The following is a 57,671-nucleotide window of genomic DNA, read 5'->3' as shown; positions in this document are numbered from 1 at the left end:
CCGGTACGTCGGGTTACCCACCCCCGGCCGTGATCAGCCATCCGGACTCGGCGTCTCACCGCTTACCGCGCACGAGCCCGCAGGGTCCGTCATGCCGAGGGAGCGGAGCGGGTGCGTCAGGACAGCAGCATGCGGGTCCACGCCACGGCCAGCAGGGTGCAGGCGAGCGTGAACAGGCCCTGTACGACGGCGGTGACCGGCATCCTGAGCCGGGCGTGCACGACGGACTCGACCGCCGCCACGGCCGGAACGCCCCAGACGACGAGCCACACCAGGAAGGGGACGTCGCGGGAGCGTGCGGTGGGGGAGGAGTGCGGCGCCTGCGCGGTGCCCAGGCCCACCGCCAGGAGCAGGACCGTGCCGGTGACGACGATGACCGCGTCCGCGACCACCAGCAGCAGGGCGAGCGCGATGTCGGTCAGGCGGGAGGGGCGATCGCGGGTCCGGGCGGGTGCCGGAGAAACCCGATCATGCGCGGGCGGCGGGACCATGGCTCGACTGCACCACGGAACCGCGGCTTCGACACCGCACGGGAACACAATGGAGCCCGACCGTGACCGAAGACGCCGCCGGTCATGATGAGGCAGGTCCTTCCGGCCGGGCCGGCACCGGACGAGGTCCGCACCGCCGGGTACGGGCCCCGAGCCGTCGTCAGGCGGCCACCAGGGCGGCTCCCCTGTTCCCGCCCTGGAACGTTCCCGCCGGGCCGTCCGGGGCGGGGGCCGCAAGACGCACGACTGGTCACCGCGGGCACGGCGATCCACGGCACCACACAGCACATCCCCAACGACGTCGCCACCACCGGCCCGGGCCTCGGAAGCATCGCCCGCGTACAGCTCGGTGGCCCTCTCCGGCAGCTCCTTGGCGAATGCGGCAGCCTCCTTCGCTTTTCGGTGGAACGTCATGACCGTACGGAGGCCGTACGCCGCGGCGTGTTCCAGGAACGCGGTCTGCAGCGCCAGGCGCCGGCCCCGCCGCGCCTCCTCGGGCTCCCCGAGGGCGGGGGAGGGGTCGCAGATCTCCAGGACGTCGATCGCGAACCCGGCGAGGATTCCGCGCTCGATCGCTTCCGAGAGCCCGAGCCCGGTGATGCACGGGGGCCGATCTCCAGGAGGGCCGTCACTCCCTGGCCCGGAAGGTCTTCCACGGCAGGCACGGGCAGCTCCACCCGTGCTACCAGGACGGTACGGAAGATCGGATCGGCGGCCTCGGGCTGGTCCTCAATACCCCCGTGTTCTTCGGCACGAGGCACACGGACGCCGCGGTGCACCAGCTGCGCGCGGACGGCTTCGACGTCCGCGACGAGGACGTGGCCCGCCTCTCCCCGCTCGTACGGCACCGCATCAACCTGCACGGCCGGTACTCACCCCGGCTGCCCGGCCTGCCCGGCGGGCTGCGCCCGCTGCGCGACAAGGACGCCGCCGACGAGGAAGGCCGGCGCTGGCCCGCACGGCCGGACGGGAGGACTTCGGAGGGACGGCCAGGAGGAGCGTCCCGCGGTATCGCGTTGACCTTGGCCTCGGAGTACGTCACGCCGGGCTCGAACGAGTCCTTCCCCACGGCCAGAACGCGGCTGCGTACTCCGCCGTGCCCGGAATGGACGTGAGCCGGCCACGGCGGAAGCAGGAGCCCACCCCGTCTCCGCTGCCCTTGCCGGAGACCCTGACCTCGGCCTGGACCGCGTGCCGGAACGTGTCGTCGAGCAGCGTGTACGTGCGCTTTTCGCTGTCGAAGGCGGCGATCCGGCCGTCCGTCAGCTTCTGCAGAGCCGCGGCAGCGGCCGGTGGGCGGGGCTCGGCCGGTTCGGCGACCTCAGCCAGGGAGGTCGCGCCGGGGGCGAGGGGACCGACCAAGTCGCGGCAGGAGGGCGAAGGGTCCTCGGTGGGGCCGTGTTCGTGGTGTGCGTTCCGGTTGTCGTTCCGTGCGCCGGTCGTCGTCGGAGCCTCGGCTGTCTCCACACGTATCGCGACCTCGGGCTGCCGTGGAGAGCGGTTTGTGGTGAACGGGTTCCTCATCGGCCGTGCCGTCTGGCGCGGGGTCGGCATGCTGGGGGTGAGGGATGGGGACAGACGCGGGGGCCGCCGAGGGCGCCTCCCTGCTGCAAGGCCTCAATCAGCTCGGCCTTCCACGCGCGGGTCGACCGGTGTGAGAACTCCGAGCCGGTCCTCGATCGCCTGGGCCGCGTCCAGGCACAGGTCCTCCCGGAACGCGCGCCCGACGATCTGCACTCCCAAGGGGAGCCCGTCGACCACGCCCGTCGGCACGGCCACACCGGGCACGCCCACGAAGCTGGTCACGCTGCACAGGCGCATCCCCGACCCGACCCGGTCCCGGCCTGCCCTGTCCCGCGACTCCAGCCCCGGCTCGACCGGTGGCTCGGTGAACGACGGGCCGAGCAACAACGGGTACGTGTCGAGGAATTCGGCCCACGAGCGACGGATGGACATCCAGGTGCCCATCAGCCTCACGAACTCGTCCGCGCTTGCGGGCGGGGTCTGCTCCATCGCCATCGCGAGGTAGCGGTCCCCGCCTTTGCCGAGCAGTCGGCGCACCGCCGGCCAGGTCGGGGCGAACTCGGTCGCGGTGATCCGGCCGTACGCTTCGAGAGCCTCGTCCATCCGCGGTACGTCCCGTACCTCGCGCACGTCGTACCCGGCGTCGTGGAGCGCGTCGGATACGGTCTCGATGGCTCCGCGAATCGCGGGGTGGACGCCGTGTCCGCCGGGGTCCGCCACGACCGCGACCTTCACCGGTCCGGGGAGCGCTTCGCCGTACGTGGGCACCGGTACGGCCCGAGGGTCTCGCGGATCGGCCCCGGCCAGCACCTCGTAAGCCAGCCGCAAGTCGCCCACGCTCCGGGCCAGCGGGCCGTCGGTGACCAGTACCTGGGACGCCGGGCCCGGGTCGTCCGGGCCGAGAACGCGGTGGTCCGCCGGAAACCGGCCCGTGGACGGCTTCAGCCCGGCCACGCCGCAGAACTGGGCCGGGATGCGCACCGATCCCCCGGAGTCGTTGCCGAGCCCGAGCGCCGCCATGCCCGTGGCCACGGCCACCGCGTCGCCCCCGCTGGAGCCGCCCGGGGTCCGGCGGCTGTCCCACGGATTGACCGTGTCGCCGAACAGTTCGCTGCGCGTGTGCATCCCCGCCAGGATCAGGGTGGGAATGTTGCTGTGCCCGATGGGGATGGCCCCGGCCGCGCGCAGCCGCGCCACCGGGGGCGCGTCGGCCGGCGCCACCAGATCGCGGAAGCGCTGCGTGCCGAACGTGGTCGGCACGCCCTCGACGGCGGTGCTCTCCTTCACGGTGAACGGCACGCCCGCGAGCGGCCCCAGCGCTTCACCGGCGGCCCGCCGGCGGTCCGTCTGCGTCGCGGCCTCGCGTGCGCGCTCCGCCAGGAGCTGCGTGACCGCGTTCACTTGCGGGTTCACCTCGGCGATGCGATCGAGGTGACTGTCGACCAGTTCGAGTGCCGAGACGTGTGCGCCGCGCACGGCCTCCGCCTGGGCGGCGGCCGACATTCTCCAGAGGGCGTCCTGCATGGCCTTTCGTTCCTCCCCACGTACCGATGCGTTCGCATCGGAACCGCAACCGTACCCTGATACCGATACGAGCGCATCGCATAAGGTGTGCTGTGAAGCAGAGCGCCGTGGAGCAGGGAGGCGACCGGGCATGCCCAGGCAGGTGGATCACGCGAGCCGACGCCGCCTCATCGCCGAGGCCGTCTGCCACCTCGCCGACGAACGCGGCCTCGAGGGCGTGACCCTTCGTGACGTCGCCGCTCGCGCGCAGGTGTCCATGGGCGCCGTTCAGCGGTGCTTCCGCACCAAGGAGGAGATGCTCGTATTCGCTCTCGGGCACGTCAGCGAGCGGATCAACGAGCGCGTACGGGCCCGCGTCGTCAGGAGCCCGGCCCAGTCGGCCGGCACCGCCCTGGGTCACGCGGTCACCGAAATCTCCCTGCTCGGGGAAGAGCACCGCGCCGAGGCACGGGTCTGGCTCGCCTTCGTCGCGCAGGCGGCTGTCAGCAAGGCGCTCGCCGGGACACTGACGGCGAACTACGCAGCCCTGCAGGAGGCGTTCACCCGCCTCATCTCGGAAGCCGGCGAGGGCGCCGACCACACCGTCCCCCTCGATCCGCAACGCGAGGCCCGCACCCTCCTCGCCCTCGCGGACGGCCTCACGACGCACGTCCTCATCGGCCACCTCACCCCGCAGGAGGCACACGACGTCCTCCACGAACACCTGACCGGCCTCTGGGAGGAACCGGTCCCGCCTCCTCGCCCCCAGGGGGACCGGACCGACTGAGGCGAAGAAGCGGCGGGCGGATCAGGCCGCCTGCGTCCGGCGCCGGCCGTCACCGGGGGCGAGCGGGCCGGCTGGCCGGCCTTCGGCAGGACGACGGAAGCTGATCGACGGGATCCGGTGGCGGGTGCGGACCGGCGCTCCGTGGCGGGACCTGCCGCGGGAGGACGGGCCGTGGCAGACGGTCTACGGACTCCTCCGCCGCTGACAGCGGGACGGCACCTGGTCCGTGTCACTGACCGGCCGGCCCGGCCCGGACGGACCGGGCCGGCCGTCAGCGGTTACCTGACGTGGAAACCGTAGACGTGGTAGGTGTCGGCGCCGGTGAAGGGGGCTAACGTGTGGGGCGGGAGGACTGCGACGTCCCATCCCAGGTTCGTCCTCCAGAAGACGACCACCTCGTGGGCGCCCGAGGAGAAGGAAGTGACACCGTCCTGTCCGAGCGGGACGTCACCGGGTCCGGTCCAGCACCGGCTGTGCTCCGCGCCGTTCTCCAGGTACGTCACCCGCACGGCATCCGTGCCGGCGCCGCAGTCGATCTCCTCGGTGGCTAAAGCGGGGGTTGCCGGGAGCGCGAGGCTCACCGCGACGGCCGCCATGGCACCCAGCGCCAGTTTCTTGGGTCGGCTCTTCATCGTGTCGTGGTTCCTTCCGGTCAGAACTCCGGTGGGACGGAGCTTTAGATGAACCATCAACCATCAACCGGCTTTGTTTCAACGCCTCGGTGGAATCTTCTCGCGAGCCGACCGGCGGCGGTGTCCGCGGGCGCCCCGGCCCGAGACACCGGGCCTCCTGGAGGAACGGGGCGCTCCGGACGGGTCGGGGAGGAGCGCACAGACTCCGTGGGAAAGGCGCGCGTGGGGGGGAGGAGGAGGGGGGAGGAGCGCCCCGCGGTTCCGGGCCGGATCGCCGCCGCCGGGACCTCGTCCGGGACGAGGGTGGCCCTGGGGCACAGGCCGAAGTCGCCGTTCGGCCCGTTCGGTGACGTGATGCTGGAGAGGACCGACGGGCGGCGGCAGTCGCTGTCCCCGGACGAGCGGACCGCGGACTTGGAGGCCGACGCCCGTTCCGGCATCGAGGCGTACCTCTACATCCAGGACGACCGCCTCGCCGGCTTCGACGACCCCGCCTTCCTGGCACAGCGCGCACCGCTCCAGCTCTCCTGCACCCACATGTACGGCATCCTCGCCGTCGTCTTCGACGACCTGGTGCGCGGCGAGTTCCACCTCACCCCCGCCGGTCCCGGCATCGACGAAGTCCCCACCTGGCAAGGCGTGGTGCACCTGCCCCGCCCCGGCGACGCCGTCCTGCTCGACCGCACCGGTCGGCTCACCCGGGCGGCCCGGCAGCCGGCCACCTTCCAGCCGCCCGAGCCGGTGACCACCGCCCGGCAGCTCACCGACGAGCTGGCCAACTGGACCTTCATGCTCGCCCACGTCCTGGCCCGCGGCGAGATCGCCCGCGCCCTGCTGCACACCGTCATCGCACCCCGGCAACTCCAGCTCTGCCGCCTGTTGCGCAACAGCACGGCCCACTGGCTCACCCCCAGCCGCGCGCTCGAACAGGACCTGCCCGACACCGACCGTCACCGCTGCGTCGCCACCACGGCTGCCGCCCGCGACCAGGACGTGCGCACGGCGGCACGCAACAGCTGGCGCTGGAGCCGCGAGCTGGCCGCCGAGGCCGCCGACCGCTGGGCCATCCACCTGCCGCACGAACTCCACGAACAGATCAGCAGCCGCCTGAACGGCCCTCGCTGACCACGTCCGGCTGGGGCCACCGGACTCACCCGGGGGCCCCAGCCCGGCGGCCCCGGCCGTCGCGAGCGAGGTGGACCTCGGTGGTCAGCTCGTCGCGGGACCGGCCGAGCGCCCGGCCGGCCTGCGCGCGTGCCGGATCTTCCAGTTCGCCCCCGACGCCGCCCTGGAGCAGCGGTCCCGTCAAAGGTCACGTCGACTGGGTCGGGATGCTCAAGCGACAAACGTGCGGACGGGCCTCGCGCCCACTCCTACGTAAACGAGTCCTTCTCGCATGACTCCCCGTCACCGTTTCACGGAAATCCTGGCAGGGCCTCTCGACGACGTGGGTACACGAGCGTGCAGCCGTGGCCGCCCACATGCACGAGTTCGTCAGGCGTCGGCGAGGAGGGGGTCATACGGGGTGTTCGTGCGACGGCCCGACATGAAGGAAAGGAAGTCGCCCACGAAGGCGCTGCGGCCGCAGGCGCCGTCGGTGGTGGTGAGGTCGCGGTGGAACGCGGTGCGGAAGAGTGCCCGGTACTCGTCCGCGTCGATGGTCCCGCTGCCGTCCTTGTCGGTGGCGTCGAAGAGCACCTCGGCGACGCGGATGAGCGCGGGACCGGCGAGGGAGGGTACGGCGGCAGCGTACTCGTCGGCGCTGACCCGGCCGTCGCCGTCCGTGTCGAGGGCGGCCTGGAGTTCGCGCCACCAGGCGGCGAAGGCGTCGTAGAGCCGGGTCTCCTCGGGTTCGTCCAGGTCGAGGCGGGTGGCCAGCTCGCGTGCCATGGCGGCGAGGTCGGGCCAGTCGAGGTGGCCGTCGCCGGTCTGGTCCAGCACCTGACGGAAGAACTCCTCCGCCGAGCGCCGGCTCTCTCCCGTCGCCGCCGAGGCGGCCGGCGCCGGGCCGGCTCCGGTGTCACCGCTCAGTGGTGTGACGAGGCGGAGCAGGGCCGACGCCCGCTTCACGCGGGCGCGCAGCGCGCTCACGGTCCTGGCCCGGGGGTCGTCGCTGTCGGGCGAGAGGGAGAGGGTCTCGATGATGGTTTCGGCGTCGATCCAGCCCTTGGGCAGGAAGCGGGTGAGCCCGGCGGCGAGGTAGGCGCCCTGCATGAGGGCCGGGGCGCCGGGCGTCTCGGGCAGGCCGGCCTTGCGCCGGTAGGGCTCGGGGAGCGAGGCGACGGTGATCGCGCCGAGGAGCGGACCGACGACGGCCCGGCCGGCCGCCCACAGTGTCGGCGCGCCGTCGAGCAGTGCCGGGGCGGGCAGGTGGTCGAAGAGCCGGAAGAGGATGACGCGGGCTGCCTCGGTGTCCTCCAGCTCGTCCTCGACGACCCGGTCGAAGTACCGCCAGAAGTCGTTCAGGTCCTCGGGGAGTTCCCCGGCGTCGCCGTCGAGCGCGGCGAGGAAGGCGCGGTACTCGGCGTACAGGCGCTCCATGGTGCCCTGGTCGAGCGGCTGGCCGCTCAGCCGGCACATGGTGACGGCGCTCTCGAAGAGGGTGGCGACCACCCAGGCGCGGGTCGGGCGGTTCATGGCGTCGTAGGCGCGGCCGCGGGAGTCGGAGCCGCTCATGCGAGCGTGCAGCCGGTTGAGCCGGGCGGCCTCCCGTTCCCGTACCGCCGGATCGGCGCTGAACATGCGCCGCATGCTGAGGAAGGTGTTGCGCAGCCGGCGCCAGGGGTGGGCGACGAAGGTGGAGTTCTCGGCGAGGGCGGCGCCGACCTGCGGGTGGGCGGCCTCCAGCACGGTGGCGCGGATTATGGCCAGCGCCCAGCGGGGGTCGTCGAAGAAGGCGCGGAACTGCGATTCCGTGGTGAACAGGGGCGACCCGTCGGCTGTCCCCGTGGTTCCGGTCGTCATGACGTGTCTCCGTTCGTCTGGGGCGGCACGCCGCCGAAGCGGCGGTCACGGCGCCGGTAGGTGTGCAGGCAGGCGAGGAAGTCGGGAGCCCGGAAGTCCGGCCAGAGCACCTCGGGGAAGACCCACTCGGCGTAGGCCACCTGCCAGAGCATGAAGTTGGAGATGCGCTGTTCGCCGGAGGTGCGGATGACGAGGTCGACGTCGGGGGTGTCGGGGAACGGCAGGTGGTCCGCGAAGAGCCGCTCGGTCACCTCGTCGGCGGGCGTCCCGGTGCGGATCAGCGACCTGGCGGCCTCGACGATGTCCCGGCGTCCGCCGTGGTCGAAGGCGACGGTCAGCGTCATCCCCCGCTTGTCGGCGGTGAGCGTCGCCAGGTCCTCGAAGTCCTGGGCCAGCTCGCGGGGGATGCGCGGGTCCGCGGCCCCGAGGAAGCGGCAGCGGATGCCGCGGGTGAGCAGCAGCGGCGCGTGCTTGCGCACGACCCGGCGGACCAGGCGCATCAGGTAGTCGACCTCGGTGTCGGGCCGGCTCCAGTTCTCAGTGGAGAAGGCGTACAGGCTGAGCCACTCGACGCCGACCGCCCGAGCGGCCTCGATGATGTCGATGACGGTGCTCTCCGCGGCCCGGTGGCCCGCCGTCCGGGGAAGCGAACGCCGCTGGGCCCAGCGGCCGTTGCCGTCCATCACACAGGCCACGTGCCGCGGCACCGCACGCGCCGGCCCGACGTCCCGGCCCTGCTCGTCGCCGTACTGCCGACCACCCGGTCGGTCCACCGCCGTCGCGCCCGCCTGCAAACCGCCGTGATCCGTCACAGCCGGCCCCGTTCCGCCCGGAGCGGCCCGGTCGGCCCTTCCGCGCTCGGTCACACCCACCCCGTATCCCCGTACGCACGCCCCACCGGAGCGTCCCTCCCCAGGAGTCTGACGGCGCGGAAGGGGCCTGACCGGCCAAACGGGTGACCGTCACCCTTGGCTCGTATGTTCGATTCGCTTCGGCCTCGGCAGTTCTCTCCGGTGACCACGACCCACCACCTCATCCGTCTCCGCGCCGCTGCCCGGCGTGATCCTCCTCAGCCAGGGCCAGGGCCAGGGCCAGGGTCAGGGCCTGGCCTGGGCCGCCACGCTCGCCGCCGTCCCCGCTGCCCTTGCCTGAAGTCCAGGTCCGCGGTGAAGCCGACCGGGCACACCGCGGACCTGGCCACCGACCGAACCGGTTATCGGCACGCGGTCCCAGAAGAGCCGAAACACAATCACCCACCTCCCGGGAAACGTGATACTGGTGCTTTTCTCACGATGTATCAGCCAGGGGAGGGGAACCGATGCAGGCTGCGCAGCAGAACGTGAAGTCGGGCAGCACCTGGGGCGGACGCCATGCGGTGGTCGTCGGCGGCAGCCTGGCGGGCCTGCTCGCGGCACACGTCCTCGCCGCCCACGTGGACCGGGTGACCGTCGTCGAACGCGATCGGTTCCCCGAGGTGCCGGAGCCACGGCCCGGTGTGCCGCAGAGCCGGCACACCCACGTCCTGCTGGAAGGAGGGCAGACGGCTCTGGAAACGTTGCTGCCAGGATTCCTGCGGGAATTGCAGGAGGCGGGAGCGCCCCGGGTGGGCGCCCCCGCGGACATGGTGCAGTGGCAGAGCGGACGCTGGTTCCGCCGACTGCCCGCGTCGACGTACTACCACACCGGTTCCCGCCCGCAGCTCGAACACCTCGTACGGCGACGGGTTCTCGCCAACCCGCTGATCGACGTGTTGGAGGGCACGGATGCCGTCGGTCTCCTGGGGGACGCCTCGCGCGTGCGGGGCGTGCTGCTGCGCGAACGCGGCGACGCGGCGCGTGCGGAGTCCCGGCCGGTCGAGGCCGACCTGGTCGTGGACGCCTCCGGCCGGAGCACGAAGGCCCCGCAGTGGCTCACGGCGCTCGGTGTGCAAGCCCCGCACGAGGAGACCATCGACACGGGTCTCGCGTACGCCACTCGCGTCTACCGTGACAAGGACGGCATCCTCGGCACCGACGCGCTCGGCTACTACATCGTCCCCAATCCGTCCCAGACCTACGGCGCCGTCGTCCTGCCTCTGGAAGACGGCACCCACCTCGCCACCTTGTCCGGCCTCCGCGGTGACGAACCGCCCACGGACGAGGAACAGTTCGCGGCCTATGCCAAGAAGCTGCCGCACCCGCTCGTGTTCCGGTGGCTGAGCACGGCCGAACCCTTGTCACCGGTCTTCGGCTTCCGCCACACCGCGAACGTACGGCGCCGCTACGACCTGCCCGGCCGCCGCCCGGCGGGATTCCTTGCCACCGGCGACGCCCTGTGCACGTTCAACCCGATCTACGGGCAGGGCATGGCCGTCGCCGCCATGAACGCGGTCGCGCTCCGCGACGTCCTGGCCGACCCGAGGTGTACGCCCACGACGCGCCGCGTCCAACGGGCGCTGCTGTCTTCGTCCCGGCAGGCGTGGGACATTTCGTCCGGAGCCGACAAGCGCATGCCCGGCGCGACCGGCAACGCGGCCGCCGTCCGCGCCGCGGACCGCGCGGCCCACTGGTACCTGAGCCGGGTCCAGGACCGCTACTCCGGCGACCCGGTGGTGGGCGCCGCCTTCCGATCCGTACTCAGCCTGTCCGCGCCGCTGACCGCCGTGTTCACCCCCTCGGTGGCCCGGGCCGTTCTGTTCGGCCCGCCCGTCCCGACCCCCGCCGAGCCCCCGACGACCCGGGAGGACCCGCGAGGGACCGCGACCTGACAACGCACCTAGCCGGACACGGGTGTCAGCTGCTCCTCCGCCCACTCGGCGAAGGTGGTGACCGGGATGCCCAACTCCCGGGCAAACCCGGGCCGGGCGGGCTGGAGGACCGCGTTGTTCCACTCGTGTCCGGCTCCCCACGTCGGCATGCCCGCGTCGAGGGCCTCTTCCAGGCTCATGGAGGGTGCGGTCACGGGCACGCCCCAGGCGGCGGACAAGGTCTGCGCGATCTGCTCCATCGTGCGCAGGTCACCGGCCAGTTCCAGTTCCACCTGGTGGAACCGGTCAGGGTCTCGAAGGGCGTGCGCCGCAGCCGTGCCGATGTCCCGCACGGCCACCAGGGCCAGTTCGGTCTCCGGCTTCAGTACCGTCAGCAGTCCGCCGCGCGGCCCCTTGGGTGCCAGCAGGGGCAGGTTCTCCATGAAGAAGGCGGGCTTGATCACCGTCCAGCGGGCAAAGCCCGCACCCCGCACCGCCTCCATGATCGCCTGCTTGGTGTGGAAGTAGTCCGCCATCGCCGCCCAGCGGCCCTCGGCCCAGCCGGCGACCCGGGTGTGCTCACCGACTCCACTGGTCGAGGACTGCACGAACTGCCGTACTCCCTCAGCCTTCGCCGCGTCCACCAGGTTGGTGGCTTGGGCGAGCTCGCCCGCGAAGTCCACGCTGGTCTCGGTCATGGGCGGCCTCTGCACCGAGAACACCGCGCGGACTCCCTCGACCGCCGGGCCGAGGGAGGCCCGGTCGGAGAGGTCCGCCCGCACCAGCTCGGCGCCCAGCGCCTCGATCGCTTGGGCGGACTTCGACCGCGGATCGCGTACGAGTGCACGTACGGGCACCCCGGCGGCCAGGAGTGCGCGGGCCGCGGCCCCGCCTTGCTGGCCGGTGGCTCCGGTGACCAGGACGGTATCGCTGTCGATGGGCATGGTTGCTGCTCCTCACGGACCGGAGAAAAAACGGCGGGGCCCGCCGTTTAGCCTGCCGCTAAGATATGGCGGGGCCCGCCGTTTAGCAATGAGGAGATCATGACCGGTCAGCGCTCGGACGCCCGACGCAACTACCAGCGCATCCTCGCCGTCGCCAAAGCCGAGGTCGCCGCGCACGGCGCCGAGGCCTCCCAGGAGCGGATCGCCCGCACCGCAGGCGTCGGTTCGGCGACCGTGCGCCGTCACTTCCCCACCCGCCGTGCCCTGCTCGAAGCCGTCTTTCAGGAGCGCATCGAGGACCTGTGCGAGCGCGCCCACCGGCTAAGTGCGACCGAGGACGGCCGCACTGCCCTCCTGGAGTGGCTCCACGCCCTCGTCCTCTACGCCGTCTCAGCCCGCGGATTCGCCAACACCCTCAGCTACGAGCCTCCCGCCGAGGAACCCTCCCCGCACTCCTGTGGCAACAGAATCGCAGCGGCCGGAACTCCCTTGCTCCAGCGGGCCATTCGCGACAAGGCGGTCGCACCGCACGTCACCTTTCACGACCTGCTGACCCTAGCCGTCGGCATCGCCCTGGCCACCGAGCACCACGAGGACCCCGAGCTCCAGGCCGACCGCCTCTTCCGCCTCGCTGTGGAGGGGCTCAGCCCTGAGCGCGGCATCGCTGGGGTATCCGGGGACCCAGGACCTTCGGTACTGGTGACAGAAAGTCCGCCGAACGGGCGGTTGTGACGAGTGGGATGCCCAGTCCACGGCCTCACCACGTAGGACACGCTGTGAATTCCGTTGGGGATGATGGCGATGGCCGACCCTTTCACCAGGCGGGAGATCGGGACGGAATCCAACGTGACCGAACCGTGGAACACCGATGCCCCCAGAGTGATTACCCTCCCCTCAAGGCGGAGGATCCGCGGACGCGGGCTGAGATACGACATGCCGGGGGGCAGCCCCCGACCTCGGTCGTGCATGTGGCCGACCATCAACCGCCCGCACCGCCCTGGGAGTCCCTCTGGATTCCGTGGCGGGATTTCCGGCTTCCCACCGGCCCGATGGAGGCCATGCGCACACTCCGCACCGCCTACGACCGCGCCGCGGACGAGCGCGTGGAGATCTGCTGCGGGGGCGGCGTCGGGCGGCGCACGACCACCCGGTGGGGGTTGCCCGGCGTCTCCACCACCAGGCCCTCGGCGCGCATCGTCAGGGACGCGCCGAGCACCAGCCGCAGGCAGGAGCCCTCCTTCACCCCGACTTCACCCCGACCGGGGTGAAGGAAGCTTGCCGGCGCAGCGGATGGACCGACAGCAGCGACCTCCCGCAGGTCCCATGGCACTGGTTCGGACCGCGAGGTGCGCCACCTGCCACAGGACGGGCTCCAGTCGCAGACGGATGTGCGCGCCTCCGCCGGCACCGGGCGCGTACTCCACGCGGGTCAGCCGCACCGGCCCCGGCGGCGTGCGGTACAGCGCCTCACGCGCATAGTCGTTGGCCTCGGCGGGTCGGCGGACACACGGCGCACATGGAGATCCCCTACGAACACATGACGTCCGAGGGGCGGTCCGGGGCGGCCGGGGACCCTGCGGTTTTCCGCAGGGTCCGGGTGCGGGAAACCGCATCGGACCGGGTGGCAACCCTCATACCGTCGCCGGTCCCCGGTTCCTAGGTTGGAGGTCATCGGGGCAGCCGCCCCGCTCCACCGACCCGCCCCCTCGGAGACCCACCATGCATCACATGACTCCGGCTCTGCCCCAGGAGCCCGCGGACGGCATCGCGGGATGGGCCGCCGACCTCGTGGACGCGCTGGGCGCTCCCGGCGCCGGCCTGTTCGTCGCCCTGGAGAACATCTTCCCGCCGCTGCCCAGCGAGATCATCCTCCCGCTGACCGGCTTCGCCGCCGGCCAGGGCGTGCTGACCCTCGCCTCGGCCCTGTTCTGGACGACGCTGGGTTCGGTGGTCGGCGCGCTCATCCTCTACGGGATCGGCGCGCTCTTCGGCCGGGAGCGGATGTACGCGCTGTGGGCGAAGCTGCCGCTGGTGAAGGCCTCCGACCTCCAGCGCACCGAGGAGTGGTTCGCCCAGCACGGCACCAAGGCGGTCTTCCTCGGCAGGATGGTGCCGATCTTCCGCAGCCTGATCTCGGTGCCCGCCGGCATCGAGCGGATGCCGGTGCCGGTGTTCACCGTGCTCACCACGCTCGGCAGCCTGATCTGGAACAGCGTCCTGGTGCTGGCCGGTTACTGGCTGGGTGACCAGTGGGACGAGGTGGGCGCCTACGTCGGCGTCCTGAGCGAGATCGTCCTGGTCCTGGTCGTCGTCGCCTTCGCCGCCTACGTGGCCGTACGGGTGAAGGGCCGCGACAAGGCCCAGCGCCGCCGCGCCTGATGCGTACCGACCGCGCGCACGCCGGCTCCCGCCCCGTGCTCCCGTCCACGGCCCGCGGCGATCTTGTCCGGGGCCGTTCGGCCGCACTAGGCTCGGGCGCTGTGCAGGAGGACCTGACTGGCGCCGCGTCCCACGGTCCCGCAGGAGCCCTCGGCACCGCGGCCCCCGGGGACGACCGGAGCGCCGCCTCACCGCCCCCGCCCCCGCGGCTGCGCCGCGGCCTGGGCGTGCTGCTCGGCTGCGCGACCGCCCTGCTCGGCGCCCTCTACTTCCTCGTCGTCGGCGTCCTCCTCGGCCCCTTCCTGCTGTGGCCGCGCACCCGCCCGGACACCCTGCGCGTCCTGATGGCCGGAGCGCGCCGCCTCACGGCGCTCGAACGGATCCGCCGCTCGGTGTTCTTCGGCGACCGGTTCCCCGAGCACTACAAGGCCTCCGATCAGAAGATCCTGCGCTACCTCGCCGTCCGCTGCTCCACGGGTCTGCTGTGCGCCGTCGTGACCGGGCTGCTCGGTTTCGGCGCCCTGCTGGCCGGGCTGCTGATCAGCGGGGCGGCGCGGGGCAGCCTCGGCTGGGACGAGCTGCTGACCCAGATGGTGCTCGGCGGTGTCCTGCTCTTCCTCGATCTGCAGGGTCTGTACTCGCTGGCTGTTCTGGACACCCGTACCGCCCGTGAGTGTTTCGGCCCCTCCGAAGGGGAGCTGCTCCAGCAGCGGATCGATGAGCTCGCCGCCAGCCGGGCCGCGGTGGTGCAGGCGGTCGACGCCGAACGCCGGCGTATCGAACGTGACCTGCACGACGGTGTTCAGCAGCGGCTGGTCGCGCTGGCCATGCTGCTCGGCCGCGCGCGCCGCAGCCGTGACCCCGAGCGGGCCGGTGCGCTGCTGGCCCAGGCGCACGAGGAGTCCCAGGGAGTCCTCAACGAGCTGCGGGAAGTGGCCTGGCGGGTCTACCCCTCGGCGCTGGACAGTCTCGGCCTGGAGGAAGCGCTGGGCGGGGTGGCCGAGCGGTGCGGCATCCCGCTGCGCATCCGGTTCGAGGCCGGCGCGCCGCTGCCCCAGCCCGTGGAGACGGCTGCCTACTTCGTGGTGTCCGAGGCCGTCACCAATGCCGCCAAGCACTCCGCGGCCACCGCCATCGAGGTGCGGGTGGCGCTCACCGGGGAGCGGCTCGCCGTACGGGTCGAGGACAACGGCCGGGGCGGCGCGGACCCGGCCGGCAGCGGACTGGCCGGGCTGCGCGGCCGGGTGGCCGCCCTGGACGGCGTGCTGCACATCGACAGCCCCCTCGGGGGACCCACCGTCATCTCAGCGGAGCTGCCATGCGCGTGATCCTCGCCGAGGACTCGGCCCTGCTGCGAGAGGGCCTGGTCCGGCTGCTGGCCGACGAGGGCCACGAGGTGGTGGCGGCGCTGGGTGACGCGGTGAACCTCCTCGGGGAGGTCGAGGTGCACCGGCCGGACATCGTCGTCGCCGACATCCGGATGCCGCCGACCCACACCGACGAGGGACTGCGGGCCGCCGTGGAGATCCGCGAGCGCTTCCCGGACGTCAGCGTGCTGGTGCTCTCGCAGCACATCGAGCGCAACTACGCCGCCCAGCTGCTGGCCTCCAACGCCGAACGGGTCGGCTACCTGCTCAAGGACCGGGTGGCCCAGGTCGAGGAGTTCCTGGACGCGCTGGAGCGCGTCCACGCGGGCGGGGCCGCCATCGACCCCGAGGTCGTACGGCAGTTGCTCGTCCGCACCACGCACGGCGATCCGCTGACCCGGCTCACCCCGCGCGAGCGCAGCGTGCTGGAGGCGCTGGCCATGGGGTACACCAACACGGCCATCGCCGAGAGGCTGCACCTGTCGCTCAGTTCGGTGGAGAAGAACCTCAACGGCGTCTTCGACAAACTGGACCTGCCACGCACCACCGGTTACAACCGGCGCATCCTGGCGGTCCTGCGCTACCTGGAGTCGTGAAGGGGTCTCCTCCCGGGCTCTTCGGGAGGGGGACCGCCGAGGCCGTCCCTCCGGCCGGTGCACGGCGGGCGGCGGCCTCCTCGCGCCGCGCCACGCGAACGCGTAGGGGGTGAGCGCGTTCTCGGACAGGTGCTCCATCCGGACGCAGCCGCCGATGCCGGCGTCGTCGGCCGGCTCCAGCAGGACGCCGAAGGCGCTGTGGTCCTCCAAGGGTGAATCCGGTGGAGCCGAGGACGGTCAGGCCTCCCGGTGCCGCTCCGCGAGGGACGGACCGGCGCACAGGTCCCTCAGGTCCGGACCCGGGTCGCTCTCCACCAGGTGCAGCGACTCTCCCCCGCGCGGCGCCCGTCCGCGGTGGCCGGTGGTGACGGACGCGGACTTCAGCCCGTGCAGCGGCACCTCGAACGTGCCGATCAGGCCCGCGCCGATGGCGTTGACGTGCGCGTGCGGCAGCGGCCGTCCGCCCGGCAGGACCGGGCCGGTGCCGGCCCTCACCGAGGTGACGGTGCAGATGACGTCGGCCGCGGCCTCCGGGACGGCGACCGGGACCACCTCGACGTCCGGGTCGAGGAACTGCGGGCACTCGGCGAAGGTCCGCTCGGGGGAGGGGCGACGTCGTGGACGAGGATGCGCTCCGGCGGGAAGACCCGGCTGAGGGCGTGCGCCTGGGTGACCGCCTGCGCCCCGGCGCCGACCGGGGCGAGCACCCGGCTGTCCGGGCGGGTTCGACGATGCCGGGGAATGACAATTTCCTGTCGGCTTTCCGATCGCCGCGGGTCGAAATGCAAAGCCGGAAGCGGAGACGGCCAGACGGTTCCTCCCCGGTCGGGATTTCAACCGGTGGCATTACGGGAAACCGCAGGATCCCCGGACGGTTTACCTCGTGTTCCGGACGCGACCGAGTCCCTAGCGTCTTCCCTGTCGCCACGCGGCACGGGCCAGTGCCCGCAGCAACGGAGGGAAGCAGAAGGTGCGAAAGAAACCGGCAACGGTACGGATCGCGCGATGGAGCGCCACGCGCCCGTGGTCCGCCATCGGGCTGTGGGTGGTCTTCGTCGCCCTGTGCCTCTTCCTGGGCGGGGCCGCCGGCACCGACAGGATCGGTGACGAGGAGTCCGGGGTCGGGGAGTCCGGCCGGGCGGGCCGCATCACCGCCGCGGGCGACTTCCCCGAGAAGCCCGAGGAGAACGTGCTGATCACGGCCGCGGACGGCCGCACGTTCGACGCCGGGGCGGCCCGGGAGGCGGCCGAGGACCTCTCGCAGCGGATGAAGGCGCTGCCCGAGGTGGAGAGCGTCGCCACCGCCGTGCCCGCCCCCGACGGCAAGGCGCTCCTGGTCACGGTGACCATGAGGGGCGACACGGAGAACGCCGACCAGCGGGTCCAGCCGCTGCTCGACGTCGGCGAGGCGACCGAGAAGGCCCACGACGGGCTGAGGATCGACGAGGTGGGCACGGGCTCGACCGCCAAGGGGCTGGGAGAGACCCTGGGCGAGGACTTCGTGAAGGCCGAACTGATCAGTCTCCCGCTGACCCTGCTGATCCTGCTGGTCGTCTTCGGCGCCGTCATCGCCGCCGGCGTCCCCGTGGTGCTCGCCCTCTCCTGCGTCGCCGCCGCGATCGGACTGTCGACCCTGGCCTCGCACGTCCTGCCCGAGACCAGCGCCGTCAGCAACATCATCCTGCTCATGGGCATGGCCGTCGGCGTGGACTACTCCCTCTTCCACCTCCAACGGGAACGGGAGGAACGCCGAAGGGGCGTCGCCCGCATCGACGCCGTCGAGATCGCCGCGAAGACCTCCGGGCACACCGTGGTGGTGTCCGGCACCACGGTGATCGTCTCGATGTCCGGTCTCTACCTCGCGGACGAGGCCACCTTCGCCTCCCTGGCCACCGGGTCGATCATCGTGGTCGCCGTCGCCGTTCTCGCCTCCCTGACCGCGCTGCCCGCGCTCCTCGCGAAGCTGGGACGCTGGGTCGACCGGCCGCGGGTGCCCTTCCTGTGGCGGCTGACCATGCGCTCGGGAGACTCGAAGCTGTGGCCGGTGCTGCTGCGGCCCGCCCTGGCGCGACCGGTGCGCACGCTCGTGGTGTCCGTCGGCGCCCTGCTGCTGCTCGCCCTGCCGGCCCTCGACATGAGACTGAAGCAGCCCGGCTCCGACGACCTGTCCCGGGACATCCCCGTCGTCCGGGCGATGGACCGGCTCACCGAGGCCTTCCCCAGCAAGGGCACCGTGCACCAGGTGGCCGTCCGCGCCCCCGCCGACCGGGCCGCCGACGTCGAGGCAGCCCTCGGCGGGCTGCTGAAGCGCACCGCGGGAGACGACCTGTTCGCCCACGACCAGACGCCCGCGATCCGCGCGTCGGCGGACAAGCGGGTGCACACCGTCCAGGTCGGCACGCCGCACTCGCCCAAGAGCGACGGCGCCCGTGACTCCCTCGAGCTGCTGCGGGACTGGGTGCCCCAGGCGATGGAGGGCGTGCCGGGGGCCGAGAGCGCGGTCGGCGGCAAGGTCGCCCGGGGCGTCGACTTCACCGGCCACCTGGAGGACCGGATGCCGTGGGTGGTGGGCTTCGTCCTGCTGCTGACCTTCGTCACCATGGCCCTCGTCTTCCGGTCACTGGCCGTGGCGCTCTCCGCGATCCTGCTCAACCTGCTGTCGGCCGCCGCCTCGTTCGGTGTCCTCGTCGCGGTCTTCCAGCACACCTGGGCCGAGGGGCTGCTGGACTTCCACAGCTCCGGAGCGGTCGTCTCCTGGCTGCCGCTGTTCCTCTTCGTGGTGCTGTTCGGCCTCTCCATGGACTACCACGTCTTCGTCGTGAGCCGGATCCGCGAGGCCGCCCGGAACGGCGCGACCGTCAAGGACGCCGTCCGCGAGGGCATCACCCGCTCCGCCGGGGTCGTCACCAGCGCGGCGATCGTCATGGTCGGGGTCTTCTCGATCTTCGGCACGCTGAGCATGGTCGAGTTCAAGCAGCTCGGCGTGGGCCTGGCGGCGGCGATCCTGCTGGACGCCGTGGTGATCCGCGTCCTCGTCCTGCCGGCCCTGATGACCGCGCTGGGCAAGTGGAACTGGTGGCCGGGCGACCGCTCGGCGGGCCGCGGCGGCCCGCACGCCCCGGGCTCTGACGACGCCCGCCGGCTGCGCCCGGTCCCGGCCGCCCGTCCGCACTACGCGGGAGCGCAGCACCAGCAGCCGCACGCGGACCGGCAGCTCCGCACGAACCGGCAGTCCTACAGGGACCAGCAGCCGCACGCGGACCGGCAGGACTACTCCGGGCAGCAGGGTGACGCCCCCTTCGGCACCCCGCGCCGGCCCCAGCCGCCCCAGCACCGCGACCACCGACCTGACTCCTGGCGGTAGCGGCAGGAAGCAGGTCCCTCCGACGAGGAGGGAGGGCAGCCCGTACACCCCCGGCGGGCGTCCTCTCTCCTCCCTCTCGGGCGGCCGGCCGGTCGGCCGACTGCCCGGCGGGCGCCACCGCGACCGGGTGCGCCCCTACGCGTCGGTGCTCATGGACGAGGCCGGTCCGATGACGGACGGCCTCACCGCATTCGTACCTGCGACCACGACGAGCGGCGGCCTGCTCCGCACGAGAGTCGCGGGCAGGAGCCGCTGCCCAGCATTCGGCGGGACCGGGACCGGGACCGGGACCGGGACCGGGCGCCGGTCCGCCCGCGGAGCCCTCCGGGTGATCGACCGGCGCAGGCCGGACCACGAGAACACCGGTGGCACCCGACGGCTCACCCCGGGCACACCCGCCGGATGCGGTAGGAACCGGAGCGGCCGGAACAGCGGGACGTACGGGTGGCACCACCGGTCACCGCACAGCCGCACCGAGGAATCCTCTGCCGTGCCGTACGGCGGCCCGTACGTTGGTTCCATGAGCGATGCCGGGCCCCCGGGCGGTTCTCCCGCCGACCTCGTCGTCACCGGGTGCGCGGTCCTGGTGCACGACGACGCGGAACGGATCGGATTCCGCAAGGACGCCGCGATCGTCGTCCGCGACCGGGTGATCGACGCGGTCACCACGGCCGCCGCCGCACGGAACGTGCCGGCCGTGACGCGGATCGAGGCCCACGGACAGATCGCGCTGCCCGGTCTGATCAACTGCCACACGCACGCCCCGATGGTGGCCCTGCGGGGTCTCGCCGAGGACCTGCCGACCGAGGAGTGGTTCAACGACGTCGTCTGGCCCGTCGAGACCAACCTCACCGAACGGGACGTGGAACTGGGCGCGCGGCTCGCCTGCGCCGAGATGATCCGGGGCGGGGTGACCTGCTTCGCCGACCACTACTTCCACATGGACGCGGTCGCCGACGTCGTCGCCGAGTGCGGGCTGCGCGCCCACCTCGGTCAGGCGTACTTCTCCGGCCAGGGCCCCCGGGGCCGGGAGGCGTCACTGCGGTTCGCGCTCACCCGGCGCGGCACCGCCGACGGCCGCATCACCACCGCACTCGCCCCGCACGCCCCGTACACCGTCACCGACGCCGACCTCGCCGCCACCGCCGACCTCGCCCGCACGCACGGCCTGCCCGTCCACATCCACGCCGCCGAGAACCGCGACCAGACCGACACCAGCCTGGCCCGGCACGGCCGCACCCCCATCGAGATCCTGGACCGCACCGGCCTGCTCGGCACCGACCTGCTCATCGCCCACGGGACCGGCATCCTGGAACGGGACCTGCCGCTGCTCGAACGCACGGGCGGCCGTACGGCGGTGGCCACCGCGCCGCGCGGCTACCTGAAGTTCGCCTGGCCGACCACCACCCCGGTACGGGCCCTGCGCGCGGCCGGCGTCCCCGTCGGCCTCGCCACGGACGGCGCCGCCTCCAACAACTCCCTCGACATCTGGGAGTCCATGGCGCTCACGTCCCTGATCCAGAAGTCCACCGAGGGCGACCCGCGCTGGCTGACCGCCCGCCAGGCCCTGCACCACGCCACCTCGCAGAGCGCCCGCGCGGTGGGCCTCGGGGACCGGATCGGCTCCCTCACGCCCGGCCGACGCGCCGACCTCGTCCTCGTCGACCTCACCGGCCCGCACACCCAGCCGGTCCACGACCTCGCCGCCACCTTGGTGCACAGCGCCCGCGCGGCCGACGTCCGCACGACGGTCGTCGACGGCCGCGTTCTGATGCGGGACCGCGTCCTGCTCACTCTCGACGTGCAAGTCACCGTGAGGGAACTGACGGACCGGCTGCCCGGACTGACCGCGCGCGACCACGGACGGCGCGTCCAGGAGTACGACACCTGACCCGGTCGCCCACCGGGCCCGGGCGTCGTCGGGGCCCACCGGGACCGGCCGAACGGGGCGGCGACGCGGCCCCGGACGCACCCACGGCCTGACACCGCCTGACGGCCAGCAACTCAAAAGCCTCGGAACACGCCGTCGTCGTCGACGGCGCCGGCGAACTCCTCGAAGTCCATGTTGGCGCCCGAGACGTTGTTCTCGATACTCCACAACTCGGCTGCCACAACGCGGACACGACGCCCACGCCCAGCCCGCAGGTCCACCACGAGAAGAGGCTGTTCAGTCGAGGCGACAGCTACGGAGTCCGCCAGGACAAGAAGTGGATGCTGGTACTCCGCGGGGATCAGGCCGAGGGCCTGGTCGAGTGTCAAGCCGTCGTACCTTCGGTCGTCGACGAGTGCGACATTGGCTAAGAATCCGTCCTCACTGGGCGAGAACAGCGCCGCCCGCAGCGCATCCCAAGCGTCGTCTGCCGAGAAGTCGGTTCGCACAACGAGGGCTTCCGAAGTGCAAGGGAGCTGATCCATGCGCGGACAGTACCGCCAGTCCGGTGAACCAACCCGGCCACAGCACTGGCGGTTCTTCGTCCACCGGGCGACCATCTGCTGCCAGGTCGGCCCGTGCGGCGGCAGGGAACCGGTGAACACCGGGCACGTGCCGGCGTTGCGGACGATCCCGCCATCACGGTTCACCGCATCCCGCAGCACCACCTCGGGCTCGACCCCGTCGGCGGCGAAGAACAGGTCCTCGAAGCTGCCCGACGGTTCCTTGGCGAACCGGCGTTCGTACCCCGGCTTCCGCAGGTCCTCCCACACGTCCCCCGCGGAACCGAGGACCTGCTCGACGCAGTCCCGGCGGGCCTGCCGGCTACCGGCTCTCCGCCGCACGGCCACAACCACACCGTCGCTCCCCGCCGCCCGCAGGCCCGGTGCAAGCTCCCGGCGTGCCCGGAGGCTCCGCACGCGATCATCTTGCGGGCCCAATGTCATTGCGTCCACCTACAGTTGCTCCGTCGGCCGCGTCCGTGCGGCCGGATCCGAACCCGAAGGGGCTCTCAAGATGCGTATACGAAGACGTGCGGCGGGTGTCGCGCTGGCCCTGGCGGCCGCGTCGATCCCTCTGCTCGGTGGCTCCGGCACGGCAGCGGCACAGAGCCAGGGCGGCATCGTCCTGCCGGTGCGGTCGCACTGGCAGACCCTCGCCGACGGCCGGCACGTGTACGTCAGCGCGCCCGGCGACGACGCGGTGCTGGCCACCGACCACGACGGGCGGGTCGTGAGGAAGGTGGAGGGTCTCGACGGGGCCCGCGGCATGGCGGAGTCGGCCGACGAGTCCACCCTGTACGTGGCGCTCCCGGACGCCGACGCGATCTCCGTCATCGACACCGCGACCTTGACCGAGACGCGGCGCATCTCCACCGGGACCGGCACCAAGCCGGAGAGTCTCGCCCTCGCCGGCGACCGGCTGTTCTTCAGCTACCAGGCCACCGTCTTCGACGCTGGCATCGGGTCGGTCGCCATCGCCGGGGCGACCCCGACCGTCAGCCTGGACGACAACCCCGTCTGGTACGGCAAACCGCGACTCGCCTCGTCGCCGGGCGCGCCCGACCGGCTCGTCGCCGCGGAGAGCGTGAGCGCGGCGGGCATGCGCGTGTACGACGTGAGCTCCGGGACGCTTCAGGAGACCGCCCACAGCGACGCCGTCGGCGACGTCGAGGACGTCGCGGTGACGCCGGACGGCAGCAGTGTGATCACCGCGAACGGGTACGACTACTACCACCAGCGCTGGCGCCTGTCGGACCTCACGCAGGAGGTTCGGTACGACACCGGCCCGTACCCCAACTCCGTCGCGGTCGGCCCCCACGGCACGGTCGCCGCGGGGATCGTGGCGGGGGGCGACTGGGACGTCCACCTCTACCGCCCCGGAGAGACCACCCCGTACCGCACGGTCGCGTTGTCGTGGCCGCACATGGATCTCCTTGACCGAGGCGTGGCCTGGGCGCCCGACGGCAACAGACTGTTCGCCACCCGCTTCCCCTACTCGGGCGAGGTCACTCTCGACATCGTCACCGACCTCGCCAAGGCATCCAGCACGATCACTCTGTCCGCCCCGCCGACGAACCCCGTCGGCACGCCGGTCACCGTGACGGGGAAACTGACCTCCCTGGTCCCCTTCCCTGAGCACAGAACGGTCACGGTGACGCGCAACGGCGTGGAACTGCCGGAGGCGCAGGTCGGACCGGACGGCACCTTCAGCTTCAGTGACACCCCGCCCGACTGGAACACGTACCCCCAGTACACGGTCACCTACGCAGGCGACGACCGGCATGTGCCCGGCACAGCGACCGTAGTGGTCGAATTCGTCAGCTGACCAGGCCGGGCAGTTCGCCCGAGCCCGTCACAAGGATGTGAGGCCGGCACCCCGCAGGACACCGGCCCCGCACCCGTACCGGTGGGAAGGGGCCGGGGCGGCCTTGTGCAGCTTGCGGGTGACCTGTCACGTCCGGTCGTGCGGACGCCGCCTACTGCGGCCACTGTGCCGGCGGAAAGCCGCCGCACCACCGCCGGTCCCGGTGCCGACCGACGGCTCGGCGGCCGGCCCGCTTTCGGCCCGGCCCCTGACCCCGCTGCCCCGCCCCCGGGACTTTTGCGCCGGACCGGCCGTGTCGTCGCCGGCCGGCCCGGTCGTAGCCGTAACGGCTGCGTCAGCCGCCGGCAGTCCTGCCGCCGTTCGGCCGCCCCGCCGCCGCGCTCGGCGTCCGCCCTGCCCACCCCGGCCGCGCCGTCTCCCGCTCCAGCCACGATCGGCATGTTCGACCGTAACGGTGCGAGTCCGCTCGGAGTCACCGTCTGCCGTCGTTGACCGGTCTCCCTTGTCCGCTTCCCCGCACAGTGCCGTGCGGTTGTGTCATGGGCGTGGATCCGGCTTCGACCGATCAGGGCATCGGCCTTCAGGAAGCTCTGTGTCCGAAGTGAGGCGCGGTTCTGGACACATCAGGAATCGGGCCGTGCGGGCCTGCCGAAAAGCGGCGGACTGAGGGCCGGGCGGTTCCCCGGCCGAGGTCAGGGGCTGGTGGGGACAGCGAAAGCGTCCAGGGACTCGGGGAGGGTTTGCCCGCCGTCGACGGTGAGGGACTGGCCGGTGACGAAGGAGGCTTCGTCGGAGGCGAGGAAGAGCACGGCGTGTGCGATGTCGACGGTCTCGCCGAGCCGTCCCAGCGGGATGGAGTCGGTCATCCGGCGCAGGTAGTCCGGCCCGAGGCCGGTCAGCCCTTCGGTGTACACGTTTCCGGGCAGGACGGCATTGACCGTGATGCCGTACGGCGCCAACTCCACAGCCGCGCCGCGCAGGAAACCCAACTGTCCCGCCTTGCTGGCCCCGTAGTGGGACCACCCCGCGTAGCCGGTCGTCGGGCCGGTGATCGAGGAGGTCAGGACGATCCGGCCGCGGCCAGCCCGTTCCATCGCGGGCAGACAGGCCCGCACGGACAGGATGGAGCCCCGGAGGTTGACGTCCAGGACCTCGTCCACGTCCTCGGCGGTCAGCTCACGCAGCGGACGTTCGGGGAAGATCCCGGCGTTGGCGCACAGCACATCGATCCCGCCGTACTGCCGTTCGGCCTCGGCTGCCATCTTCTCGATCTCTCCGGGCCGCCGCACGTCCACACCCATGCCCGCGACCCGCCCACCCGTGGCCTGGGCGAGGCCGTCTGCCACTTCGCGGGCCGTCTCCTGGTTCCGGCCTGTGAGCAACACGGCGGCGCCCTGCCGGGCGAAGAGTTCAGCGATACCGAGCCCGATCCCCCGCGTACCTCCGGTCACGATGACGGACCGGTCCTCCCAGCGTGTGAACGTCATGCCGTTTGCACCCCTCGCTGCCGTTCCTCCATTGCCGGGAAAGCCCGGCCGCTGTTCTGGTCACGCTAGCGACAGACCCGGATGGGGCGGCGAGTACCGGCCAGCACGTGAACACGCAGCGCAGGTCCGACAACGAGGAGGGGATGTTCCCGTCACCGCACAGGTGATCGTTGCGTCGCCGCCCGAACCCCGGCGCCTCAAAGCCGCACCGTTACGGCTGGCCGTGCCGGTCGTGCTGGTCACCGGGACGATCCTGCGTACCGTGGCGCCATCGGGCCACCAGCGTCCTGACGCCGGGCGGTTCTCCGCGCCGTTGTTACTGATCATTTCAGAATGACCTTGGTGTAGGGCTTGGCTGTGGGCGGGGCCTGCGGCAGACATTCCGTGAATGTCGGATGATCTTGTGCCTGATGACTTGTAGGACCGTGTGGCCCCGCTGCTCCCTCCTCGTCCGCCGCGGCGTCGACGGTATCCGGGCCGGCTGCCGGCGGATGACCGGGCCGCCCAGCGCGGGATCATCTATGTCTTGCGCACGGGTGTGACCTGGGTGGACGTGCCGACCGAGACGATCGGCCGCAGCGGGGTGACGTGCCGGCGGCGCCTGCGGGGCTGGACCGAGGCCGGCGTCCGGCCCCGCCTGCGCGAGATCCCCTCGCGGGACTCCGCGGGGCCGGCCTGCTGGACACGGAGGACGCCGCGGTCGACGACTCGCACGTCCGGGCCCTGAAAGGGGGGCTCACACCGGACCTTCACCGGTCGACCGCGGCTACGACTACGACTACGACAAGTACCGTCGGCTCCTGCGCGCTCGTGGCCTTCGGGCGACTCGACGGACCCGGCCCCGACCATGTTGTTGCCGGTCATCGGTGCATCTTCCATGGCCGGAGTCACACCGGACGTCTTGCCGTCCCGGCCGGACAGGGAAGCGCCGCGTTCCGGCGGGTTACTTCCGGGTGACGTCGGTGCAGTAGACGTCCTTGTCCGGCAGGTGGCCGGTGGCCAGGAAGCCGACGGTGGCCTTGTCGGCGCAGGCGGAGCCTGCGCCGTAGACGTGGTGCCCGCCGTTGTCGACACCGACGAAGGCAGAGCCGTCGCCGAGGGACTTGCGCAGCCCGACGCCGCTTTCCCACGGGGTGGCGTTGTCCCGGCGGTTCTGCAGGATCAGGGTGTTGCGCGGGCCGCCCTTCACGACCTTGGCGGTCGCCTCAGCCGGCTTGTCCCAGTAGGCGCATGCCCAGATGTTGGCGGGCATGCCCGCGGTGAGCGGCCACTTCTCGCGGTCGGCGGTGGTGCGGGCGGCGTAGCCGTCGACGTCGTGCGGCCATTCGGCGTCGCCGCAGGTGAGAGCCATGAACATGGTGGCCTGGTTGTCCGCGGGGATACCCGGGGGGGTCGGTGTGTCGGCGAACACCTCCTTGAGAACCGCGGTGTCGGCGGCCGTGGTGCTGCCGTGGGCCAGGTTGTCGGCGGCCTTCCAGAACTTGGCGAGCACGGGAAGGGTGTCGTTTCGCAGAAGCAGGGCGTAGGTCATGTTCCGCAGCAGCGCCCCGTCCAGTGACACCGGTGCGCCGGGAATCGCTGCGGGCGTGCGGTCGAGCCGGTCGGCGAGGGTGAGGTAGGTGCGGGTCACCTGTGCGACGTTCGCGCCCAGCTCGAGGGTGTCGGCCTGCGCCGCGGCGACGCGGGCGGCATCGGGGAACCGGTCGGCCATGCCCTTGCCCCAGGTGTCCGCCACCTGGCCGGCCCATACCTTGGTGGGGTCGACGTTGCCTTCCAGGATCATCCGGTCGGTGCGGTCCTGGAAGAGGGAGCGGTAGACGGCGCCGAGGTAGGTGCCGTAGGACTGGCCCCAGTAGGAGATCTTCTTCTCACCGAGCGCCTGGCGGATGCGGTCCATGTCGCGGGCGGTGTTGGCGGTGTTGTAGTACCGCAGGTTCTTGCCTGCCGTGTCGGCGCACTGCTTGGCGACGGTTTTGGCGAGGGCCACGTTCTTGGTGATCGAGCCGTCCGCGGCAGGATAGGGGAAGAGTCCGGGCACGCTGGGGTCCCGCAGACCGCAACTCTGTGGGGTGCTGTGTGCGACGCCGCGCGGGTCGAAACCGATCAGGTCGTAGCGGTCCAGCACGGACTTCGGCAGTGTGGACGCCATGGTTTCGGGCATGTCGAGACCGCCCAGGGCCGGCCCGCCGGGGTTCAGCAGCAGAACGCCATGTCGCTTCCCGGGCTGTGCGGTGGACAGCCGGGAGACCGCCACGTCGATCTTCATGCCGCCCGGGTTCCGGTAGTCGAGCGGCACCTCCAACGTTCCACAGGCCAGGTGGGGATCACGGGTTCGTTCCCCGGCCGGGGCCGGGCACTTGCCCCAGACGATCTTGGCGTCGCCCGCGGTCTCGCCGACGCTCTTGCCGGAGACCTCGGCCGGTCGCGAGCCCTTGTCGTCGGCACCACACGCGACCAGTGCGGTCCCTGCCAGCGTGGAGACCAGCAGAGCTGCGGTGATTCGGCGGCCTCCGGGGAAACCGTGCTGCGCGGAACTGCGTGTCGTGGTCATGGTGTTGTCCTCGGCTACTGGGCTGGTCGGCCTTGTCCGGCCGCTGTGTTGACGATTCGAGTCAACAAGAGAGCACCGGTGGCGCGCGTCACCCCAGAGAGGACAAAACAGGTAGCTCGCTCGGGGGATCCCGGGCCGATCCCGAGAACGGAGCGGCCGCCGTGGGGAGCGTCGGATGAGCCGTGGGCGGGACGAGCCACTTGGCCGACCGACCCGGAATGATCCCGGAGTTGATCGTGCCGGGGAGAGGTCCGCTCGTGTCGTCCGCGCCGTCGTGCAAGGGTCACCGGTATCCGGTGGAGGTCATCTCCCACTGCGTGCGGCTGTACCACCGCTTCCCGCTCGGCTTCCGCGAGGTGGAGGAGCTGATGCTCCAGCGCGGCGTCATCGTCTCGTACGAGACCGTGCGCCGCTGGCGCGCCAAGTTTGGTCAGGCGTATGCGAACGGACTGCGCAGCCGCCGGCCCCGGCCCGGGGACGAATGGCCTCCGGAGGAGGTGTTCATCAAGGCCAACGGCGAGCTGAAGTATCTGTGGCGAGTCGTCGGCGCCGACGGCACCGTCCTTGGCATCCTCGTGCAGAACCGGCGGGACGAGGCCGCCGCCAGACGGTTCTTCCGCCCCTTGACGAAGAAGACGCTCGCGGTGCCGCGGGTGGTCGTCACCGACAAGCTGCGCTCCTACCGCGCCGCCCACCGCGAGGTCATGCCCTCCGTCGAGCACCGCTGTCACAAGGGATTGAACAACCGGGCCGAGAACAGCCACCAGCCCACGCCCCATCGCGCCCCGGCGCGCCGTCAGACAGTCACCCACCCGACCACGTGACAGTGCCCCCACAGAAGATCCTCTGCCTGAGGTGCGCCGGGCCAGGTGGTCGGCGACGGACGTCATGTGCGCTGGGACGGTTGTTTGTGCTGAGCGGTGAGTCGGGTGCGGTGTCGCTTTTTGTGCAGGGTGGTTGGCGCGCCTGTGGGCACGGGAGTTGGCGGAGCACCGGTGCCGGGGCCGGGTGCGGGGCTGTTCCCAGCGGGTGGTCAGGCGTGTCCGGAGCAGGTCGTGGGCGGGCGCGAGGCGGGGCAGGGGCAGGCGGCCGGCGAGGTGGCGGAGGTGGGGAAACGGTGGGTGCTGGTGCCCTGGAGTCCTGGGCGAGGAAGCCGGGGGCCGGGTCGGAGGCGGTGGCTGTCGCGTTGGTCCAGTGGTGCGCGCCGAACCCGTACGGGGTGTGACCCAGATACGCGTCAAAGGGGCAATGAGTTGACCCTGAAGCGGTGAGCGTCCGGCCCGTCACCCGTTCGGCTCAACGTCGTCGGTGGTGATGTTGACCATCGTCCTGGGGTCTGGGGTGGGTTGTGACCTCGATCGAGCGGACCGCGTATCCGCGGTTCAAGCGGCTGATCACCGCGCGTGAGCTGCATCTGTTCTTCTCGCCGACTCGTGACGAGCTGGATCGTGCTGCTGAACGAGGCGATTGCCGATCTGGTCAACGCGCACGCCCGCCTGGACATCTCGCAGGCGTGGGGCGACGGCACCGCGGTGGCCGCCGACGGCACGCACATGGACACCTACCTGGACAACCTGCTCGCCGAGACGAGCGTCCGGTACGGGAAGCCGGGAGGCATCGCCTACCACCACATCTCGGACACGTACATCGCGCTGTCCACGCACTTCATCCCGTGCGGGGTGTGGGAGGCCGTCTACAGCATCGAGGGCCTGCTGAAGAACACCTCCGAGGTCGAGCCGACCACCGTGCACGCCGGTACGCAGGGCCAGTCCCAGCCGGTGTTCGCACTCGCCCACCTGCTGGGCTTCGACCTGATGCCCAGGATGCAGGAACCGGAAGGGCATGACCTCCTACCGGCCCTCCGAGCAGGCCGGGTGCGTGCACATCGACGCGCTGTTCGGCGAGCCGGGCAAGAACGTCATCGACTGGGACCTGATCGAGTCGCAGTTCCGGCACCTGATGCGGGTGGCGATCTCCGTACGCGAGGGAGCGGTCTCCTCGTCCACGCTGCTGAAGCGGCTGCGGTCGGGATCGTGGAAGAACGCCACCTACACCGCGTTCCGCGAGGCCGGCCGCATGATTCGCACCGTGCAGCTGCTGCGCTACCTCTCGGATGCCCCGCTGCGCCGGCGGGTGACCGCGGTGACGAACAAGGTCGAGGCGTTCAACGGCTTCTCCCAGTGGCTCGGCTTCGGCAACCGTGGCGTCCTCGGCCTGCGCCCGCCGTCTGTTCCGGCGGCGGATCCAACGCGTTCGGCGCGGGGTTCCATCTCCACGCTCACGTCACTCCGCCCCGGTGGCCAGAACCCACGCCGAACCCTACGGTTCGCACGGGGTCGCCCAGCTGATCAGAGAGGCTGGCGAGGTGCCGCGAGTACGTCCCTGAGTACCTTCTCGAGCGTGACGCGGGCCAGTTCGTGTCTCAGGGTCTCCTCGATGTCCTGGTAGATGCCCCGCATTGCCGGCTGGATGCCGTGACCCACCACGCATCCCTGGTCCGGGGTGGTGCGGTGCATCGCGAACAGCGGGCCGGGTTCCACTGCCTCGTACACGTCGAGCAGGGTGATCGACCCCAGCTCGCGCGCCAGCGACCAGCCCGCGCCCGCGCCCCGCCGGGACTCCACGAGCCCGGCCCTGCGCAGCTCGCCGAGCAGCCGCCTGATCACCACGGGGTTGGTGTTCGCGCTGGCTGCGATCTTCTCGGAGGTGGCGACCTCGTGGCCCTGGCGCTGGTAGAGACCGATCCAGGCCAGCGCATGGGCGGCAATGGTCAGCCTGCTGTTGGCGCTCATGATCCCTCCTCCGGTCGCAACGCTCCATGTTACGACAGCGCAGTCGCAACAGTGAAGGTTGCGACAATCTGCTGTAACCTTTATCGTTACGACAGCCGGGAAGGGTCGATCGAAGACAAGCGCGGACCGTGAGCGTGTCGCGAATTCAAAGGAGAACAGGAATGGAAAGTAACGAAAAGACCATTCGCGAGGCTTACCGGCTCGCGGAAGGAAACGTTCTCGACGGTGACGGTTTCCTGGCCTTGTTCACCGAGGACGGGTCGTTCAACGACATGTCGACCTCGCAGAGTTTCCGCGGGGAGCAGATTCCTCAGGTGATCGCGGGCCTCGCCCGCTCGTTCCCCGATGTACACCGTGAGCTGCTCGAGGTACATGCGTTCGGTGATGTCGTCGCCGTCGAGTTGCGAATCCAGGGCACGCATCTCGGAGGGTTTCCGACTCCGGTCGGTGAGATCCCACCGACCGGGAACCGGATCGACGTGCCGGCGGCGGACCTCTGGTACCTCCGTGACGGAAAGATCGAAAGGTTCAATTGCTACAACTCGATGAGCGTGTGGCTTGATCAAATCGGGGTCCACCCCGACTTCAAGTCCGCAGTCGAAGCCACCGAGACGGCAGCCACGACGGCGTAACTCTGCCGGTCAGCGCCGAGTATGCGACAAGACACTCCCTTCTTCGGGCCGCATACCCGGCGCTGCTTCCTGAACGAAGGCGTTGTGCGCACCCAACCGCCGACACGACCCGGCAGGCCGACTCATCGAGTATCAGCAGCCCTGGCCGGCAGGTAGGGCGACGACCCACATCGAGTGACGTTCTCCGGGCCCGCCTCCACGAGACACACGGCTGCGACGAGACCCCACCCCAAAGATCATCGAGGTACGCAGGGCCGGACTGCCCCTTCCCCATGCCGCCAAGCCCTGCGCATCCGACGCTGACCGTGGACGAGTTCCACGCGTGCGCGGACCGTGGAGGGCTCGGCCTGCCATGAGTCCGTGACGATCACGAGAACCGACGCGGAGGCCGGCGCAGGAGACGGCACCACCCGCGCCCCTTGCCCCGCCCTTGGGCAGGACGACGACTCCCAGCTCGACGCCTTGCGGGCCACGGCATCCCGAGGGACAAGATCTTCAACGAGAAGATCAGCACCCGCGTCCGCGGAGGGCCCAGTTCGAGGAGGCGCTCGTACGGCGCGGGAGGTCAAGGCCCACGCCCCGCACTGCCGCGTCATCTTCACCGTGTACGAGAGGAAGCGGCTCGGCCGCGACGCCGCCGAACTCACCGCGCTCGCCGACCACCTCACCGCCCACGGCCTGGTCCTGGAGATGCCCGCCGGGCCCCTGCCCGGCATCCACGACCCCACCGGCCCCGGCAAGCTGCTGTTCGCGTTCTTCGCGGCGATGGCGGAGACCGAACGGGAGAACATCCGGGAGCCGCCGCGTCCAGGGCCTGGGCGCCCGGCAGAAGGAACGCCTGCTCGAACTCTTCGCGCCAGCGGCCTGACCACCGCGAACACCAAGCTCCCGGCCGGGGCCCTCTGCTGTCCTTCTACCGCTCCCGCAGCTCGTACGGGTTGATCTCCGCGTACCGGTCGTCCGCCTCAGTCAGGCCGAAGCCTTCCTCCCACGCTGAGGTCTCCAGCCAGTTCACCGGCCCGCCGGCCCGGAACCGCGGATGCTCCCAGCGGGGCTCGCCCACACGGAACGCGTGCACTTGGGGCTGCTCGTCGCCGTTCCGGCGGACGAACTTCTCGTCGTAGATGAGGAAGTGCCCCATGTCGTCGCGGTCCTCGCGAACCTCCTCCGGGAGCGTGACCACCCGGGTCACCTTGTCGTCGTCGCAGTCGACATCGACCATCACCGGCATCACGTACCGGGCCCACCGCTTCGCCACCGCGGCCCCGCCCATCACATCGCGTAGTCGGCGGCACGCTACCGGGACTGTGCCCACCCGGGGGAGCAAAGGCCAGAGCACCACCCTCGTACGAGGCTGTGGCCTCTCCCGGGCACTCAGGCTGCCCGTCAGGGCTTCAAGATCAACTCATTGCCCCTTTGACGCGTATCCGGGTCACACCCCCGTACCGGTCGAGCAGCTTCCTACGGCCCCGTCGTGCCCCCCATCTCCCACCACCGTCTCGCGGGTACGCCGTCGCCGCCCGGGGGCGGGAGGTCGCCCGCGTCATGGGCGGCGGCGCGTTCGCGCAGGATGCGCCGGAGGTGGACGAGGGCCGGTGGGGACGGTCTCGTGGCCGGCCAGGCGAGGAGCGCGGTGCAGGGAGGAAGATCCGTCACGGCGACGTAGCGGACGCCGGGGCGGGGCATGAGGGCACGGCAGCTCTCGGAGATGAACCGGATGCCGTGCCCCAGGCTGACGTGCGCGATGGACGACTCCAGGGTGGTCACCTCGTGGGCGGTGTAGCGCACGGGGCGGCCGTCGGGGCGGGGATCGGCCGCCCAGAACTCCCGCCATCGCGGATGCACGTGGGGGGAGAAGCCGACGACGGGCAGATCGGCGAGCTGGGCCAGGGAGACCTCGTCCCGGTCCGCGAGCGGGTGGCGGTCGGGCAGGCACACGAACCGCGTCTCCGAACCGATCGCCAGGGTGCGGATGCCCTCCGGCATGGGGCCGTAGCACACCACCGCGTCGAGCCGGCCGTCGAGCAGCGCCCCCACCTGCTCGACGTTGTCCACGTCCCGCCAGTCCACCTCGGGGGCGCCGTGCCGGGCCCGCAACTCCTCGAACATGATCCGCAGGGCGGGGAGGGCCGACAGGTAGCTGCCGATCCGCAGGCGCCGCGCCCCACCCCGGGCGACCTCACGGACGGCGTCCCGCAGGGTGTCGGCGGCTTCCACCACGGCACGTGCGTGGGGCAGCAGATCCTGTCCGGCCGCGGTGAGTTCGGCCCGGCGCGTGGAGCGGTCGACGAGGGTCACGCCCCACAGCTCCTCCAGCGCGCGGATGGTGCGGCTGAGCGCGGGCTGACTGACGAACATGCGCCGGGCGGCCCGTCCGAAGTGCAGTTCGTCCGCGAGCGCGAGCAGCAGCCGCAGTTGTTGCGTGCTTGGGTCGGTGGCCATCTCCCCCGCCAGAACCGTCCGGACCTGCGTCGATGCGGGCAGGTTATCAATGCCCCCTGACCGCGCATCAGTTATTCCTTCCCTGGTCATCCCCTGATCGCGACGATGAGAGGCATGGGAACGCGGAGGCGGGAGACCGCCTCCCGACGTGGGAAGGACGCCGTGAGGAAACCGAATGTGTCCGGCCGGCTGCCGGTGATCGTCCTCGGTGTGGCGCTGATGACCGGGTCGACCGCCTGCGGGGACGAGGGCGACGACGCGGGCCCCGGCTGGGCGGCCGGGGCGTGGGGGAAGGCGGGCGCGCCCGTCCTGGACGGCGCCGAGCAGGTGGCCCAGGCGCTGCCCAGCAAGGTCGGCGTGCCCGAGGGCTGGTCGGCGTACACGCCCAGGCTGCTCGACGGCTCCGAGTCCGCCGCCGCGTGCCAGGAGGAGGCCGGGACGGTGTGTGCCGGGCTGCACACCGCCGACCGGGTGAAACTCGTCGGGGAGCGGCCCGGCCCCGACGGGGAGGGCACGGAAACGGCCTTCGCGCGATTCGCCGTGCTCGCCTTCGACACCCCGGAGAACGCGGCCGTGGCGCACAAGATGATCGCGGCCGCGTTGCCCCGGAACGCCGAGGACCCGGTGAAGCCGGTGAAACCGGACGCGGGCGCCGACGAGACCGCGGCCTTCGCCGAGACGAAGGACGGCAGGAGCACGCCCTGGGCCTGGGAGGCCGTGCTGCGCGTCGGAGGGACGGTCGTCCGGATCGAGTGCACCAACCTCGCCGGCGACGCCGAGTTCGAGAAGCTGGCGAAGCTCCAAGTGGAGCGCGTCAGGAAGGTGGCGGCGGGCGAACACCCCGACGCCTGACACGGTGGGCCGTCAGCGCGTCAGGCCGTGCAGCAGCAGGCCCGCGAGGTTCCGGTACGCTTCCGCGTCGCTGAGGCCGGTCGCCGACGCGGCCTGACGGCGCTGGACGCGGGCCATGACCGAGGAGATGACGTCGGCGGCGAGCGGGGGAGCGCCGGCCCTTCTGCACCGCGCGCAGCTGCTCCCCGTCGGCCTCCGGATGTCCGGCGAGCACCGCGGTCGACGGACGCCGTGGTACGGAGCGCGACGTCGACGGCCCCCGGCCCGGCCGGTGCTGAAGCGGACCTCGACCGACTGCGGTGAGCGGACCCAGCCGAGCCGCACCATCCAGTCGAACTCGACCCTGCGCACCCCGAGCCGGGCGGCGGCCTGCTCGGGGCCCGAGCGGGGCGGCGGCGGTGCCAGGTCCGCCAGGTCCTCGCGCCGGCAGACCTGGCCGACCCGGACGGGATGGTGCAGCATCCCGTCCGGGTTCGCGCTCAGGTCGACCAGCAGGCCGTGGGCGACGAACCGCCGGACCGCGAACGCCGTCACGTTCGCCTTCTCGCGGGACACGTTCGGGGGCAGGGAGCGGGGATGCGGCCAGTGCGTCGACCGCATCTCGCCGAAGCCCCCTTGCGAGCGGGCACCCTGGCCACCCACCACAGCCAGGATCCGTGCCGTCCCGTCGCTTCTTTCGGTGCCTGGAGGCCGTCTGCTTCCCCGCCGGGCGGGATCGAGATCCGTTCGATTCGAGCCTGCGGGTCGGAGGCCGGAAAGAGGGGGACGCGCCTTCGTGGGTGCGGGGCCTTCCCGTCGGGCGAGGACGGGCGGGGCCCGCTGCTCCCGCACGGCCCGGCCAGTGTGGTAACGCCTGTTACCATGGGGGTATGGCGAAGACACAACTGGGCGCACGCGTGGACGAGGACGTCGCGGAACTGGCGAGGAAGCGCGCCGCCGATCTGGGGCTGAGCATCGGGGACTACCTCGCCCGGCTGGTGCAGGACGACGCCAGCGGCCTGCGCGCCCGCGCGGTGGACGCCGCCGCCCGCTTCCTGGCCGACCACCAGGCACTCTTCGACGAGGCCGAGGACAGCCAGCCCACGAAGACGACTCGGGGAGCGCGCGCCGCCTGATGGACCTGCACGTCGACGTCCCCTGGATCCTGCAGGTCGCCGAGGCCGCCGGGGCCGACGACCCGGCCCCCGACGACTACGGCGTCCCCGCCGCGGCGGTCGCCCGCCACCGGGCCGAACTGTTCGAGCAGCCCGTCTACGACGGCCCCTACGCCAAGGCCGCCGCCCTGGTGCACACGCTGGGCCGCTGCCGCTGGCTGGAGCGCTCCAACCTGGCCGTCGCCGCCGCCACCGGCGTGATGTACCTCGAAGCCGCCGGGATCACCGTCAAACCCGCCCGTGAGGACGCCCTCGCCCTCAAGGACCTCCTCCTCGACCCCGCCTGCACCGCCGGAAAGATCGCCGCCCTGCTGCGCAGCTGGCCCACCGCCACCTGACCGGCGCCCGCAGGACCCGGCGTCCGCCCCGGACTTCCGGAGCGTTGTCTCACGCGAGACGGATGCCCCCACGGTTGCGGGCCTCCGGGGCGGCACCGAAGCTCGGCTGTGACCGGATCACCCGGCGGGGGAGCGGGGCGTGGGCGGCCTGTTGCCCGACACCGCCGGCCGGACGCAGGACGGGATCGGCACCGTCCTCTCCGCCAGGCCGAGCCCGGACAGTTCGCTCTCGCCGGGGCGGGTGCCGCACGGCCCGCCCCGGCACCCCCACTGAGCCCGCGCGGAACCCGCTCGGGGGCGTGGGGGTAGTGCCGTAGCTGGACTCGGTCAATGAGACGCATGCGAAGGACGCCGGGCCCGGACGACGTCGACGTCGCGGGCGCGCCCGGTAGCTGTCCGGCTCGGCGACCCGGTCACGGCATCCCCGGGCGGGGCGCCCACCCGTGCCGCGCCGGGTCCGGTGCGGGCGTCGAGGGAGCGCAGAGCGGCAGGGCAGCGCCGGGCCGCTGTGCCCGGCCGCAGCGTCGTGTCTCCCTGATCGGGTGACGGTGCGTCGGTGGTGTGCGGATGCGGCCGTCGGTGACGGTTCGCGCGGTATCGGACATCGGTCCGCCGGGCGCAGGGGCCGTCCGGGCGCACGTCCTGGCGTCGTCCCGCGGTTTCGGAAGGGACGGGTGCAGATGCGGACGGCGCTCGCGCACGGGATGAGCGGCTGGGCTGGGCGTTCGGGCTGACAGCAGATGATCCGGCTGCGAGGAGTGCGGCACGCGCTGGTCGTCGTCCCTCGGTCCGCCACCGCGCACGCGGTGGCGGACCGACAGCGCATCCCGCGCTATGGCGACCTGGCGTGACCTCACGGTCGGCGCCCTGTGACTGAACGGCGCGAGGAACACCGCCTCCGGCCGTCGCCGCACTGCGCGTGACGCCCGCCGACCCCTCACGCTCCTCGACCTCGCTCGAGCTCGAAGTGGACGTCACTTGACCACTTCGAAGCCCTGAGGGCTGTCGCACGAATAACTTCAGGATCTGATCTCGGTCAGGCGGGCTGTCTCGCGAGGGCATCGAGTGGAACGGCGCTTCGACGTTCGTGAGTTGTTTTCCGACGGTTCCCCGGTCCGCTCAGGGGTCGACCGGGTCCGGCGTATGCGTTCTCGGCGTTCCCTCAGGCCGAGACGAGAGGTGACGCCGCCTCAGATGGTCGGGGTGTCGTCAACGATCGGCCTGTGGATCTCGACGACCGGCTTCCACCCCGCGGAGAACTCGATGAAGTCCGCACGGGTGGGGTAGGTGTCGATCGCGCGACGGTCACGCTTGGGGCTGTCGCTCCCCTTGCGCCCCCGGGGGATCTGCTCCTCGAAGATGTCGACCTTCACGTCGGGAACCTCCTTGAGGCCCTGGCGCCAGATCTGCACGAGGTCGGCGCCGAACGCCTGCCGGGCCGCAGCGTAAAGGGCCGTGAGGGCCCCCTTGTCCCCACCAGGGACGAAAAGTGCCAGGTCCAGCACGACGCCGGCGGACTGGAGGACCTCGATGGTCGCCGAGCCGTTCTCGTCGGCCAAGTAGATTCCGGCTTCGTTCTCGTCGTCGGGAAGGCAGGAGACCTCTTCCTGGAATATGGTTCTCGCCGTGATCGAGCCGCCCTCGAAATCCTCACCGGGCTTGGTCAGAAAAGCAGGGACATAGCAGTCGGGAAGTTTGAGTTCTGCCGTGTCGGCGGAAACGAAGAGCCTGTCCTGCACGCCGAGCTTCGTCACCTCTTCCAGCGAGAGGCGGCGAGCGGCGATCTTCTCCGTGTTCACGATTTCCCTTTCAGGTTGCACTGTCCCTCCGAGCAGGAACGCTACCACGAAACCCTGAGGCCAACTGCCCAGTAATCTTTGGGTGAACGGCCTCCGGTGACCTGCACAGGAGGGCATTGAAGCGAGTGCCACTCGGCCGGGAACACGCATCCGCCAGGTAGTGTCCCCCGTCATGGTGTCGGGGATCAACTGGCGATTGCATTTCGGTGTGTTGGGTAGCATGGAGGAACTAAGAGAGAGGTTGCGGTAGATATCGCCCATATCCCCTTCGGGGAGGTGGTGGCGAGATAAGGCGTTCCATTCGTTGTGCATCTCGAAGAGCGCAGCGGAAACCAGCCGGATGGCCCGACAGCGCAACAACGGAGACCCCCACCGGCAACACCTGGGTGGAGCGTGAACCGGAAGTCGCGTACTACTGCGCCCTCTTCGGTCAGGACTTCGGCATGCGAGACCTCGCGATGGAATGTCTTGTGAGTGAGCCTTTTCAGCGCTGACGCTCCGGGGTGGGGACGGCTGCGTGCCCTGTGGAAGGTCCGCCGGGACTTCAGCCGTGCGGACACCCCGTTCGACCGGTGCCCGTGCCGCTGACAGGGCCCGGTTCGTCGTGCGCTGGGTCGGTGTGGGTTCCCGGCGGGGCGGGCGTCGGACCGGTGTGGTCACCCAGGGGCCGGCGCCGGTGTGGGCGCGGTCGGCGAGGACGGGGATGCCCTGGCGTTCGCGGATCCGGATGATCCGGTGGGTGCGGGCCGCGGTGAGGCCGTGGACGCGGCCGGGCGGCGCGGGTGAGCAACGGCCGCCCCCAGCGCATCAAGACCACATCCGGCACGCGGACCTTCGTCGACCTGACCTACAGCTACGCCGGCGCGGGCAAGGACACCTCCAGGATCCGCACCCGCACCGACGACCTCACCAGCCGCGACGGCGGCAAGAACACCTGCCCGGGGTCCACCACGTACACCTACGACGACGCCAGCGAGCTGACCGGCCGGAACGGCTCCACCACCGGCTGGTCCTACGACAAGCTCGGCAACGAAACCGCCGCAGCCGGCAACACCCCCCGCACCGGCGAGACCTGGACCGACCACAGCCAGCTCTCCAACATCACCGCAGGCGGCAAGACCTACGATCTCGTCCACGCCGGCACCAGCAACCACGAGCGCACCGAACTGGGTCCGACCTGGTTCCACCACACCGCGCTCGACCTGGCCTCCACGACCACCAACGGCGTCGACACCGGATTCGTCCGCGAACCGGCGGGCACCCTGAACTCCACGACGACGGGGGGAAGTCCTCCTACTACCTCACCGACGTCACCGGCAAGCGCACCCACACCTACGCCTACGGCCCCACCGGCCTGCCCCGCACCGCGCCGACCGAGGCCGTCCCCAGCCGTACCGCTACGCGGGCGCCTGTCTGGATCCGACGGGTCTGTACAAGATGGGCCACCGCTACTACGCCCCCGCCCTCGGCCGCTTCACCCGGCCCGACCCGTCGGGGCAGGAGACCAACCCCTACCTCTACGCGGGCGGCGACCCCGTCAACCACACCGACCCCACTGGACTGGCTCCCTCTGCTGGAGAAATCACCGTGGTGACCTTGGGCGTCGTCAGCATGGCGACGGGGGCGGGCGGAGCCTTGGCTGCAGGAGCCGTCACGGCGCAGGTGCTCGGCGGTATCAGCCTCACCACCGGTATGGCGGGCGGTATCGGTGGGGTGGCCCGCATGTTCTCGGACGGGTGTCAGCACTCCAGCTGTAGATCGTGATCTTGTTGCTGGAGTGTGGTGGAGAGAGGGCCGCCGCCGGTCGTCGACGAGATCGAGCCGGCCGGCAGAGGCGTCCGCTACTCGAGTCCTCCGAGACGGCGGGCATCTCTGATCTCGTGGAGCCTGGCAGCCGTCATCGGGGTCCACTCCCTCCTCTGTCCAGCGGCACGAAGGGCTTCCCCGACCTCGCTGAGCTTCGCGGAGGACAACACGCCCACCCGCTCGATCAGGTCGTCCCGGGCCACGGTGGTCAGCCAGGTGCAAGGAGTAAAGCCCGGACCCGGGAACGCGAACCGCAGCACACCTTCGAAGGGCAGTCCTTCCAGGGCGCCTATCGCCACTTCAACGCCCAGGCCGCTGATGTCGACGCCCGCTGGAGCAACGACCTGCATCGCCTGGAAACCGGATGACTCGTCATCCGACAGCAGCACGACCGGGCGTCGCTCGTCGAAGTCGACCCACCAGACTTCGCCGCGTTGCATGTGGTCCTCCTGGCACGAGACGGCGGGCGAACGCTGCGTGTCCCGAGCAGGACACGCAAGGGATACGGCCCCGTCTTCGCACGTCGTGACCGACGGGTGGTGAAGACGGGTGCGGCCACCGTTGATCATCGGTGTGTGAAGACTGAAGATCATGCGGTGGCCACGGGTCACAGCGTAGACCCTGCCCGCTGGCAGGAGGCGTTCGAGGTCCTGATGCCTCGGATAGCAGGCCGGTTCGCACGGGTTGAACCCCGGCGCCGGGTCGGCTACGTGCTCGCCGTCGCCTGCTCCCATGAAGTGACCACCGGTGCCGGGAAGTTCCACGCGGATGCCCTGGCTGCGAAAGTTCCGAAGCGGGCCTGGCAGAAGCTGTCGGCCGGGGCCGGCGCCAAGGGGTACCGCTACTACGACCGGGCCGTCATCCACCTGGCCGAACCCCGCCCCGGCAGCCATCAGCCGCTGATCCGCCGCAACCGCACCACCGGTGAACCGGCCTACTACCGCTGCTGGTCGCCAGCTCCGGTGCCTTTGGCCACGCTGGTGCGGTCGCCGGGTCGCCGGGTCGCCGGGTCGCCGGGTCGCCGGGTCGAGATGGCGGGTGGGGGAGACTTTCCAGGCCGGAAAGGGCCTGGCCGGACTGGACGAGCACCAACTCCGCCGCTTCACCTCGTGGTCTCGCTGGGTCACCCTCGCCATGCTCGCCCACGCCTTCCTCGCCGTCGTCCGTGCCCACGAACACGCCCGCGACCCCGCTCCCAACGGGCTGGTCCCGCTCACCTGCAACGAGATCCAGGAACTATTCACGACGCTCGTCGTCCGGCCCGTGCACGATGTGGCCCACCTACTCGGCTGGTCCGACTGGCGACGCCGCCGTCAGGCCCGAGCCCAGGGCAGCCATTACCTCCGACAAGCCGCGAACCAGACATGAAGATCACGATCTACAGCTGGAGTATGAGAAATGAAGATCGCCGCTTACGGCCTGCTTGCGGTATCGCTGATCGCGACGGCTGTCGCCACCGGCGCGATGGTCACCAGTGACGCGGAATCGACGCGTCACCGATCAGCAAGAAAAGCTGTGCTCATCATCGCGCCTTTCATCGTGCTCGGCATCGCAGGGATCCTCCTGACATAGCCGAGGTTCCTCGGGCGGGTTCGTGCCGCGTTGCTGCACGAACCCGCCTCCTGCCGTCACCGACGTCACCGGCAGGCGCACCCACACCTACGCCTACGGCCCCGCCGTGCGGGTGCCGAATGTTACGTCCTCGCAGGTCCACCGGCGTGAGCGTACGCGTGGAGGACGCCGCCGGGTCGATCACGTCGATGGACTTCGAGGGGGCCGGCTCGGTCCGGCTCGGTGATCGGGTCGGGGACCGGCCGAAGCGGCGCCGCGCTGTGCGGGGTGCGGTGAGGCCGATGCCCGTTATGGAAGGACTCGAACTCGCGGAGCGCGTGCGGCAGGTGGGACCGGTTCCAGATCAAGGTGCGGTCGAGGAGTTCGCGCCTGCGGGTCTGCACCCACCGTTCCGTGATCGAGTTCGTGCGGGGAATGCGGATGCCGGTGCGACGGAGGAGGACCTGCATCCGATCGTCGCTGAGGCCATCACCGAGTCGTATTTCACAGAAATGGGGCACCCGCGCCGCTGGCCTGCGCGCGGATTTCACGCACGTCTCGCAAGTAGAGTTCCGGTTCTGACCCGGCCGAGTTCCAGACCTGCTAAGAACGTATCCGTGAGCCAAAGCACGATAGTTGTCACATAGGCAGGCGTGTGGTCACCACGGCCGCCAGGCGGTGGCTCAGTTTCCGAGGTCGGTTTCTGGCTCGGATCCCGTGAATGGGGCAGCGGACAACTTGGCCGCGGAGTGCTTGGGCGTGACGTCCCAGAGCGTCGTCGACCCCGAGACGCGAGGGGGATGCCTGGCGGCCGCGTCCGAGGCCCGCTATCGGGTACCGGGCCGCTTTCCGCCCTCGGTGTGGGTATGGGGCACTAACGTGCAGTCAGGTGCTGTGACGGTGAGAAGGGCTCGGGCGATGCTCAACGAGGCGATGACGGCGCTGGCTGCGGCCGGTGGTACGGCAGTCGTGCAGGCCGCGGGGACGGATGTGTGGCACGGGCTGCGTGACCGGGTGGCGCGGCTGCTCAGTCGGGGTGACGAAGAACGCCGCCGAGTGCAGCTGGAGCGACTGGACCGGACCGCGGCCGCGCTGGCGGCTGGCGGAGATGGTGCGGACGAGCAGACGTGCACACGCCAGGAGGCGGTTTGGCAGGAGCGCTTCGAGACGCTGCTGGAGTCGCTGGGAGAGGACGAACGAGAGGCGGTGTACGCCGAGCTGCGGACGATCATCGACGAGTCGCCGGGGCAGGTCGAAGTGCGGGGAGTACACAACGAGATCAGTGGCGGCACGCAGTACGGGACGGTGATCCAGGGCCGTGACTTCCACGGTCCGATCTACTCCACCCTGACAGACCCTGCCCGTCGACCAGCCGAGTAGGCTTTATCCGACCTCGACCCTTTGCGTCTCGAAGGCCGGTCCCATGGTGTTGAGGTATCCGAGCGACGGAGCGACCAGGCCGGCCGCCACCCACCAGGTGTCCCACCCGAAGTGGACTACGAGCGCGCCGATGAGCAGGAAGACGACCACCCCTTGCCTGCCGCTGACCCAGCACCCGGCCAGGACGGTGCAGGCGGCGAGCAGCCACCAGGGGCCGCCTGCGAAGTAGGCCAGAGCGAGCCCGGCGGTAAGAAACACCGACACGCAGCCTTCGAGCCGAAGGGATACTGCCTCCAGCAGCGGCTCGCGTTGCTGCTCGACGGGCGAGTTGCGCTGCTTTGGGCCGTTCACCAGGGCCCGTGCCGTGCGCAGGCTGCCCAGCAGCAGCGCCCATCCTGCGAGTATCCACCACGGGGCTTCGACGACCGCCGCGACGACCACGCCGACGATCGTCAGCAGTTGCACGCATCCCCCGCGTTTCTCTTGTGCGATCGTGGTGACGTTCAGCAGTTCCTCGGGCTCATCTACGGAGCCGGCGGGGAGATTCTGGGCCCAGGCTCGTACCTTTTTGACCTCGTCGACGGCGCCGCTGTCGGTCAGTGCCTCCACGGCCTCCTCCGCGGCGCGTCGTGCGGCCGTCATGCGCTGGACCGCCGCGTATGCCTTGGCGAGCGCCGCCAGTTCGACGCCCTCGCGGTGCCGGTTTCCCAGGTCTCGCCAGACTTCCAGGGCCTTTTGGTGCACTTGGTACGCAGCACTGTGCTTCGTACGGTCGGACAGCATGAGCCCCAGGCGGTGCAGTGCCTCGCCCTCACCGTTCTTGTCTCCCACCGAGCGGTGGTAGTCGACATCCTTCTGCATCGCGGCCGCTACGTCCACGACGTACCCGTTGAACGTGAGAGCGATGGACAAGCGATTCATCAGCAGGGCCTCGAGGTCCTCGTCACCGCTCTCCCGGCAGAGCTGCAGAGCGCGATTGCGGTACTCGATCGAACGCCGGTGCTGGTTGCTCTGTCCGTAGAGCACGGCCAGCGTTGTACATGCTCTGGCCTCGACCTTGGTATGTCCCTCGTCCCGAGCGAGCTTTTCCACGGCCTCGGCCTCCGAGATCGTCTCGTGGTAGTGCCTCGCGCCGAGGTGGATGTTGGCCGCGGCGGCCCGCATGTTCAATTCGGAGAAGCGATCTCCGCCGGCGGCATAAAGCGCGGCGCTGCGGTAGGCAGCGGCCAGCGCCTCGTCCGTCTCACCCAGGTTGGCCAGCACGAGAGCAAGCTCGTCCCTTACTGCTGCCTCCGCCAGCGGGGACCCAAGGGCACGAAACCGCTGAGCGGATTCCCGGTACGCGGACGCCGCCTGTTGGAAATGCTGCCCATTGTTCAGGGCGATCCCCATGTAGCGCAGCGCACATGCGACTGACTCCTCGTCGTCGATGGCCCGCCACAGCTTCAGGGACTGTTCCAGGTAAGACAGCCCTTCGCTGAACCGTCCCGCGGCCGCCAGCGACCTGCCGAGCGCTAGCAGCGCCTGCGCCCGGCGTCCGGTGTCCGCGAAGCGTCCTGCGGCATCGACCTCGTGCAGGCACAGGAGGATGCGAGTGGGGAAGTCGGAGCGCTCGGGGAGGAAGGTGCGAACGGCCGCGGCCAGTTCCGCGGCCAGACGGTCCATCCCGGCCGCGGCGGCGGCCGGAACCGCCGTGAGCAGGTTGACGCGCTCCCGCTGGAACCACTGCGCGTCCCGCGTGCGGGCGGCTTCCAGGTAGTGCTCCAGCAGGCGAGCCAGTGCGTCCGCCGGTTCGTCGGTCAGGCCGGGCAGCGACTGGGCTGCCAAATGCTGCCTCACCAGGTCGTGCAACTGCCAACGCCCGTCGGCCCTGCCCAGCAGATGCGCCTGTGACAGCGTGCGTAATCCTGCTCGCACCTCGGCCTCGGTACGGCCGTCCAGCGCCCGAGCCGCCTCGGTGTCCAGGACCGGCCCGGGGTGCAGGGTGCATAACCAGCCGAGTCGCGCGGCCGAGGGGTCGCGGACGAGCAGGCGCCGCCAGGACGCGTCGAACGCCCCGGCCACCGACAACTCGCCGTGGCGCAGGTCGCCGCCCCGGCGCAATTCATCGACCAGAGTCGTCATCGGCAGGTCGGGCTCGTCGGCGAGGATCGCCGCGACGATGCGCACCGCGAGGGGGAGGGCACCGCACGCCCGCACCAGGCGCTCGGCCAGTTCAGGGTTGTCGCCGATCCGGGTGTCCTGAGGCAGTTGTTCGCGGACAGCCTCCTCGAGGAGGACACGTGCCTCGCCGAGGGGGAGCTCCTCCAGGCCGAGCGTGCGGCTGCCCGGCACCGACAAGCGGTCGCGGGTGGTGACCAGAACGCGGTGAGCCGATTGCCGCGGCAGCAGGTTCCGCACCTGGTCGCCGCTGGAGGCGTTGTCCAGCACCAGCAGGACACGCCGCCCCTGCCGGGCCAGCCGATCCAGCGTCTGGTGGTAGACAGCCGCCTGCTCGGCCCGTGTCCCGGGAACTTTCTCCGCCGCCATCCCCAGTGTGCGCAGCAACGGTGCGAACACATCCTCCGAGGCGACCGTGCGGCCGTCCGGATCGTAGCCACGCAGGTCCACCAGAACCGCGGCGCCCGTGAACCACTGGCGCTGCACGGCGATCGCCGCGGCATGCCGAGCCAGCGCGGTCTTCCCGACCCCACCCATGCCTGCGGACACCACCACTGCACGGCCGTCACCTTCCGGGGCCATCCCGGCCAGCAACTCCTCCACCTGCGCGGCACGACCCACGAACAGCTCGTCGGGTGCCGAGTCCCGGGCCACGACCGGCGTGAGCACCGGAACCACCGGCGGCTCCCCGGTGTGCACGTGCACCCCACCGCTGATGGTGCCGGCCTGAACCACAGAGCCAAAGACGTTGCCCGAGACGATGTTGACCGTATGCGGATTTCCTCCGCCACCCCGTTTCCCCGTCATGCGGACATTTTCCATCTATAGCAGGGGGAGGAACCCGCTTTCGCGATATCCGACCCTTCGCCGGCCCTGTTCACGATGTCGTCAGCAAAGCCAGGGCGGGGCGCGCTGGGCTGGCCATCGCTGCCGCTGTTCAGCACTACGCGAGGCGCAACGGACCGCCACCCGCGCCGACGAGCTCCAGGCGCTGCGCGAACTCGGCACGCTGGAACAGACAGAGCCCCGCGACGGGGACGAAGCCGTGCGCGACGAACTGACCCGGCGAGCCGGCGGGTACCTCCAGACCGACATCGACGCCTGGCTCGCCCACGCCCCGGCCGCACACCTCGAGCACTACCGCGACCCGGCCGCCCGCGAGGCGGCCGCCGACCTTCTCCCGCCGCCGGTCCTCGCGCACGCTGCGCTGCTCGCCGAACTTGCCCACCTGATCCCCGGCGCCAGCGTCGACCGGCTGGCGTTCGCAGCCTTGTCCACGATCAGGCAATTCCCCACGATCTGCATGATCAGCTTCAGGTAATTCCCCATCCCCGCGATCACGCCTCCCCATGGGGACGGCGAATCGGTCGGGGCCCACTCGGCAGGCCATGACCGGCCTTTGCGATGATCCGATGCGTCAGCCACGGCCCGCAGGGACTGTTCGGCTCCGTGCACACCCGGACGCCCCGGAGGACACCCGCGACGACCAGGTCCACGGCGAGGACGAGGTGGCGGCACGATGAGCGTGATGGACACCGCCCTGCGCGAGTCCCTGAAGTCCCTGAGGCTGTCCGGGATGCTGGAGACCCTCGACGCCCGCCTCGCCCAGGCCCACGGCGGCGAACTCGGCCACCTCGACTTCCTCCAGGTCCTCTGCCAGGACGAGATCACCCGCCGCGAGACCGTCGCCTTCCAGCACAGGCTCCAGCGGGCAAAGTGCGAGCAGCAGGTCACCCTGGAGGAGTTCGGCTTCACCACCTCCTCGAAACCGCCCGCCGCCCAGATCCGCGACCTCGGCGCCCTGCGCCGGCTGCACGCGGGCGAGTCCGTCATCCTGTTCGGCCCGGTCGGGGTGGGCACGACGCATATCGCCCAGGCACTGGGCCACCTCGCCGTCCGGCAGGGCGCCCACGTCCGCCCTGGCCTCGGTCACCGGCATACACGTGATCACAGCAGAACAGTCGAGGCGGTCAGATTCGCCCCCCGTGCCGGCTCCCACCTCGTGAGGGCTGGCCGCCAGGTCATCGCCTGGCGGCCAGCCCTCGTGCTTGCAGTGGGCGCTGTTGATCCAGTCAGTACTCTGGCATCCGTAACATCTCGTTGGCTGCGGATGTCATCGTGTCTCTTCGCCGCTTCTCGACACTGACTTTCGCCGCGCTACGGCAATTCCGCCCGCAATGAGGCCGACCGCAGCGAAGAGCACGGCGGACTGCCAAATTGGCCAGTCGAAGAGTCCAGCAGCAGTGGCAAGAACTCCTACGAGGCAGGTAAGAGCGGCACAACTGACGACTGTCGCGAGTGTTTTTGGACTTTTTCGTTCCACGCGTTTCTCCTCAGAAGAAGCTCCCGACTGCTCCACCAATCAGGCCGCCCCACATGCCATTCTCTCGTTCCGCTTGTGTGCCGCCTGCAATCGTGGCGCCAGCAGCGCCGCCCCCTGCACCCCAAAGCGCGCCGGTGACGAAGGCGGCGCCGACACACGCAGCGCCAGCCGTACCGATACACGCAGCACCAACTGCTGCTGCACCGAGACCTCCAGCCACGGTGCCGGCGACAACACCCACCGCATCAGCGAACGAGAACAGACCGGTCGGGTCGGTGTTGTTGATGGGGTCGCCGCCCGCGTAGAGGTAGGGGTTGGTCTCCTGCCCCGACGGGTCGGGCTGGGTGAAGCGGCCGAGGGTGGGGTCGTAGTAGCGGTGGCCCATCTTGTACAGCCCGGTCGGGTCCAGGTAGGCGCCCGCGTAGCGGTAGGGCTGGGGGACGGCCTCGGTGGTGGTGCCACGGGGCAGGCCCGTCGGACCGTAGGCGTAGGTGTGGGTGCGCTTGCCGGTGGCGTCGGTGAGGCCGAGGACGTTGCCGGTGGCGTCGGTGAGGTAGTAGGAGGACTTCCCCCCAGTCGTCATGGAGTTCAACGTGCCCGCCGGTTCGCGGACGAATCCGGTGTCGACGCCGTTCGTGGTCGTGGAGGCCAGGCCGAGGGCCGTGTGGTGGAACCAGGTCGAGCCGAGCTTGGTGCGCTCCGCGTTGTCCGTGCCGGCATGGACCAGGTCGTACGTCGTGCCGCCGGCGGTGATGCCGGACAGCTGGCTGTGGTCGGTCCAGGACTCCCCCGTGCGAGGGGTGTTGTCGGCTGCGGCGGTTTCGTTGCCGAGCTTGTCGTAGGACCAACCCGACGTGGAGCCGTTCTTGGCGGTCAGCTCGCTCGCGTCGTCGTACGTGTACGTCGTGCCGCCCGGGCAGGTGGTCTTGCTGCCGTCGCGGCTGGTGAGGTTGCCGGCCTTGTCGAAGCAGTACAGCCACGATGCCTTGCGGGTGCCGGTGGAGTCGGCTTCCAGGGCGTAGGTGAGGCGGTCCTGGGAGTCGTAGGTGTACGTGGTCGTGTACTTGGTGAGGTTGTCGGTGCGTGTGCGAATCTTGGTGGTGTCCTTGCCCGCGGTGTTCTTGTAACTGTAGGAGAGGTCGACGAACGTCTGCGTGCCCGACGTGGTCCTGATCTTCTCCGGTCGGCCGTTGTCGTCGATGGTGACGGCCTGGGTGGTGCCGCCGGGGTAGACGGTCCTCGTGCGCTTGCCGTTGTTGTCGTAGTCGAAGTCGGTCTTCTTGCCGGACGGATCGGTCAGGTGATCGAGGCGGCCGGCGTTGTCCCAGGTGTAGTCGGTGGTGCCGGTCGGGTCGGTGTAGAAGTCGACGTCACCGCCCGGGGTGTAGGCCAGGACGGTCTGTGCGCCGTTCTGCAGGGTGCGGCGCTTCTCGCGGTTGAGCTTGTCGTACTCCCAGGTGGTGGTGCCCGAGGCGTCCGTGCGGGTCTTGACGTTGCCGTCACCGTCGTAGGAGTAGGTGACGGTGGCGTTGGTGGAGGAGACCTCACGGACGCGGTCGCGGTTGTCGTAGGTGTAGACCGTGGTGATGCCGCGACCGTCCTTGACCGTCTCCACCCGGCCCAGCGCGTCGTACGTGTAGGTCGTCTCCCCCAGCGGTGCCGGCGGCTTGACCTTCCACAGGTTGCCCTTGCTGTCGTACTCGAACGACGTGACCTTGCCGTTGCCGTCCTTCGCCGTGCAGCGCTGACCCTCGAATCCTCCGCACTTCGGGGTGGCCTCGTTGTACGTGTACTCACGGGTGCCGCCCGCGGTGCCCGACGTCGTCACCGACATCGTGTTGCCGTTGGTGTCGTACTTGAAGGTGTCCTTGCGGCCGTCCGCGGTGGTGAAGTCGTTGGGCAGATCGGTGCCCGCGACCGTCTGGTACGCCGACACGGACGCCGTCGCGCCGAGCGGCAGCTTCTGGGAAAGGGCGTTGTTGCGGCCGTCCCAGCCGTACGTGGTCGTGTTGCCGCCCGTGCCGTCCGCACCGGTGCCCATCGCGTCGGTCGCGGTCTGGGTGAGGTGGTTCTCGTAGGCGGCGTGACGGGAGTGCCCGAGCGGGTCGGTGACCTTGGTGACCTCGCCGTCGGCGTTGTGGACGTACTTCGTGGCGTCACCGTCGGGATCCGTGACCGTGGTCGTCCCCGCGTCCGACGGGGTGGGGGCGGTGTAGTCGTAGCGCCAGGTCGGGCCCGTGTGACCGCTCGACGTGGACGCGGTGGCGCGTTGCATGGAGGTGACGCGGTTGTGGGCGTCGTAGGTGAACAGGGTGACCGTGCCCTCGGGGGTGGTCACCTTCGTCAGGCGGCGTGAGGAGTCGTACGCGTAGGCGGTGGCCTTGCCGGCGGTGTCGGTGACCTTGGCGAGGTTGCCGGACGCGTCCAGGTCGAATACGGCGGTGCGGCCGGTGTGGTCCTTGGCCTGCCACTGATCGCCGTAGGTCTTGAGCAGGTCGATCCAGCGGCCCGAGCGGGTCTCGGTGAGCTTGAAGCCCTTGTGCTCGGCGCCCTCGTCGTGCTGGTCGACGGTGATCGTGCCGTCGTTCTTGTCCGTCACCCGCAGCAGAGTGCCGTGCTCGTTGTACGTGTCCTTCGAGCCGGACTTGCGGTCGGTCAGGGTGTAGGTGCCGTCCGCGTTCTTCCTCAGGTCCTTCGAGTGACCCGTCGGCGTCGTATACGTGCCGTCCGAGTGGGCGGTGAAGCGCAGCAGCTCGCCGGTGGCGTCGAAGACCGCTGTCTCGCCGTCGCGGATCTGCAGGTAGCGCTCGTATCCCTGCCACCAGCGCTGCGACACCTTCCCCCACGGCGCCTCGAGGGAGTTGTAGGTGCGGGTGAGCTGGAGTCTCTGGCCGACGCCGGCGATGTCGAAGTCCGTCGCCGCCAGCATCAGGTTGCCGTTCGAGACATTCACCCGCGCCACGAGGGCGTCGTTCAGGCGGGTGTCGACGATCTGGTGCCAGGGCACCTCTCCCTGCCCCTCGGGCAGGTGATCGGAGGCGGTGGCGGCCGACCGGGACGCCGAGCGCTTGGTCGTCTTCTCGCCGGCGGTGCGGGCCTTCTGGGCTTCTCGCCAGGCCGCGACCTCGGCCGACGGCTCGGCCTCGGTCTGCGAGCCGGGGGCCCGGGTCGGCCCGGCCGGCGTGGCGGGAGCCTCGGCCTTCGTCGGCTTCGTCCACGGGGTCTCCGGCTCGGGCAGTGTCGGCTTCGCAGTCGCCGCCAGACCGGGAGCTGCAGCGATCACCACGGCGGCCGTGGTGATCGCGGAGACGAGAGCGGTTCGGTGTGTTCTCCGGACACGCCGGAACGACGTGTGCGCAACGCGCGGATGCATCGGCTTCCCCCCACAGGAAGTCAGAAGTGCGCCAGACAGACGGTCAAGACCGGTGCCCCAACACGGTCACCGGCGCCTCACAAGCTGTCACAAGACACACACAAAGCGACGCACCGTGCCCTCGAAGGTCATGTGCATGCGGGCCGGAATCAGCCCCACCGCTTCGGTAGAACAAAACGGGACTTTAAATACCCCAACCACCACGAGGAACGGTCGGAATTGATGATTCCGTTACTGATCCCGGGGGGTATCTTGACCAAAACCTGCTGATCTGTGGCTTCTTCATGGAAGTCGAGGTCAGCGACCGCGTTCTTTCGGCCGGATGCGCACCTGTCCGCTTCGCTGCCGGCAGCTTTCATCGATCGTTCCTGCCGGTCACGGCGTGAAAGCACAGGACGGAGAATGCCGGCACTCGGTCGACCGCGGAGGATGCCCCCATGGGAGCAAGACCGACACGGACCACCGTGCCGCCGCACAGCCCTCGGAAGGATCAGAGGTGCCGTTCTCAGGACAGTGGAACGGAGTGGGGTGTACCGCCCCATGACAGCCGCACCACTACAGAAACCGCCCCACGACAGTGACCACGCCCTCCGGCTGAGCCGGGCGGCCAGCAGTTCATGGACGGTCACGTGCTCGACGCGGGCGCGGTCGGCGAAACGATGTCCGGCTGGACAGCGAAGAATCCCGTCCCTGCCTGTTGCAGGGGCGGGGTTCCGTATCTCGAGCGCTGGGCGATCTCGGATTCAGCGAGGGTACGGGTCGTGGTGCCGTGCCGGACGTGCACGCGGAAGTTGTAGTCGTTGCCCGGAGCCGTGACGGCGTGTGGCTAGGCGGTTTCGTTGGGATCGGTCGGTCGTTGGTCTGGGTGTGCCGTCGACTGGTGCGCAGTGGGCGCGGATCGAGCCGTTGCTCCCGGACCGGACGCCGAAGCGGGGTGGCCGCTGGCGGGGGGACCATCGTGAGGTGATCGACGCGATCGCCTGCAAATCGCCTGCAAGTTCCAGACCGGCACCCAGTGGGTGCCCCTGCCGGAGAAGTACGGCACCTGGCGGGGCGTCTGCAACCGACTGCGGATGTGGGCCGTCGACCGCACCTGGGAGCGGGTGTTCACCGCCCTGGTGGCCCAGGCCGACGCGGACGAGGACCTGAGCCGGGCCGTGTCGGTGGACTCCACCATCGTGCGCGCTCACCAGCACGCGGCCGGGGCCCGCAAAAAGGGGCCCCGGCCGGCGAGCCGCACGACCACGCCATCGGCCGCTCCCGTGGCGGACCGACCACGAAGGCCCACCTTGCCGCCGACGGCCGGTGCCGGCCCTGGGTCTTCCACCTCAGCGCCGGCCGGGTCGGCGACGCACCTGCCTCCACCGAGGTGGTGGCCCGCCTCCGCGTTCCCCGGCAGCGCGGTCGTCCGCGCACCAGACCAGACCTGGTCCTGGCCGACCAGGCCTACTCCTCCCGCCAGATCCGCGACCACCTGCGCAGACGCGGTATCCGGGCGGTGATCCCGGAGCGGGCCGGCCAGCAGGCCAAGGAGCGGACAGGCCCCCGGCCTGATGGCGAGCCCTCCGGGTCGCCCACCGGCGCGCGGAGCGCACGCGGCCAGGTCGGCCTTCCCGCCGGGCACCAGGGGGTCGCCCACCGGCGCGCGGGGCGCACCCGCCGCGACTCCCTCGGGCGGCGTGGGGCGGCGTGCGACTGCCCTCGTCGGCAGGGCAGCCGCACGCCCGCCCGCGCGCACGTCCGCGGCAACCGCGTTACTAGGGTTTTTCCCGTGGGCCCCGGCCCAGACTTGCCGCGTGCCGCACCCGAGAGAGCCCGCAGAAGAAAAGACGTGACCCGAAGCCGCGCCCACCCCGTGCGCCCAGGCTCCGGGTCGCTCCAAGGGGCGGTCGCCCTTCCCCCGGGGCGACCGCCCTGTGCGTGCAGTTCCCACGCCGGTCCGCGCAGACCTGGTCCGTGACCGCACCGGACTCGCCCGGACCCGTGCGTATCCCCGGGTCCCACTCGCCGCACCGGACCGGCCGACCCGGGACATCCCGCTCGGTAACCGCTGTCGAGGTGACTTGAGATGGACAACGAACAAAAGCTCAGGGACTACCTGAAGCGGGCCACCGCCGACCTGCGGAACAGCAGGCGGCGCGTCCGGGAACTCGAGTCCGCCGCCCACGAACCCATCGCCGTCGTCGGCATGGCCTGCCGCTACCCGGGCGGCGTGACCGACCCCGACAGCCTGTGGCAGCTCCTCGTCGACGGCAGACACGGCATCGGACCCTTCCCCGACGACCGCGGCTGGGACCTGCAAGCCGTCTCCGCAGCCGCGTCCGGCGGCGGATTCCTCTACGACGCCACCGACTTCGACGCCGAGTTCTTCGGCATCTCACCGCGCGAAGCGGTCGCCATGGACCCCCAGCAGCGGATCGTCCTGGAGACCACCTGGGAGGCCGTCGAGTCCGCCGGCATCGACCCCACCACCCTGCGCGGCACCGAAACGGCCGTCTTCATGGGCGCGATGGCCCAGGAGTACCGGGCCGGAGCCGAGGACGGAGCCCAGGGCCTGCACCTCACCGGCAACGCCGGCAGCGTCCTGTCCGGCCGCATCGCCTACACCCTCGGCCTGACCGGCCCCGCCCTCACCGTCGACACCGCCTGCTCCTCCTCCCTGGTCGCCCTCCACCTCGCCGGGCACGCGCTGCGCAACGGCGAGTGCGGCCTCGCGCTCGCGGGCGGCGTCACCGTCATGTCCAGCCCCTCCACCCACCTGGAGTTCGGCAGGCAGGGCGGACTGTCGCCCGACGGCCTGTGCCGGTCCTTCGACGACTCCGCCGACGGCACCGGCTGGTCCGAGGGCGTCGGCGTCCTGCTCCTGGAACGGCTCTCCGACGCCCGCCGCAACGGCCACCGCGTCCTCGCCGTCGTCCGCGGCTCCGCCGTCAACCAGGACGGCGCCTCCAACGGCCTCACCGCGCCCAACGGCCCCTCCCAGCAGCGCGTCATCGAACAGGCCCTCGTCAACGCCCGGCTCTCCGCCGACCAGGTCGACGCCGTCGAGGCGCACGGCACCGCCACGCCCCTCGGCGACCCCGTGGAAGCCCAGGCGCTCCTCGCCACGTACGGCCGCAGCCGCAGTGCCGACCGCCCTCTTCTCCTCGGCTCGGTCAAGTCCAACCTGAGCCACACCCAGGCCGCCGCAGGCGTCGCCGGGGTCATCAAGATGGTGCAGGCCGTCCGGCACGGCATCCTGCCCCGCACCCTGCACGTCGACGAGCCCAACACGCACGTCGACTGGTCGGACGGCACCGTACGACTCGTCACCGAGAACACCCCCTGGCCCGGCACCGGGCGGCCGCGCCGGGCCGCCGTCTCCTCCTTCGGCATCAGCGGCACCAACGCCCACGCGATCATCGAGCAGGCCCCCGCCGACACCACGACTCCGGCCACGGACGACGCGCCGCACCCGGTCCCGCTCGTGCTGTCCGGCCGTACCCCACAGGCACTCGCCGCCCAGGCGACCCGCCTGCTGTCCGCCCTCGACCGGGCGGACGGCCCACCCCCGGTCCGGGACGTGGCGCGCGCCCTCGCCACCACCCGCACCGCCTTCGAACACCGGGCCGCGTTCCCCGCCGCCGACCACGACACCCTCACCGCCGCGCTGACCGCCCTCGCGGCCGGGGAACCGGCCCCGGGCCTGTCCCGCCACGCCGCCACCGGCACCCCCACCGCTTTCCTCTTCTCCGGCCAGGGTGCCCAACACCTCGGCATGGGAAAGGACTTGTACGAAACCCAGCCGGTCTTCGCCGCCGTGCTCGACGAGACGCTGGACCTTCTCGGTCCCGGCGTCCGCGCGGCCATGTGGGGTACGGACGACACCGCGCTGCACCGCACCGGAACCGCGCAGCCGGCCCTGTTCGCCGTCGAGGTGGCCCTCTACCGGCTCCTCGAATCCTGGGGCGTACGACCCGACTTCGTGGCCGGCCACTCGATCGGCGAGGTGGCCGCGGCGCACGTCGCAGGCGTCCTCTCCCTCACCGACGCCTGCACACTCGTCACCGCCCGCGCCTCCCTCATGCAGGACCTCCCGGCCGGCGGCGCCATGACCGCCGTACGCGCCTCCGAGGAACAGGTCCGCCCGTACCTGACCGACGACGTCGCCGTCGCCGCCGTCAACGGCCCCGCATCCGTGGTCGTTTCGGGGCCCGCCGAGGCCGTCGACGGCATCGCCGCGCGCCTCGCCGCGGACGGTCACCGCACCACGTCCCTGCGGGTCTCGCACGCCTTCCACTCCCCGCTGATGGACCCGATGCTCGACGGCTTCCGGGCCGCGCTGGCGGACCTGGAGTTCCACGAGCCCCGCATCCCGGTCGTCTCCACCCTCACCGGCGCCCTCGCCGACGGGGACGACCTGCGCACCGCCGAGTACTGGGTCCGCCACGCCCGTGAGACCGTCCGCTTCGCCGACGGCGTCCGCGCACTCGCCGCCCAGGGCGTCACCCGTTTCGTGGAACTCGGCCCCGACGGCGTCCTCACCGGGCTCGTCCCCGAGACGGCCGGGGCCGAGAGCGTCGCCCTGCCCGTCCTGCGCAAGGACACCCCGGAGACCACGGCCGTCGCCGCCGCCCTGGGCCGGCTGCACGCCACGGGCGCCCGCGTCGACTGGTCCCGCTACTTCGGCGCCGACACCCCCGCCCCGCACGTCGACCTGCCCACCTACGCCTTCCAACGGCGACGCTTCTGGCCCGCCGCCGGCATCGGGGGCGCCGCGGGGGACGTACGAGCCGTCGGCCTCGCGCCCGCCGACCACGGACTCCTCGGCGCCGCCGTCGCCCTCGCCGACTCCGACGGCGCCCTCCTGTCCGGCCGGCTCTCCCTCGCCACGCACCGCTGGCTCACCGACCACCGCATCGCGGGCCGCGTCCTCCTCCCCGGCGCGGCCTTCGTCGAACTCGCCCTCCGCGCCGGCGACGAGTTCGGCTGCGACCGCGTGACCGAACTGACCCTGCCCACCCCCCTCGAACTGCCCGAACACGACGCCGTACAGATCCAGACCTTCGTCGGCGGCCCCGACCCCTCCGGCAGCCGGCCCGTCACCATCTACGCCCGCCCCGACGGCCACGACGACCTCCCATGGACCCTGCACGCCACCGGCCGACTCGCACCGGCGGAGGACACCGACCGGGCGAACGCGTTCGACACCGCCAACTGGCCACCGCAGGGCGCCGAGCCGGTCGACACCGACGACCTCTACGACACCCTCGCGGAGGCGGGCTTCTCCTACGGGCCGGCCTTCCGCGGCCTGCGCGCCCTGTGGCGCCGGGGCGACGAGCTGTACGCCGAAGCCGTACTCCCCGACGGCAGCCGCCCGTCCGGCTTCGGCCTGCACCCCGTACTCCTCGACGCCGTACTGCACGCCTCCGCCCACGACGACACCGGCCGCCTCGGCGTGCCCTTCGCCTGGGAAGGCGTCGAACTGCACGCCTCCGGGGCCACCGAAGTGCGCGCCCACCTCGTGCCGCGGGGCGACGGCGTGCTCACCCTCGACGTCCTGGACACCGCGGGCGCGCCCGTCCTCACGGTGGACACCCTGGCCACGCGTCCCCTCGGCGACGACGCCACCACCCAGGCGGCGGAATCGCTGTACCGGGTCGACTGGGTGCCCGTGCCCGCGACCGCGTCCGCTGCGACGCCCTACGAGGGAACGGTCGCGCTGGTCGCGGGCCCGGGCGGCGACGTGCCGGGGTCGGGCGGCGATGCGCTGACGGGGGAGATCGCCGACGCCCTCGACGACGTGTCGGGCTCCGTGATCCGGTACGACAGCCTCGACGAACTGGCGACCACCCGGACGGCGGCGGAGGTGCCGGACACCGTCCTGGTGCCGGTCGCCGCCGACGCGGTCGCTCCGGACGCCGTCGGCGCGCTCCACTCGCTGACCACAGGTGTCCTGCGGCTCGTCCAGCGGTGGGTCGGTGACGACCGCCTCCGCCACTCCCGCCTGGTCGTGGCACTCCGCGACGACCACCCGACGACCGCCGCGGTGCGCGGCCTGCTGCGCGCCGCGGAGTCCGAACACCCCGGCAGGGTCGCCGTGCTCGACCTGGGTGCCGAACCGGTCGACGGACCGCGACTGCGCCAGGCCCTCGGCACCGGCGAACGGGAAACGGCCCTGCGGGACGGCGGTGTGGTCGTCCCGCGCCTCGCACGCGTTCCGGCGTTCCGGGACAGGGATGCTACGGCCGTGGGTACGGCCACGGACGCTCCGGGTGCGGGTGCGGGTGCGGGTGCGGGTGCGGGTGCGGGTGCGGGTGCCGGGGCGGAGGTGTGGTCCGGGTCCGGTGCGGTGCTGGTGACCGGCGGCACGGGCGGACTGGGCGCTGCCCTGGCGCGGCATCTGGTGCGCGTGCACGGGACGCGGGAGCTTCTGCTGGTCTCGCGCCGGGGAGCGGAGGCACCGAGCGCCGACGGACTGGTTGCCGAGCTGGGCGAGTTGGGCGCCGCCGTCGAAGTCGTGGCGTGTGATGTGGCCGACCGCGACGCGGTGGCCCGGCTGGTCGAGGGCCGGTCGATCCGGGCTGTCGTGCATGCCGCGGGGGTGCTGGACGACGGGCTGATCGGCGGTCTGACGCCCGAGCGGCTGGACGCCGTCCTCGCACCGAAGGCCGCCGCCGCGTGGCATCTCCACGAACTCCTCCCCGACGTCGAGGCGTTCGTCCTGATATCGTCCGCCGCCGGCACCTTCGGAACCGTCGGCCAGACCGCCTACGCCTCTGCCAACGCCTACCTCGACGCCCTCGCGTCCCACCGCCGGCGGCACGGGCTCAACGGCACCTCGCTCGTCTGGGGTCCCTGGCAGATCGAGGGCGCCGGCATGGCCGCCCGGCCCATCGCTGCGCCCGGCGCGGAGGACGTACTGCGTTCCGTGTCGGTCGAAGAGGGCACCGCCCTGTTCGACGTGGCCCTGGGCACCGGGGCGGGTGTCGTCCTGCCCGTGCCGCTCGACCTGCGGTCCGTACGGGCCGGTGGAGACGTGCCCGCCCTGCTGCGCGGGCTCGTGCGCCCCCGCCGACGCGTCGCGAGCCGCGGCGCCGGCGTCGACGACCTCGTACGACGCCTGACGCCGTTGGACGAGGTGGAGCGGGGTGAGGTGCTGCTGGATCTGGTGCGGGGGCAGGTGGCGCTGGTGCTGGGGCACCGGGGTGTGTCGGGGGTTGACGCGTCCCGGTCGTTCCGTGATCTGGGGTTCGATTCGTTGCTGGCGGTGGAGCTGCGCGACGGGCTGCAGGCGGTGACGGGTCTGCGGTTGCCGGCGACGTTGGTGTTCGACTATCCGACGGTGGAGCGGCTGGCGCGGTTTTTGCTGGGTGAGGTCCTGGGGGCGCGGGCGGAAGCGGTGCCGGTTGCGGACCGGCTGCCGTCGCCGGTGGACGATCCGGTGGTGATCGTGGGGATGGCGTGCCGGTTCCCGGGCGGGGTGGCCTCGCCGGAGGAGCTGTGGCGGCTGGTGTC

42 protein-coding genes and 8 pseudogenes are annotated in these 57,671 nt (G+C 71.1%); 29 read left to right on the top strand and 21 right to left on the bottom strand.

Annotated elements, in window-relative coordinates; translation table 11 throughout:
• Positions 1-116 precede the first annotated feature (116 nt).
• Both ACZ56B_RS21775 and ACZ56B_RS21770 read right to left on the bottom strand, forming a co-directional pair.
• On the bottom strand, positions 117-491 hold the full coding sequence (locus ACZ56B_RS21775) for a hypothetical protein (protein WP_468792996.1): 375 nt from the start codon (positions 489-491) through the stop codon (positions 117-119).
• A gap of 318 nt (positions 492-809) precedes the next feature.
• Positions 810-1,097 (bottom strand): annotated as a pseudogene (locus ACZ56B_RS21770) (DEAD/DEAH box helicase); the annotation flags it as partial.
• Positions 1,098-1,099: 2 nt separating this feature from the next.
• Here ACZ56B_RS21770 and ACZ56B_RS21765 point away from each other — a divergent pair.
• Positions 1,100-1,432, top strand: a pseudogene (locus tag ACZ56B_RS21765) (Tn3 family transposase); the annotation flags it as partial.
• A 676-nt stretch (positions 1,433-2,108) separates the two neighbouring features.
• Here ACZ56B_RS21765 and ACZ56B_RS21760 read toward each other — a convergent pair.
• On the bottom strand, positions 2,109-3,539 hold the full coding sequence (locus ACZ56B_RS21760; RefSeq protein ID WP_468792993.1) for an amidase: 1,431 nt from the start codon (positions 3,537-3,539) through the stop codon (positions 2,109-2,111).
• 130 nt (positions 3,540-3,669) lie between these two features.
• Between ACZ56B_RS21760 and ACZ56B_RS21755 the strand changes: the two genes are divergently transcribed.
• Together ACZ56B_RS21755 and ACZ56B_RS21750 are read left to right on the top strand one after the other, a co-directional pair.
• A complete protein-coding gene (locus ACZ56B_RS21755; protein ID WP_468792988.1) occupies positions 3,670-4,305 on the top strand; it encodes a TetR/AcrR family transcriptional regulator in 636 nt (211 codons plus the stop codon).
• A gap of 61 nt (positions 4,306-4,366) precedes the next feature.
• Positions 4,367-4,507: pseudogene (locus ACZ56B_RS21750) on the top strand (transposase); the annotation flags it as partial.
• Between the two features lie 76 nt (positions 4,508-4,583).
• On the opposite strand, the gene ACZ56B_RS21745 reads toward ACZ56B_RS21750, so the two are convergent.
• Positions 4,584-4,937, bottom strand: a complete 354-nt coding sequence (locus tag ACZ56B_RS21745; RefSeq protein ID WP_468792984.1) for a hypothetical protein — start codon at positions 4,935-4,937, stop codon at positions 4,584-4,586.
• A 354-nt stretch (positions 4,938-5,291) separates the two neighbouring features.
• On the opposite strand from ACZ56B_RS21745, the gene ACZ56B_RS21740 reads away from it, so the two are divergent.
• Positions 5,292-6,062 (top strand): nucleotidyltransferase domain-containing protein, encoded by a 771-nt coding sequence (locus tag ACZ56B_RS21740; RefSeq protein ID WP_468792980.1) that lies wholly within the window; start codon positions 5,292-5,294, stop codon positions 6,060-6,062.
• Positions 6,063-6,431: 369 nt separating this feature from the next.
• Here the strand turns inward: ACZ56B_RS21740 and ACZ56B_RS21735 are convergent, their stop codons facing one another.
• Both ACZ56B_RS21735 and uppS read right to left on the bottom strand, forming a co-directional pair.
• Positions 6,432-7,901 (bottom strand): oxygenase MpaB family protein, encoded by a 1,470-nt coding sequence (locus ACZ56B_RS21735; protein WP_468792977.1) that lies wholly within the window; start codon positions 7,899-7,901, stop codon positions 6,432-6,434.
• The gene (gene uppS, locus ACZ56B_RS21730; protein WP_468793043.1) at positions 7,898-8,674 is read right to left on the bottom strand and encodes a polyprenyl diphosphate synthase; all 777 of its coding nucleotides are present in this window, start codon (positions 8,672-8,674) and stop codon (positions 7,898-7,900) included. Before uppS ends, ACZ56B_RS21735 begins: the two co-directional genes overlap by 4 nt.
• 545 nt (positions 8,675-9,219) lie before the next feature.
• Here uppS and ACZ56B_RS21725 point away from each other — a divergent pair.
• On the top strand, positions 9,220-10,647 hold the full coding sequence (locus ACZ56B_RS21725) for an FAD-dependent oxidoreductase (RefSeq protein ID WP_468792974.1): 1,428 nt from the start codon (positions 9,220-9,222) through the stop codon (positions 10,645-10,647).
• An 8-nt stretch (positions 10,648-10,655) separates the two neighbouring features.
• On the opposite strand, the gene ACZ56B_RS21720 is transcribed toward ACZ56B_RS21725, so the two are convergent.
• Positions 10,656-11,570, bottom strand: coding sequence for an NmrA family NAD(P)-binding protein (locus ACZ56B_RS21720; protein WP_468792970.1), 915 nt, complete (start codon positions 11,568-11,570; stop codon positions 10,656-10,658).
• A gap of 99 nt (positions 11,571-11,669) precedes the next feature.
• On the opposite strand from ACZ56B_RS21720, the gene ACZ56B_RS21715 reads away from it, so the two are divergent.
• On the top strand, positions 11,670-12,302 hold the full coding sequence (locus tag ACZ56B_RS21715) for a TetR/AcrR family transcriptional regulator (protein WP_468792966.1): 633 nt from the start codon (positions 11,670-11,672) through the stop codon (positions 12,300-12,302).
• Between the two features lie 346 nt (positions 12,303-12,648).
• Here the strand turns inward: ACZ56B_RS21715 and ACZ56B_RS21710 are convergent, their stop codons facing one another.
• Positions 12,649-12,813 carry a hypothetical protein gene (locus tag ACZ56B_RS21710; RefSeq protein ID WP_468792962.1) on the bottom strand — a complete coding sequence of 55 codons (165 nt, stop codon included), beginning with the start codon at positions 12,811-12,813 and terminating at the stop codon, positions 12,649-12,651.
• A gap of 476 nt (positions 12,814-13,289) precedes the next feature.
• Between ACZ56B_RS21710 and ACZ56B_RS21705 the strand changes: the two genes are divergently transcribed.
• From ACZ56B_RS21705 to ACZ56B_RS21695, 3 genes are all read left to right on the top strand, one after another.
• Positions 13,290-13,949: a DedA family protein gene (locus ACZ56B_RS21705; protein ID WP_468792957.1), complete on the top strand. Its 660-nt coding sequence runs from the start codon at positions 13,290-13,292 to the stop codon at positions 13,947-13,949.
• A gap of 101 nt (positions 13,950-14,050) precedes the next feature.
• On the top strand, positions 14,051-15,277 hold the full coding sequence (locus tag ACZ56B_RS21700; protein WP_468792953.1) for a sensor histidine kinase: 1,227 nt from the start codon (positions 14,051-14,053) through the stop codon (positions 15,275-15,277).
• On the top strand, positions 15,268-15,912 hold the full coding sequence (locus tag ACZ56B_RS21695; RefSeq protein WP_468792948.1) for a response regulator transcription factor: 645 nt from the start codon (positions 15,268-15,270) through the stop codon (positions 15,910-15,912). The genes ACZ56B_RS21700 and ACZ56B_RS21695 overlap by 10 nt, the downstream gene beginning before the upstream one ends.
• Positions 15,913-16,149: 237 nt before the next feature.
• Here the strand turns inward: ACZ56B_RS21695 and ACZ56B_RS21690 are convergent, their stop codons facing one another.
• On the bottom strand, positions 16,150-16,464 hold the full coding sequence (locus tag ACZ56B_RS21690; RefSeq protein ID WP_468792943.1) for a hypothetical protein: 315 nt from the start codon (positions 16,462-16,464) through the stop codon (positions 16,150-16,152).
• 418 nt (positions 16,465-16,882) lie between these two features.
• Between ACZ56B_RS21690 and ACZ56B_RS21685 the strand changes: the two genes are divergently transcribed.
• A complete protein-coding gene (locus tag ACZ56B_RS21685) occupies positions 16,883-19,276 on the top strand; it encodes an MMPL family transporter (protein WP_468792940.1) in 2,394 nt (797 codons plus the stop codon).
• Positions 19,277-19,796: 520 nt separating this feature from the next.
• The gene (locus tag ACZ56B_RS21680) at positions 19,797-21,167 is read left to right on the top strand and encodes an amidohydrolase (protein WP_468792935.1); all 1,371 of its coding nucleotides are present in this window, start codon (positions 19,797-19,799) and stop codon (positions 21,165-21,167) included.
• 113 nt (positions 21,168-21,280) lie between these two features.
• Here the strand turns inward: ACZ56B_RS21680 and ACZ56B_RS21675 are convergent, their stop codons facing one another.
• Positions 21,281-22,063: a DUF6924 domain-containing protein gene (locus ACZ56B_RS21675; protein WP_468792930.1), complete on the bottom strand. Its 783-nt coding sequence runs from the start codon at positions 22,061-22,063 to the stop codon at positions 21,281-21,283.
• Positions 22,064-22,223: 160 nt separating this feature from the next.
• Between ACZ56B_RS21675 and ACZ56B_RS21670 the strand changes: the two genes are divergently transcribed.
• Positions 22,224-23,534 carry a hypothetical protein gene (locus tag ACZ56B_RS21670; RefSeq protein ID WP_468792925.1) on the top strand — a complete coding sequence of 437 codons (1,311 nt, stop codon included), beginning with the start codon at positions 22,224-22,226 and terminating at the stop codon, positions 23,532-23,534.
• Positions 23,535-24,226: 692 nt separating this feature from the next.
• Here ACZ56B_RS21670 and fabG read toward each other — a convergent pair.
• The gene (gene fabG / locus ACZ56B_RS21665) at positions 24,227-25,021 is read right to left on the bottom strand and encodes a 3-oxoacyl-ACP reductase FabG (RefSeq protein WP_468792921.1); all 795 of its coding nucleotides are present in this window, start codon (positions 25,019-25,021) and stop codon (positions 24,227-24,229) included.
• 427 nt (positions 25,022-25,448) lie between these two features.
• Here fabG and ACZ56B_RS21660 point away from each other — a divergent pair.
• Positions 25,449-25,788, top strand: a pseudogene (locus ACZ56B_RS21660) (transposase); the annotation flags it as partial.
• 176 nt (positions 25,789-25,964) lie between these two features.
• On the opposite strand, the gene ACZ56B_RS21655 reads toward ACZ56B_RS21660, so the two are convergent.
• Positions 25,965-27,572, bottom strand: coding sequence for an alpha/beta hydrolase (locus tag ACZ56B_RS21655; protein ID WP_468792917.1), 1,608 nt, complete (start codon positions 27,570-27,572; stop codon positions 25,965-25,967).
• A 218-nt stretch (positions 27,573-27,790) separates the two neighbouring features.
• Between ACZ56B_RS21655 and ACZ56B_RS21650 the strand changes: the two are divergent.
• The 3 genes and pseudogenes from ACZ56B_RS21650 to ACZ56B_RS21640 all read left to right on the top strand — a co-directional run.
• Positions 27,791-28,369 (top strand): annotated as a pseudogene (locus ACZ56B_RS21650) (IS6 family transposase); the annotation flags it as partial.
• 606 nt (positions 28,370-28,975) lie between these two features.
• Positions 28,976-29,365: pseudogene (locus tag ACZ56B_RS21645) on the top strand (Tn3 family transposase); the annotation flags it as partial.
• Positions 29,366-29,414: 49 nt separating this feature from the next.
• Complete coding sequence (locus ACZ56B_RS21640) at positions 29,415-30,020, top strand: Tn3 family transposase (RefSeq protein ID WP_468792913.1); 606 nt, start codon at positions 29,415-29,417, stop codon at positions 30,018-30,020.
• Here ACZ56B_RS21640 and ACZ56B_RS21635 read toward each other — a convergent pair.
• Complete coding sequence (locus ACZ56B_RS21635; protein WP_344632431.1) at positions 29,921-30,364, bottom strand: Rrf2 family transcriptional regulator; 444 nt, start codon at positions 30,362-30,364, stop codon at positions 29,921-29,923. The two genes, ACZ56B_RS21640 and ACZ56B_RS21635, sit on opposite strands and share 100 nt — an antisense overlap.
• Before the next feature lie 161 nt (positions 30,365-30,525).
• Here ACZ56B_RS21635 and ACZ56B_RS21630 point away from each other — a divergent pair, with 161 nt between their 5' ends.
• Together ACZ56B_RS21630 and ACZ56B_RS21625 are read left to right on the top strand one after the other, a co-directional pair.
• On the top strand, positions 30,526-30,996 hold the full coding sequence (locus ACZ56B_RS21630) for a nuclear transport factor 2 family protein (protein WP_053637133.1): 471 nt from the start codon (positions 30,526-30,528) through the stop codon (positions 30,994-30,996).
• Between the two features lie 333 nt (positions 30,997-31,329).
• A complete protein-coding gene (locus ACZ56B_RS21625; protein WP_468792905.1) occupies positions 31,330-31,938 on the top strand; it encodes a recombinase family protein in 609 nt (202 codons plus the stop codon).
• Here ACZ56B_RS21625 and ACZ56B_RS21620 read toward each other — a convergent pair.
• Entirely contained in the window at positions 31,910-32,254 is a 345-nt protein-coding gene (locus ACZ56B_RS21620) for a hypothetical protein (protein ID WP_468792900.1), read from the bottom strand. The two genes, ACZ56B_RS21625 and ACZ56B_RS21620, sit on opposite strands and share 29 nt — an antisense overlap.
• Before the next feature lie 203 nt (positions 32,255-32,457).
• Complete coding sequence (locus ACZ56B_RS21615) at positions 32,458-33,438, bottom strand: LysR family transcriptional regulator (RefSeq protein ID WP_468792896.1); 981 nt, start codon at positions 33,436-33,438, stop codon at positions 32,458-32,460.
• A gap of 162 nt (positions 33,439-33,600) precedes the next feature.
• Between ACZ56B_RS21615 and ACZ56B_RS21610 the strand changes: the two genes are divergently transcribed.
• Entirely contained in the window at positions 33,601-34,290 is a 690-nt protein-coding gene (locus ACZ56B_RS21610; RefSeq protein WP_468792891.1) for a hypothetical protein, read from the top strand.
• Between the two features lie 12 nt (positions 34,291-34,302).
• Here the strand turns inward: ACZ56B_RS21610 and ACZ56B_RS21605 are convergent, their stop codons facing one another.
• The gene (locus ACZ56B_RS21605) at positions 34,303-34,890 is read right to left on the bottom strand and encodes a hypothetical protein (RefSeq protein ID WP_468792888.1); all 588 of its coding nucleotides are present in this window, start codon (positions 34,888-34,890) and stop codon (positions 34,303-34,305) included.
• Positions 34,891-35,159: 269 nt separating this feature from the next.
• On the opposite strand from ACZ56B_RS21605, the gene ACZ56B_RS21600 reads away from it, so the two are divergent.
• Together ACZ56B_RS21600 and ACZ56B_RS21595 are read left to right on the top strand one after the other, a co-directional pair.
• Complete coding sequence (locus ACZ56B_RS21600) at positions 35,160-35,405, top strand: hypothetical protein (RefSeq protein ID WP_468792884.1); 246 nt, start codon at positions 35,160-35,162, stop codon at positions 35,403-35,405.
• Positions 35,405-35,782: a fic family toxin-antitoxin system, toxin component gene (locus tag ACZ56B_RS21595; protein WP_468792881.1), complete on the top strand. Its 378-nt coding sequence runs from the start codon at positions 35,405-35,407 to the stop codon at positions 35,780-35,782. Before ACZ56B_RS21600 ends, ACZ56B_RS21595 begins: the two co-directional genes overlap by 1 nt.
• Before the next feature lie 1,190 nt (positions 35,783-36,972).
• Here the strand turns inward: ACZ56B_RS21595 and ACZ56B_RS21590 are convergent.
• A complete protein-coding gene (locus ACZ56B_RS21590) occupies positions 36,973-37,581 on the bottom strand; it encodes a hypothetical protein (protein WP_468792876.1) in 609 nt (202 codons plus the stop codon).
• 503 nt (positions 37,582-38,084) lie between these two features.
• A pseudogene (locus ACZ56B_RS21585) lies at positions 38,085-38,367 on the bottom strand (transposase family protein); the annotation flags it as partial.
• A gap of 651 nt (positions 38,368-39,018) precedes the next feature.
• Between ACZ56B_RS21585 and ACZ56B_RS21580 the strand changes: the two are divergent.
• Positions 39,019-39,345, top strand: a complete 327-nt coding sequence (locus ACZ56B_RS21580; RefSeq protein ID WP_468792873.1) for an RHS repeat-associated core domain-containing protein — start codon at positions 39,019-39,021, stop codon at positions 39,343-39,345.
• Between the two features lie 77 nt (positions 39,346-39,422).
• Here the strand turns inward: ACZ56B_RS21580 and ACZ56B_RS21575 are convergent, their stop codons facing one another.
• A complete protein-coding gene (locus ACZ56B_RS21575) occupies positions 39,423-39,827 on the bottom strand; it encodes a type II toxin-antitoxin system PemK/MazF family toxin (protein ID WP_468792870.1) in 405 nt (134 codons plus the stop codon).
• Positions 39,828-40,082: 255 nt separating this feature from the next.
• Between ACZ56B_RS21575 and ACZ56B_RS21570 the strand changes: the two are divergent.
• The 3 genes and pseudogenes from ACZ56B_RS21570 to ACZ56B_RS21560 form a co-directional block, all read left to right on the top strand.
• Positions 40,083-40,755, top strand: a pseudogene (locus ACZ56B_RS21570) (transposase family protein); the annotation flags it as partial.
• A 30-nt stretch (positions 40,756-40,785) separates the two neighbouring features.
• Complete coding sequence (locus tag ACZ56B_RS21565; RefSeq protein ID WP_468792865.1) at positions 40,786-40,959, top strand: hypothetical protein; 174 nt, start codon at positions 40,786-40,788, stop codon at positions 40,957-40,959.
• Between the two features lie 897 nt (positions 40,960-41,856).
• Positions 41,857-42,318 carry a hypothetical protein gene (locus ACZ56B_RS21560; RefSeq protein ID WP_468792862.1) on the top strand — a complete coding sequence of 154 codons (462 nt, stop codon included), beginning with the start codon at positions 41,857-41,859 and terminating at the stop codon, positions 42,316-42,318.
• A gap of 3 nt (positions 42,319-42,321) precedes the next feature.
• Here the strand turns inward: ACZ56B_RS21560 and ACZ56B_RS21555 are convergent, their stop codons facing one another.
• Positions 42,322-45,285, bottom strand: coding sequence for an NB-ARC domain-containing protein (locus ACZ56B_RS21555; protein WP_468792858.1), 2,964 nt, complete (start codon positions 45,283-45,285; stop codon positions 42,322-42,324).
• A 238-nt stretch (positions 45,286-45,523) separates the two neighbouring features.
• Here ACZ56B_RS21555 and ACZ56B_RS21550 point away from each other — a divergent pair, with 238 nt between their 5' ends.
• Positions 45,524-45,799, top strand: coding sequence for a hypothetical protein (locus ACZ56B_RS21550; protein ID WP_468792855.1), 276 nt, complete (start codon positions 45,524-45,526; stop codon positions 45,797-45,799).
• A 198-nt stretch (positions 45,800-45,997) separates the two neighbouring features.
• A complete protein-coding gene (locus tag ACZ56B_RS21545) occupies positions 45,998-46,624 on the top strand; it encodes an ATP-binding protein (RefSeq protein ID WP_468792852.1) in 627 nt (208 codons plus the stop codon).
• A gap of 187 nt (positions 46,625-46,811) precedes the next feature.
• Here ACZ56B_RS21545 and ACZ56B_RS21540 read toward each other — a convergent pair whose 3' ends face one another.
• On the bottom strand, positions 46,812-50,087 hold the full coding sequence (locus ACZ56B_RS21540; RefSeq protein ID WP_468792848.1) for an RHS repeat-associated core domain-containing protein: 3,276 nt from the start codon (positions 50,085-50,087) through the stop codon (positions 46,812-46,814).
• Between the two features lie 1,102 nt (positions 50,088-51,189).
• On the opposite strand from ACZ56B_RS21540, the gene ACZ56B_RS21535 reads away from it, so the two are divergent.
• Both ACZ56B_RS21535 and ACZ56B_RS21530 read left to right on the top strand, forming a co-directional pair.
• Positions 51,190-52,134, top strand: coding sequence for a transposase (locus ACZ56B_RS21535; RefSeq protein ID WP_468792844.1), 945 nt, complete (start codon positions 51,190-51,192; stop codon positions 52,132-52,134).
• A 108-nt stretch (positions 52,135-52,242) separates the two neighbouring features.
• Positions 52,243-57,671, top strand: a 5,429-nt coding sequence (locus ACZ56B_RS21530; RefSeq protein WP_468792839.1) for a type I polyketide synthase, incomplete at its 3' end; no start/stop codon positions are given.

The organism is Streptomyces sp. NPDC034670 (assembly GCF_055574875.1).
This window is presented reverse-complemented; position numbering and strand designations above follow the sequence as displayed.

Excerpts from the sequence above, each read along its gene's own strand:
- ACZ56B_RS21680 (WP_468792935.1), top strand. The coding sequence starts at position 19,797 with ATGAGCGATGCCGGGCCCCCGGGCGGTTCTCCCGCCGACCTCGTCGTC.
- ACZ56B_RS21720 (WP_468792970.1), bottom strand. The coding sequence starts at position 11,570 with ATGCCCATCGACAGCGATACCGTCCTGGTCACCGGAGCCACCGGCCAG.
- ACZ56B_RS21725 (WP_468792974.1), top strand. The coding sequence starts at position 9,220 with ATGCAGGCTGCGCAGCAGAACGTGAAGTCGGGCAGCACCTGGGGCGGA.
- ACZ56B_RS21705 (WP_468792957.1), top strand. The coding sequence starts at position 13,290 with ATGCATCACATGACTCCGGCTCTGCCCCAGGAGCCCGCGGACGGCATC.
- ACZ56B_RS21565 (WP_468792865.1), top strand. The coding sequence starts at position 40,786 with ATGAAGATCGCCGCTTACGGCCTGCTTGCGGTATCGCTGATCGCGACG.
- ACZ56B_RS21745 (WP_468792984.1), bottom strand. The coding sequence starts at position 4,937 with ATGAAGAGCCGACCCAAGAAACTGGCGCTGGGTGCCATGGCGGCCGTC.
- ACZ56B_RS21560 (WP_468792862.1), top strand. The coding sequence starts at position 41,857 with ATGCTCAACGAGGCGATGACGGCGCTGGCTGCGGCCGGTGGTACGGCA.
- ACZ56B_RS21735 (WP_468792977.1), bottom strand. The coding sequence starts at position 7,901 with ATGACGACCGGAACCACGGGGACAGCCGACGGGTCGCCCCTGTTCACC.
- ACZ56B_RS21755 (WP_468792988.1), top strand. The coding sequence starts at position 3,670 with ATGCCCAGGCAGGTGGATCACGCGAGCCGACGCCGCCTCATCGCCGAG.
- ACZ56B_RS21575 (WP_468792870.1), bottom strand. The coding sequence starts at position 39,827 with ATGCAACGCGGCGAAGTCTGGTGGGTCGACTTCGACGAGCGACGCCCG.
- ACZ56B_RS21605 (WP_468792888.1), bottom strand. The coding sequence starts at position 34,890 with ATGCGGTCGACGCACTGGCCGCATCCCCGCTCCCTGCCCCCGAACGTG.
- ACZ56B_RS21555 (WP_468792858.1), bottom strand. The coding sequence starts at position 45,285 with ATGACGGGGAAACGGGGTGGCGGAGGAAATCCGCATACGGTCAACATC.
- ACZ56B_RS21715 (WP_468792966.1), top strand. The coding sequence starts at position 11,670 with ATGACCGGTCAGCGCTCGGACGCCCGACGCAACTACCAGCGCATCCTC.
- ACZ56B_RS21670 (WP_468792925.1), top strand. The coding sequence starts at position 22,224 with ATGCGTATACGAAGACGTGCGGCGGGTGTCGCGCTGGCCCTGGCGGCC.
- ACZ56B_RS21545 (WP_468792852.1), top strand. The coding sequence starts at position 45,998 with ATGAGCGTGATGGACACCGCCCTGCGCGAGTCCCTGAAGTCCCTGAGG.
- ACZ56B_RS21580 (WP_468792873.1), top strand. The coding sequence starts at position 39,019 with ATGGGCCACCGCTACTACGCCCCCGCCCTCGGCCGCTTCACCCGGCCC.
- ACZ56B_RS21640 (WP_468792913.1), top strand. The coding sequence starts at position 29,415 with ATGACCTCCTACCGGCCCTCCGAGCAGGCCGGGTGCGTGCACATCGAC.
- fabG (WP_468792921.1), bottom strand. The coding sequence starts at position 25,021 with ATGACGTTCACACGCTGGGAGGACCGGTCCGTCATCGTGACCGGAGGT.
- ACZ56B_RS21740 (WP_468792980.1), top strand. The coding sequence starts at position 5,292 with ATGCTGGAGAGGACCGACGGGCGGCGGCAGTCGCTGTCCCCGGACGAG.
- ACZ56B_RS21630 (WP_053637133.1), top strand. The coding sequence starts at position 30,526 with ATGGAAAGTAACGAAAAGACCATTCGCGAGGCTTACCGGCTCGCGGAA.
- ACZ56B_RS21760 (WP_468792993.1), bottom strand. The coding sequence starts at position 3,539 with ATGCAGGACGCCCTCTGGAGAATGTCGGCCGCCGCCCAGGCGGAGGCC.
- ACZ56B_RS21655 (WP_468792917.1), bottom strand. The coding sequence starts at position 27,572 with ATGACCACGACACGCAGTTCCGCGCAGCACGGTTTCCCCGGAGGCCGC.
- ACZ56B_RS21775 (WP_468792996.1), bottom strand. The coding sequence starts at position 491 with ATGGTCCCGCCGCCCGCGCATGATCGGGTTTCTCCGGCACCCGCCCGG.
- ACZ56B_RS21615 (WP_468792896.1), bottom strand. The coding sequence starts at position 33,438 with ATGGCCACCGACCCAAGCACGCAACAACTGCGGCTGCTGCTCGCGCTC.
- ACZ56B_RS21695 (WP_468792948.1), top strand. The coding sequence starts at position 15,268 with ATGCGCGTGATCCTCGCCGAGGACTCGGCCCTGCTGCGAGAGGGCCTG.
- ACZ56B_RS21635 (WP_344632431.1), bottom strand. The coding sequence starts at position 30,364 with ATGAGCGCCAACAGCAGGCTGACCATTGCCGCCCATGCGCTGGCCTGG.
- ACZ56B_RS21600 (WP_468792884.1), top strand. The coding sequence starts at position 35,160 with ATGGCGAAGACACAACTGGGCGCACGCGTGGACGAGGACGTCGCGGAA.
- ACZ56B_RS21595 (WP_468792881.1), top strand. The coding sequence starts at position 35,405 with ATGGACCTGCACGTCGACGTCCCCTGGATCCTGCAGGTCGCCGAGGCC.